Raw genomic sequence first — 57,671 nt, forward strand, 5'->3', positions numbered from 1 at the left:
GGCGTGTTCTGGATTTCGGAATTGCCGAGCCGGATCGTGCCCGAGGTCGCGGTCTCCAGCCCCAGGAGCACTTTTGCCAACGTGGACTTGCCGCAGCCGGATTCGCCCACGATCGCGACCGTCTCGGATTCGCGCGCCTCGAAGGAGATGGACTCGTTGGCCTTGACCGTGCGCGCCTCGCCGCCGCCGAAGATCTCGTTGGCCGCGACGCGGTAGTATTTCTTCAGGTCCTCAATCCTGAGCACCGTCGGGCCGGGTGAGACCGGCTCGTTCTGCACGATGCCTTCCGGCAGCGCGCGCCAGTCGACGTCCTCGAAGCGCACGCAGCGCGACAGATGGTCCGGATGCCCCTTCACCGGATACATCGGGATCTCGCGCGCGTCGCACAGACCCTCGACGAAGTGCTGGCAGCGCGGTCCGAAATTGCAGCCCCTCGGGCGCTCGTGCGGCAGCGGCAGCTGGCCGGGGATGGCGATCAGCGGGCGCGAGTTCTTGTCGGCGCCGGGCAGCGGGATCGAGCGGAACAGCCCCTGCGTATAGGGATGGCGCATGCGGTCGAAGACGTCGCGCACCGTGCCCTCCTCCACCGCCTCGCCGGAATACATCACCGTGATGCGGTCGCAGGTCTCCAGGATCAGGCCCAGATTGTGCGAGATGAAGAGCATGGAGGTGCCAAACTCCTTGCCGAGATCGCGCACGAGTTCGACGATGCCGGCCTCCACGGTCACGTCGAGCGCGGTCGTCGGCTCGTCTAGCAAGAGCAGTGCCGGCTTGGATAGCAGCGCCATGGCGATGACGACGCGCTGCTGCTGGCCGCCCGAGAGCTGGTGCGGATAGGAGCCCATCATGCGCTCCGGATCGGGCAGCCGCACGGCCTTCAGCATCTCCACGGAGCGCTTGTAGGCATCCTCCTTCGAGGCCTTCTCGTGCAGGATGGGCACTTCCATCAGCTGGCGGCCGACCTTCATGGCCGGGTTCAGGCTAGCCATCGGCTCCTGGTAGATCATGGCGATCTTGTTGCCGCGGATGGCGCGCAGCTCTGCGTCGCTCATCTCGCCCATGTCGCGGCCCATGAACTTGATGCGGCCGCCGACGATCCTGCCGCGGTTGCCCATGTCGCGCATGATGCCGAGCGCAACGGTGGACTTGCCGCAGCCGGATTCGCCGACCAGCCCCATGGATTCGCCCGCCATGACCTTGCAGGAGAAGTCCATGACGGCCGGAATCTCTCCTGCGCGGGTGAAGAAGGAGATCGACAGGTTCTCGATCTCGAGGATCGGCTGCGCATTGCCGCCGTTCGTGGTTGCGAGGGCCTGGTTCATCGTCAGTATCCCCTCAATCCTTGAGCGACTGTTCGCGCAGCGCATCGGCCAAAAGGTTGAGGCCGAGCACGAACGACATCAGCGCGATCACCGGCGGCAGCGCCGGGTGGATATAGGCGCGCAGGAGGCGGCTGGAATCCTTGATGGCCGTGCCCCAATCGGGACTTTCGGGCGCCAGACCGAGACCGAAATAGCCGAGCGTGCCAAGCAGGATGGTGGTGTAGCCGATCCTGAGGCACGCATCGACGATCAGCGGCCCGCGCGCATTGGGCAGGATTTCCCATAGCATGATGTACCAGGGGCTCTCGCCACGTGTCTGGGCAGCGGCGACGTAATCGCGCGTCTTGATGTCCATCACCAGCCCGCGCACGATGCGGAACACGCCAGGCGACGAGGCGAAGACCACGGCCACGAAGATGTTGAGCTCGTTCGGTCGGATCGAGATGATGCCGAGAGGATCGGCGTCGAACACCAGCCCGGCATAGATCCACAGGCCGAGGATCAGCGTGATGGCGATCTGCGGATAGAACCGTTCGGGACGGTTCTTGTAGCGGGTATAGAACAGCACCGAGAAGAAGATGATCGGGAACAGGAAGAAGACACCCGCCATCGAATAGGGGATCGGCGTGTCCATGATGCCGGGGGTGACCAGCAGGTAGAACAGCAAGATCACCGGGAAGGCCAGCACGAGGTTGGCGAGGAAGGACAGGAAGGAGTCGATCCGCCCGCCGTAGTAGCCCGCCGGCAGGCCGAGCGTGATACCGACCATCAGCGCGAAGGCGGTCGCGGCCGGGGCGATGATGAGCACGATGCGGCTGCCGTAGACCATGCGCGAGAAGATATCGCGGGCTAGCTTGTCGCCGCCGAACAAGTAGACCCCGCCGTCGCCGGTGATGGCGCCAGGCAGCGCGTCCTTCATCATGACGTCCTGCGCGAGCGGGTCGAAGGGCGAGATCGTGGCCGAGAAGATCGCGGTGAAGAGCCAGAACAGGCAGATCACGACGCCGGCGATGCCGACGCCGGTGTCGAAGAGCTGGCCGTAGAGGCCGAGCTTCTTCTTCCAGGTGATGCTGGCGAAAAGGACGATCGCCAGCGCGACCCAAACCGGCCAGAACCGGGCGATGACGCCCAGGATTATCTGGGCGGTCCCCACATACTCGTGCTGCATCCGCGTCCCCTCTTATTGAACTCTTATGCGCGGGTTGAGATAGGCATAGCCGACGTCCGAGATGAGCTGCGTGGACAGGACCACGAAGACAGAGACCAGCGAGCAGCCGAGCAGGAGGTCGATGTCATTGTTGCCGGCCGCTTCCACGAGCGTGTAGCCGAAGCCCTGGTAGCGGAACATGACCTCGACGATGACGACGCCGGTGAGCAGCCACGGAAACTGCAGCATGATGACGGTGAAGGGCGCGATGAGCGCGTTGCGCAGCGCGTGCTTGACCACGACCGAGCTGAAGCTCAGGCCCTTGAGCCGCGCGGTGCGGATGTATTGCTGCGTCATGACCTCGACCATCGAGGCGCGGGTCATGCGGGCGATGTAGCCGATGCCGTAGATGGCCATCGTCATCACCGGCAGCGTGAAATTGGAAAACGAGATGCCCCCCGGCCCCGTCGCCGAAGCCGCCGATCCGTTCAGCCAGCCGAGCCACGAGGCGAAGACGACCGTGAAGATGACGCCTGAGACGTATTCCGGCGTCGCAGTGGTGGTGATGGAGGCGACCGACAAGGATCGGTCCGTGCGCGTCCCCTCGCGCATGCCGGCGAGAATGCCGATCAGGAGCGCGATCGGCACCATGGTCGCCATGACCCAGAACATCAGGATGCCGGTGGCGCCGAGCGCGGGAAACAGCTTCTCCGCGACGGTGGTCTTGAACTTGGTGGAGCAGCCGAAATCGCCTTGCAGGATGCCGCCGTAATATGGCTCCGCCGGCTCGTTGCAGTATGAAAAGCGCGGGACCGGCTCGCCTTCCGCGTTGACGTTGGGCTGCTTCTGGACGACGCCCAGCCAGCGGCCGTAGCGGACGAAGAAATTGTCGCGGTATCCGTTGCGCTGGAGCCAGCTTTCGATGTGCTCGTCGGACGACCGCATGTCGAGCTGGCTGATCGACAGCTTGCGCAGGTTCGGTTCGAGATTGACCATGAAGAACACGACGAGCGTGAGGCACAGCATCGTCAGCGCCATGGTGCCCAGTCGCCGCACTACGAATGCAAGCATCGATCCCCCTGCCGATTTGGGTTGGGGCGCCTAACCCTCCGGAACGAACGGGAGGGGCTCGTGGCCCCTCCCGGTGGTCGCGTCAGCCGATCAGGCTTCCTTGAGCCAGACCTTGCCGAAATCATGCTCGAAGGTCGGGTGCATGCCGTGGTTCTGCACCACCGGCATGGAGTGGTTGTAGAGCTTGCGCCAGTAGGGCTGGATGATGATGCCCGAGTCCTGGAGGATCTTTTCGATCTTGCCCATGACGTCCTTGCGCTTTTCGGCGTCGGCGATCGCGAGAGCCTCGCCCACCAGCGCGTCGAGCTCCGGATTGGAGTACGCCGCCTCGTTCCACGCCTCGCCGGTGCGGTAGGCGATCGCGATGACCTGGATGCCCAGCGGGCGCATGTTCCAGTTGGTCATCGAGTACGGATACTTGGTCCAGTCGTTCCAGAAGGTGGAGCCCGGCAGCACCGTGCGCTTGACCTTGATGCCGGCCTCGCGGATCTGCGCCGCGATCGCGTCGCCGGTGTTCTTGTGCCAGTCCTCGTCGACGGTGATGAGGTCGTGCTCGTAGTCCATCTGGCCGGCCTCTTCCATCATGGCCTTGGCCGCCTCGATGTCGCGCTCGACCTTCGGCATCTCGACGTATTCGGGATGGATCGGGCAGACGTGGTGGTTTTCGGCGACCTCGCCGGCATTGCCGTAGCCGAGCGCCAGAACCACGCCGTTGTCCACGGCCAGCTGCAGGGCCTTGCGGACCTTCTGGTCGTCATAGGGCTTGTTGGCGACGTTGGTGCGCGCGACGATCGTCGAAGCGGTAACCGCTTCCGAGGTCTCGGCTCCGACCCCTTCCAGGATCTGGACGTAGTCGGCCGAGGTCTCGTGATTGGTGTGGACCTCGCCGGCCTCGAAGGCCGAGACCATCGCCGACGGATCGGTGCCGTAGTCGATGAACTCGACGCCGTCGAGATAGACGTCGCCGTTCCACCACTTGCCGTCCTCGCGGCGCTTGTAGACCACGCGCTGGCCGACGTCGTAGGAGACGAGTTCGAACGGACCGGTGCCGATCGGGTTCTGCACGAAGTTCGCGCCGGTCTCGTCGAAAGAGCGGTGCACGACGAGCGCGGGATAGTCGCACAGGCTCGGGATCAGCGCGATGTCGGCCTTGGTGAGCGAGATCTTGACGGTCATGTCGTCGACCTTGGTGACCGAGCCTTCGCGCAGCTTGCCCGTCCCCTCATCGACGATGGTGCCCAGGCGGCCCGGCATCGAGTTGCCCTCGGCGCTCTTGTCGGCCCAGCGGGTGAAGTTGAAGATGACGTCGTCGGCGTTGAAGGTGTCGCCGTTGGTCCAGGTCACGCCCGGACGCACGTGCAGCACATATTCGGTGGCGTCGTCGTTCACGTCCCAGCTCTCAACCAGGTAGGGCTCGAACGTGTATTCCTTGGTGTACTTGACCAGCGGCTCGAGCGTCTGGCGCTCGGCGTTGGCGATCTCCGACCAGTCGGCCGTGCGCGGATCCTTGGGATCCTTGACCCACATGGCGACCTTCAGCACGCCGCCCTTCTGCGGCTCTTCCTGCGCCATCGCCGGGGTCGGCGCGGCGATGCCGAGCATGCCGTAGGCCATCGCGGTCGATGCGCCGAACACGCTGGCCATCGCGAGGAATTCGCGGCGGTCGATTTTGCCAGCCTTCGCCTCCTCGGCCATTTCCACGATGTGGGCAGGCACCCGATCACCGTTGCTCTTGTAGAAGCTCATTCCAATCTCCCGTTTGTGTTTTTGGCTTTCCGCCAATTAGCATTCCCCATCCGGACCTTGATGTCAAAGCGCGGCAAGGCGCCATCCGGCCGGTTCCGCTGCGGAATGTGCAACTTCATCGACGGTGGAGATGCCCCGAATGCGACAAGATTGACGCAAACGGGGCGCGATAGGCGAAATTGATGTTTCGGGACCGGGGCGGAAACGTCCCAATGCCGCGCGTCGACACCACCAGTCACGCTACTGTCCCGGGGGATCGGCGAGCGGAATAACGTCAACGGACTGCTCGGCTTCCTGGCTGCCGATGGTCCGCAGCACCCCGATGATAGGTGCGACGTCGGAATAGTCCCGGCCGTAGCCCACCGCGATGTGATCGCTGCCGGCGGCGATCGCGTTGGTCGGGTCGAATTCCAGCCATCCCGCCTCTGCTCCGCACCACACCTTGACCCAGGCATGCATGGCATCCGCGCCCTCCAGCCGCTCACGGCCGGGAGGCGGGATGGTGCGCAGGTATCCGCTGACGTAACCGGCGGGTATGCCGAGGCTGCGAAGTCCGGAGATCATGACGTGGCTGAAGTCCTGGCAGACCCCTCGCCTGAGCCGAAAGGCCTGGCGCGGCGGCGTGCGCACGTCGGTCGCCTTCGGATCGTAGGAGAAGTCCCGGTGGATGCCGAGGCAGAACGCCATCGCGGCGCCCGCCGCCGTAGATTGCCCGTGCGTGACCGCCGCCGCGTAGGCCGCGATCTCGGCATCGAGCGCCACGAGAGGGCTGGCGGCAAGGAAGTGGTGCGGCGAATCGGCCGCCAGCGACAGGCACCGTTCGAGCTCACGCGGCAGCTCCGCCAGGGTGGCCGAAAGCGACCCGTCGGACGGAGACCGGTCGACGGTGACGCGCGCCGACATGCGGATGTCGAGCGCGTCGTGCGCGTTGCGGTAGGTGATCGCGGAGACCTGGTTGCCGAAGAAATCGGTGGTGTCGGACCGCTCGGCGGGCTCCGGGTCGAAGCTCAGCGAGACCGCGACCACGCGCTGCTCGCCCGGCCGCGTCAGCGGCGCGACCCTGATCACGTGCCGCCCGCCCGCGACGGGGCTTTCGTAGCGGTAGCTCTGCAACAGGCGCACGTCGTAGATCATGGCGCGCCGATCATCCGAAATACGTCGCGTCGATGAGGCTTGCCAGTTCCCCGAGTTCATGACCGGCCAGCCGGAACAGGTCCGGCGTGAAATCCTGCGGTTCGCGGATGGCGAACTCCGTGTGGAGCCGCAGGATCTCCTTGGCGAGGTCCGAGCGCACCCCGTGCCGAATGGCGTTGGGCAGCAGTTCGATCTCCGCCTTCAGCACCTCGAGCTGGAACAGGACGGCGCGAGGATTGTAGGCATCGAGCGCCAGGAGGTCGATCGCCGTCAGGCGTCCGGCATGGACGGAATAGCGGCGACGGTGGGTGATGACGCTGTCGCCGACCTCAAGCAGCATCTCCAGCGCACCCTGGGGCGCGTCCGGGGCGGTCATGCCGCCGAGCAGATGCGACATCTGGATGCCGCGTTCGAGCCTGCGGCCGATTTCGAGAAAGCGCCATCCGGTGAAGCGGTACATGTTCTCGTGCACGAGCCCGGAAAAGCCCGCGATCTTGCGCAACAGCACGGACATGGCGCGCGCGGCGTCGTCGCCCGGCTGCACCGCCCCGGCGAAGCGGTGGACCGTCTTGGAGAGGTCCTTCAGCGCCGTCCAGCCGTCCGGCGAGAAGCGGTCGCGGATGCGCCCGGCGCTGGCGAAGGTGCTGTCGATGCCGGCGAGCAGGCCGGGCGGAACCGCCTGCGCGACGTCGATGCCGAGCCGGTCGGCGTGGTCGGCGACGAATTCCAGCAGCGGCGTTTCGGGATCGGCCGCTTCGGCCAGCCGCGAGTGATAGGCGCGCAGCACCCGCACGATGAACTCCGAGCGCTCCACGTAGCGGCCGAGCCACAGAAGGTTGTCGGCGGCGCGGCTGGGCAGGTTGCCGGGATCGGCGCGCCGCACGGCCTCGCCCTCCTGCGGCAAAAGGGAAAGCGGCTCCACCGGCTTGCTCTCCACCACCCACACGTCGGCCGCCCGCCCTCCCCGCTGCATGGCGATCGCGGCCGTATCGGCGCTGCTGCCGATCCGCGCGAACCCGCCGGGCATGACGCTCCATCCCTCCGGCGTGCGGCAGGCGAAGGCACGCAGGATGATCGGCCTCGGCTCCAGCTTGCCTTGATGGAAGAAAGGAGCTGTGGAGAGCCGCACGGCCTCCTGCCCCGCATAGCGGCTTCCTTCCGCTTCGAGCCGGCGACGGAGATCGGCCCGCGCCTCGCCGCCAAGCGCCTCGCCGTGGACCGTGGCAGCGCTGTCGTCATAGGGAAGCACGGTCGAGAGCGCCGGCCCGATCATCATCCGGTCGAGATTGTCCGCGACATGGCGACGCTCCGCCTCCCCGCCGCACCACCAGGTGGCGATGCCGGGAAGCTGAAGCTCCTCGCGGCGCAGATGGTGGCAGAGACGCGGCATGAAGGCGAGCAGCGCGCGCGTTTCCAGGATGCCGCTCCCCGGCGCGTTGACCATCGCCGCGGTGCCGCCGCGCAACGCGTCGACAAGCCCCGGCGTGCCGATGCGCGAGGTCTGATTCAGTTCCAGCGGATCGAGGAAGGCGGCATCGAAGCGCCGCCACAGAACCTCGACCGGCTTCAGTCCCGAGACGGTGCGCACCATCACCGCGCCGTCGCTGATCGTCAGGTCCTCGCCTTCCAGCAAGAGCATACCCAGATAGCGCGCGATGTAGGCGTGCTCGAAATAGGTCTCGTTGTGGATGCCCGGCGTCAGGATCGCCACCCGGCCGTTCTCCTGCCGCACGAGACCGAAGAGCGAATCGCGGAAGGCGCGGAAGAAGCCGGCGAGTCGCGGGACCTCCATCGATGCGAAGGCTTCGGGCAGCGCGCGGGTCGTCGCGACCCGGTTCTCCAGCGCGAATCCGGCGCCGGACGGCGCCTGCGTCCGGTCGGCAAGCACCCACCACGTGCCGTCGGGACCGCGGCCAAGCTCGAAGGCGCAGAAATGCAGGTAGTTGCCGCTCGCCGGCACCACGCCGACCAGCGGTCGCAGGAATTCGGGGTTGGAGGCAATCAGCGATGGCGGAAGCAGGCCCTCGGCGACCAGCCGGTTGGCGCCGTAGATGTCGGCGACGATCTCTTCCAGGAGCTCCGCTCGCTGCGCCAGCGCGGAGGATATCTGCGCCCACTCGTCCTCGCCGATGAGCAGCGGAACGTGCGCCAGCGGCCAGGCGCGCTCCTGCTCGGCATCGTCGCCATAGACCCGGTAGTAGACGCCGGCGTCGCGAAGATACTGGTCGGCGCGACCGAAGCGCGAGATCAGGGCGTCCGGCCCGAGCGTTTCGAGACCGCCCACGAGCTTGCGCCACAGCGGCCTCACTTCGCCGGATGCATCCATCATCTCGTCGTGGATGCCGGGCACAGGGCGGTAGCCGGCCGCCAGCGGGCCGGGCGGCGCGCCGAATGGACCGGAACTGGTTCTGGCGGCTGTCATGGCTAGAGCAGCGGCGGACGCCGCAGGTCGAGGGTCATCGGGAATTCTCCGGACACCTCCTCGACGGGCGGCACGCGCGATCCGGGCGTGTGACCCGAGGCCTCGAAGCGGGCGAGCCGCCGCGATTCGGCCTCGTTGGAGTTGACCGGGAAGGTCTCGTAGTTGCGCCCGCCGGGATGGGCGGAATGGTAGACGCAGCCGCCGATCGAGCGCTTCGACCAGCGGTCGTAGACGTCGAACACGAGCGGGCTGTCGACCGACAGCGCCGGATGCATGCCCGAGGCCGGCTGCCAGGCCTTGAAGCGCACGCCCGCCACAGCAGTACCCGCGCGCGAGGTCTTGGCGAGCGGCACGACGCGGCCGTTGCACAGCACCTGGTGGCGCTCCGGGTCGAGCCCGTCGGCCCTGACCTGCAGCCGCTCCACCGAGGAATCCACGAAGCGCACCGTGCCCCCGATCGCTCCCTGCTCGCCCATCACGTGCCACGGCTCCAGCGCCTGGCGCAGTTCGAGGTCGATGCCTTCGTAGGAGACCTGTCCGATGAAGGGAAAGCGGAATTCGAGCTGCGCCTCGAACCATTCGGGCGAAAAGTCGAAACCGTGCCGGCCGAGGTCGCCGAGCACGTCGAGGAAATCCTGCCAGACGAACCATGGCAGCATGAAGCGGTCGTGCAGCGTGGTGCCCCAGCGCACGAACTTGCCGTCGAGCGGATCCTGCCAGAAGCGCGCGATCAACGCCCGCACAAGGAGCTGCTGGGCGAGACTCATGCGCGGATTTGGCGGCATCTCGAAGCCGCGGAACTCGACCAGTCCGAGCCGCCCCGTCGGACCGTCTGGCGAGAACAGCTTGTCGATGCAGATCTCCGCGCGGTGCGTGTTGCCGGTCACGTCGACGAGCAGGTTGCGGAACAGGCGGTCGACCAGCCATGGCAGCGGAGCGGCCCCCTTCCCGGGCGCCGGCACCTGCGAGAGCGCGATCTCCAGTTCGTAGAGCGAATCGTGCCGCGCCTCGTCGACGCGCGGGGCCTGGCTGGTCGGGCCGATGAACAGGCCGGAGAACATGTAGGACAGCGCAGGATGCCGCTGCCAGAACAGGACCAGGCTCTTCAGCAGATCCGGCCGGCGCAGGAACGGGCTGTCGCCGGGGGTGGCACCGCCGACAACGACGTGGTTGCCGCCGCCGGTGCCGGTGTGCTTGCCGTCGATCATGAACTTGTCGGCGCCGAGGCGGCTCTGGCGGGCCTCCTCGTAGACCGCCGTCGTGATCCCGACGCATTCGCGCCAGTTGGCGGCCGGATGCACGTTGACCTCGATCACGCCGGGGTCCGGCGCGACGCGGATGACGTTAAGGCGCGGATCATGCGGCGGCGGATAGCCTTCGATGTGCACCGGCAGTCCGAGCGGTCGCGCCGCGTCCTCGGCTGCGGCCACCAGTTCCAGATAATCCTCCAGCGCCTCCACCGGGGGCATGAAGACGCACAGCCGCCCGTCGCGCGGCTCGACGGCAAGAGCGGTGCGCACCGCGCCCTCGATGTCGGTCAGATGCTGCTCGACGCGGTCCTGCGTTTCGCCCGCTGCCGTGAAGGAGGCTTCCGGCTGGGCGCGGCCGTCGGCCGGCGCCGGCTGGTTTCGGGCCAGGAGTTCGGCGCCTTCGGGCAGCGGGCCGCGCGCGACCGAGGGGTCTACCTCGACGATGAAGGGATAGCTCGACGGGGGCACGTAGGGCAGCGCGCCGAGCGGCAGCCGGTAGCCCACCGGCGAATCGCCCGGAACCAGGAAGAGCTTGCCGCGCCGCGTCTTCCACCGCTCGCTTCGCCAGCGGTGCCCGGAGGCGGCGGCCTGCCACCGCTGCACGGGCAGGACGAAGCCGGAAGGCTTCGTCAGGCCACGCTCGAACACGCGCGCGATCCGGTTGCGCGCCTCCGCGTCGTCCAGCTTCGAGTTGGACGGGTCGACGTTCTCGGGCAGGTTGCCTTCCTTCAGCACCCACTCGGCCGGGTCCTCGTAGGCGGGCGCAACGTTCTCGCGCGGCAGTCCGAGGTTCTCGGCGATGCCGGAAAGCAGCGCCTCGGCGGTCTCGGCGCTGGCCCCTGTCTGCGCCTTCTCCTCGGCCACCAGCGAGGGATCGGTCCAGATCGGCTTGCCGTCCTTGCGCCAGTAGAGCGAGAAGGTCCAGCGCGGCAGGGTCTCGCCAGGATACCACTTGCCCTGCCCGTAATGCAGGAAGCCGCCCGGCGCGAAGCGCTCGCGCAGGCGCCGGATCAGCCCGTCGGCAAGCGCGCGCTTGGTCGGCCCGACGGCGTCTGCGTTCCATTCGCCGGCTTCGAAATCGTCAATCGACACGAAGGTCGGCTCGCCGCCCATGGTCAGCCGCACGTCGTTGCCGGCAAGCGCGGCATCGACCTTTTCGCCGAGCGCGTCCAGCGCCTCCCAGGCGTCGTCCGAGAACGGCTTGGAAATGCGCGGGTGTTCGGCCACCCGGCTCACCGACATGTCGAACTCGAAATCCACCTCGGCGTAGCTCGCCAGGCCCGAGATCGGCGCAGCGTTGCGGTAGTGCGGCGTCGCGGCCAGCGGAATGTGGCTCTCGCCGGTGAGCAGGCCCGAGGTCGGATCGAGGCCGATCCAGCCGGCGCCCGGCAGGTAGACCTCGCACCAGGCGTGCAGGTCGGTGAAGTCGTGGTCGGTGCCCGCCGGCCCGTCGAGCGCGGCGAGATCGGGCTTGAGCTGGATCAGGTAGCCCGACACGAAGCGCGCCGCGATGCCCAGGTGCCGCAGCACGTTGACCAACAGCCAGGAGGAATCGCGGCACGAGCCTTTGGCGCTCGCCAGCGTCTCCTCGGGCGACTGCACGCCCGGCTCCATGCGGATGACGTAGCCGGTCTCGCGCTGGATGCGCGCATTGAGGTCGACGACGAAGTCGACCGTGTTCTTGGCGGAGCGATCGATGCTGTCGAGGAACGCCTGGAGCAGCGGCGTCACCGGCTCGGCCTTCAGGTAGATCGACAGGTCGTCGCGAAGATCCTCAGGATAGGAGAACGGCCAGGTCTCCGCCTCCGGCTCCACGAAGAAATCGAAGGGATTGTAGACCGTCATGTCCGCCACGAGGTCGACCTCGATGCGCAGCTCGCGCACGGGTTCGGGGAAGACGAAGCGGGCGAGATAGTTGCCGTAGGGATCCTGCTGGATGTTGACGAAGTGATTCGACGGCTCGACCTTCAGCGAATGGCTGATGACCCTGGTCTTGGAGTGCGGCGCCGGCTTCAGGCGTATCACCTGCGGGCCGAGCGTGACCGGGCGGTCGTAGCGGTAGTGCGTCAGATGGTGGACGGCTGCTTTGATGGACATGCTTGGTTTCGCGTTGCGGGCGGAGTGTCACAAATATCCGCGTCAGATACCACCGCTTTGTTGCAGCGCGGAAGGAGGCTGGCCACCAGACCGCGCGCGGCGGGGCTGATCGGGTCCGCTCAGGTGATCCAGTCGTCGAGCCGCGCAGCGCGCACGTCGTGCAGCAGCCGCACGAAACCGGCGGCCTGATGTTCGGCCGTAGCCCTGCCCTTTTCGGCGGTCGCGATGGAGGCGTCGCCGGCGACGCCCGCCGGGTTGATGTCGCTGGCGATCCAGGCGAAGGCGTGCGTGCCCTGCGGCTTCAGGAGCGCGAAGGTTTCGTCGGCCCGTGTGGTGGCGGAGGAAAAATCCTGTGCCCTTTTCATGTCGACCAGGTCCGGCCGGAAGTGGAGCATGAGCGACGTCTCGACATCGCCGCCGTGGATGCCGAGCCGCTCCTCCGCCTCCGTGTACATGCCCTCGGGCCGACCGAAGCGCTGCCAGCTCGTCTTCACCGCCAGCATCCTGGCACGCACCCGGAGTTCGCGTGCGACGATGCCCATGATCTCTTCGTTGCCGCCATGCGAATTGACAAAGACTATCTTGCGCACGCCGGCGCGGGCCACCGACAGCCCGAGTTCAGTCCAGGCCTCGATCAGGAGCGGCGCCGGCAGGGTCAGCGTGCCCGGCGCGTGCAGGTGCTCGTTCGACTTGCCCACCGCCTGCACCGGCAGGAAACGGGCATCCAGATCCTCCGGCAGCAGCGGGAAGACGGTCTCCAGCATGCCCTGCATGATGGTCGTGTCGGTCGAGACGGGCAGGTGCGGCCCGTGCTGCTCGATGGCGGCGACCGGCAGGACGGCGATCGTCGATTCCGGATCGATCGCCGCGTAGTCCGTCGTCCGGTAATCGCCCCACCAGACCTTTCGTGCCGTCATCGATGCGTTCCTTTTCCGACACTGCGCGGAGCGGTGTCCCGCTGCCACTATCCCCGGATGACGCCACGCATCAAGCGGGCGGGTGCACGAAACCGATGCGCCATGGACTCGCGGTGAAAAAATGGGCACGCTGCATGTGCGATCGGCAGCAGCCCGGCAGGCCGCCCGGTCGCCGGTCCGCGCGGCGGGCGCCCGCGCCGGTCCGGGCTCTGGCATGCGTCTTGCGTCATGAAAATCCGGTTTCCGTCACCCGCCGCGCGATGGCGGGTTCGAAGAATAAAGGGGTCGTGTCATGCATAGAAGGTTCCGTTCCGCCGTCGCCGCCATCGCCGTCCTGGCGCTCTCACCCGCGGTCGCGCATGCCGCAGAAAAGGTCGTCTTCGCCACCAACTGGCTCGCCCAGGCCGAGCATGGCGGCTATTACCAGGCCGTGGCCGACGGCACCTATGCCGAATGCGGGCTGGACGTAGAGATCATGCAGGGCGGGCCGCAGGTCTCCGGCCGGCCTCTGCTGCTCGCCGGCAAGATCGACTTCTACATGGGCGGCAACATGCTGCAGGCCTTCTCGGCCGTCGAGCAGGACATTCCGCTCAGGGTCGTCGCCGCGACCTTCCAGAAGGAGCCGCAGGTCCTGATGAGCCATCCGGGCCAGGGGCTCGACACCTGGGAGAGCCTGAAGGAGGCCGACCAGTACATCCTCGGCGACGAGGGCTTCCAGAGCTACTTCCAGTGGATGATCGCGGAGTTCGGCTTCGACGCGGCCAAGCGGGTGCCCTACACCTTCAACCCCGCGCCTTTCATCGCCAACCCGAAATCCGTGCAGCAGGGCTACGTGACCTCCGAGCCCTTCGCCATCGAGCGCGAGGGCGGCTTCGAGCCGAACCAGTTCCTGCTCGCCGATTTCGGCTTCACCACCTATGCGACCACCATCGAGACCATGCAGAAGACGATCGACGAGCGGCCCGAGGCCGTGCAGTGCTTCGTCGATGGCTCGGCCAAGGGCTGGTACAATTATCTCTACAACGACAACGCCGCCGCCAACGAGCTCATCAAGGCGGACAATCCGGACATGACCGACGAGCAGATCGCCTTCTCCATCGACCAGATGAAGAAGTTCGGCATCGTCGATTCCGGCGAGGCGGAGGAAAAGGGCATCGGCGCCATGACCGACGAAAAGATCGCCGACTTCTACGCCAAGATGGTCAACGCCAAGGTCGTCGCCGACGGGCTCGACATCAAGAAGTCCTACACGCTCGACTTCGTCAACAAGGGCGTCGGGATGGACCTGAAGAAGTAGTGGCTTCGGCCAGCCTGCGCATCGACGACCCGAAGGACCGGCCGTGCCCGAGGTGATCGCCCGGATAGAAGAAGAGCGACCGTTGCCGGCGGAAGCACCCGACGCCCCGCTGCTTCGCCTGCGCGGCGTCGGCAAGTCCTTCTCGAACGGGGTCACGGCGCTGCGCGGCGTCGACCTCGCGATCCGCGAGGGGGATTTCGTGAGCCTGCTCGGGCCGTCCGGCTGCGGCAAGTCGACGGCGCTGCGGATCGTCGCTGGCCTCTCCTCGCCTACCACCGGCCGGCTCGAATGGCAGCGCGAGGGCATCGGCCCCAACGACGTCGGCTTCGTCTTCCAGGAGCCGACGCTGATGCCCTGGGCGAGCGTCTTCGACAATGTCTGGCTGCCGCTGCGATTGCGCGGCGTCTCGCGCCGCGAGGCGGCACCGGCGATCCGCGAGCTTCTGGAGCGCGTGCACCTGTCGGGCTTCGAGGAGGCCGTGCCCCGCGAACTCTCCGGCGGCATGAAGATGCGCGTCTCGATCGCCCGCGGACTGGTGACGAAGCCGCGCGTGCTCCTCATGGACGAGCCCTTCGCCGCGCTCGACGAGATCACCCGCTTCAAGCTCAACGACGACCTCCTGGACCTGTGGCGCGACCAGCGCTTCACCGTCGTCTTCGTCACCCACAGCGTCTTCGAGAGCGTGTTCCTGTCGAACCGCATCGTCGTCATGGCAGCCAGGCCCGGCCGGGTGCACGACGAACTGGAGGTCGGCGCGCCCTACCCCCGCGACGAGCGCTTCCGCACCTCGCCGGAATACGCAGCCTTATGCCGGGAAGCCTCCGAGGCGCTTCTGTCCGCGATCAACGCCACCCACGAATCCGGAGCCGCGCATGGCGGCCGTTGAGGAGAGCCGTCCGGCCACGATGCTCGACGCGGAAGAGGCGCGCCGCGCCCGCACCGAGCGGCTGGAGCGCATCGGCAAATGGGTCCTGCCGCTGGCGATCATGCTCGCGGCCATCCTCGCCTGGGACCGCATCTGCGTCTGGAACGAGATCCCGCACTACATCCTGCCGCGACCGGGACTTGTGCTCCAGTCGCTGATCGACGACCGCGCGCTGTTGTTCTCCTCGCTGCTCGTCACGCTGCGCATCACCTTCCTCGGCCTGGCGCTCGCCGTCTTCGGCGGTGTCGGCCTCGCCGTGCTCTTCACGCAGTCGAAATGGGTGGAGATGTCCTTCTTCCCCTTCGCGGTGGTGCTGCAGGTGACGCCGATCGTCGCGATCTTCCCGCTGATCAACATCTACGTCGACAACCAGACCGCCAAGCTGCTGCTCTGCGCCTGGATAGTCGCCTTCTTCCCGATCCTGTCCAACACCACGCTGGGGCTGAACTCCGCCGACCGCAATTTGCGCGACCTCTTCCGGCTCAACGGCGCCAGCCGCTGGCAGGAACTGTGGCTGCTCAGGCTCCCGTCCGCCATGCCCTACTTCCTCGGCGGCCTGAAGATCGCGGGCGGCCTGGCGCTCATCGGCGCGGTGGTGGCCGAGTTCGTCGCCGGTGCGGCAGGCCAGTCCTCGGGGCTCGCCTCGCGCATCATCGAGGCCGGCTACCGCCTGAACGCGCCGCGGCTTTTCGCGGCGTTGATCCTGATCTCGGCCACGGGCATCGTCATCTTCCTCGTCCTCTCGTGGATCTCCCACCTGATCCTGCGGCGCTGGCACGAGAGCGCGCTGAAGCAGGAGCGTTGATGACATCGCAACTCGACCTCCCCTCCTCCGGTTGGTACGTGCTGGCCAATGCCCGCGTGCATTTCTCATTGACCACCGCCGACATCGGCGCGACCGACGAGGATGGCTTCGCTCTTGTCGATATCGCCATCGCCGACGGGAAGATCACCGGCATCGCGCCGCGACGGGACAAGCCGGTCCCGCCGCGCGCGGTCGATCTCGCCGGCCGCATCGTGTTCCCCTGCTTCGTCGACTGCCACACCCATCTGGACAAGGGCCACATCTGGCCGCGCAGGCGCAATCCCGACGGCTCCTTCATGGGCGCGCTGGAGGCGGTCGGCGCCGACCGGGCGGCGAACTGGTCGGCGGCGGACGTCGAGGCGCGCATGGAGTTCGCCCTGAAATGCGCATTCGCGCACGGAACCAAGGCGATACGCACCCATCTTGATTCGATTTCTCCGCAGGAGACGATCTCCTGGCCGGTGTTCGAGTCGATGCGCGAGCGCTGGGCGGGCCGTATCGACCTCCAGGCCGTCTGCCTGCTCGGCATCGACGGGGTGCGCGAGACGGACTGGTTCGCGGATCTCGCCGGCCGCGTCGCCGCCGCGCGCGGCATGCTCGGCGCCGTGACCTACATGGTGCCCGAGCTAGAGCCGCTGCTCGACCGGGTCTTCGAGACCGCCATCGAACGCGGCCTAGACCTCGATTTCCACGCCGACGAGACCGACGACGTCTCGGCCATCTCCCTGAAGAAGATCGCCGAAAAGGCGCTGGAACATCGTTTCGAAGGAAAAATCCTCGTCGGCCACTGCTGCTCGCTGGCGCGCCAGCCGGATGCGGACGTGCTCGACACGCTGGACAAGGTCGCCCGGGCGGGCGTGGCCGTCGTGTCGCTGCCTATGTGCAACATGTATCTCCAGGACCGCCGCTTCGACGGCACGACGCCGCGCTGGCGCGGGGTGACGCTGCTGCATGAGATGAAGGCCCGCGGCATCCCCGTCGCCGTCGCCTCGGACAACACGCGCGATCCGTTCTATGCCTATGGCGACCTCGACATGCTGGAGGTCTACCGCATGGCGACCCGCACCCTGCATTTCGATCATCCGGTCGCCGACTGGCCCAGGACGGTGGCGGCGACGCCGGCCGACATCATGCGGTTGCAGGATGCGGGAAGGCTCGCCGTGGGCGGCGCTGCCGATCTCGTCGTCTTCCGGGGGCGGAGCTGGACCGAACTGCTGTCGCGGCCCGAAAGTGGCCGCATCGTCGTGCGAGATGGCCGCGCGATCGAGGCCGCCGTGCCGGACTATTCCGAACTCGACACCGTCGTAGGTTAGGAACTGATGGATATCGAAGCGCTCAAAACCGAAATCGATGGCATCCGGATCGAGGAGAATCCGGCCGTCGTGAAGCAGAAGAGTCGGGATTTCTTCTGGTATTCGCCGGTCTTGAAGGAGCAACTCGATCACATTACGGCCGACATCGTGGTCTCGCCAAACGACGAGGCCGAGGTGATCCGGGTGCTTTCGGCATGCTGCCGGCTCGGCATCCCGGTTACGCCGCGCGGCACCGGTACGGGCAACTACGGCCAGGCCATGCCGCTCTCGGGCGGCGTAATCCTGAACCTCGCTGAGATGAGCGCCGTCAGGGAGATCGCGCCGGGCCGGGTGGTCTGCGAGCCGGGGGCGGTGCTGGCCCAGATCGACCGCGCCACGCGCGCTCATTCGGGCCAGGAGCTTCGTCTGTCGCCCTCGACCTACCAGACCGCCTCCATCGGCGGCTTCGTGGCCGGGGGGTCGGGCGGCATCGGCTCCATCCGCTGGGGTGGCCTGCGCGACCTCGGCAACATCCTGCGGCTGCGCGTGGTGACCATGGAGGAAGAGCCGCGCGTGCTCGAACTCACCGGCGAGGAACTGCACAAGGTCACCCATGCCTACGGCACCAACGGCATCATCACCGAAGTGGAGATGCCGCTGACCGCCGCCTACGAGTGGGTGGACGTGATCGTCGGCTTCGAGAGCTTCATGGACGCCGCCCGCTACGGCAACGCGCTGGCGCGTCAGGACGGCATTCTCACCAAGCTGATCTCGCCCATCGCCGCCCCTGCCCCCTTCGACTATTTCAAGCGGCACCAGAAATTCCTGCGGGAGGGGCAGAGCGTCTGCCTGGTCATGGTCGCGCCGCAGTCGCTCGATGCCTTCCGCGCCTTCACCGAGCGCGCCGGCGGCGAAGTCGTCTTCGATGCCGCCGATGCGGGCCCGGAGGAGACCAAGGGCCTGCCGCCCGTGACGGAGCTCTCGTGGAACCACACGACGCTGAGGGCACTGCGGGTCGATTCGGCAATCACCTATCTCCAGGTGCTCTACCCATTCCCCAATCAGATCGACCTCGTGGCGAAGATCCACGCCATGATCCCCGACGAGATGATCGGGCATCTGGAGTTCGTGCGCTTCGACGGCGACATCACCTGCTTCGGCCTGCCGATGATCCGCTATTCGACGGCGGAGAGGCTGGAGGAGATCATCCGGCTGCACGAGGAGAACGGCTGCCCTATCTTCAATCCGCACCGCTACACGCTGGAGGAAGGCGGCATGAAGCAGACCGACGAGGTCCAGCTCGCCTTCAAGCGCGAGGCCGACCCAAAAGGCCTGCTCAACCCAGGCAAGATGATAGCCTGGGAGAACCCCGACTACGACTACCGCTCCGACAAGCCGTTCCTCTTTCCCCGTCTGCAGAGGGCGTCCTGAGCCTTGATGGTCGCTCGTCCCTGATCGCCATGAGAATCCTCCTCCTCCACGCCCACCCGGTGGAAACGAGCTTCAACGCCGCACTTCACCGGCTGATCGTCGAGCGGCTGGTGGCGAAGGGGCACGAGGTGGACGACTGCGACCTCTATGCCGAGGATTTCGACCCGCGCCTGTCGCGGGAGGAACGGCTCGACTATCACGACCTCGACCGCAACGTTTCGCGCGTGAGGCCGCACGTGGAGCGGTTGCGGTCCGCCAATGCGCTGGTCATGTGCTACCCGGTCTGGAACTTCGGCTATCCCGCGATCCTGAAAGGCTATTTCGACCGCGTCTTCCTGCCCGGCGTCTCCTTCGCGATGGTGGACGGCAAGGCGCAGCCCTCGCTGCACAACATTTCCAAAGTTGCGGCCGTCACCACCTATGGCGGCGACCGTCTGCGCGCCTGGCTGATGGGCGACCCGCCGCGCAAGCTCATCCGGCGCCACCTGCGCGTCACCGTGAGGCCCGGCGCGCCGGTCCAGTACCTCGCCCACTACGACATGAACCGTTCGACCGACGCCAGCCGCAAGCGCTTCATGGACAAGGTCGCAAGGGCGATGGACGCCTTCTGATGCGGGTGCTCGTCGTCCACTGCCATCCGGTTCCGGAGAGCTTCTGCGCGGCTTTGCGCGACACCGCTCTTCGGGCATTGAAGCGCGCGGGCCACGAGACGCGGCTGATCGATCTCTACGCGGAAAAGTTCGATCCCGTCATGGGCTGCGAGGAGCGCCGCACCTACAACGACCGCGCCCCGACCGATCCCACACTCGGCCCCCACATCGAGGCGCTCGGCTGGGCGGAAGCGATCGTCTTCGTCTATCCGACGTGGTGGTACGGGCTGCCGGCCATGCTGAAGGGCTGGCTCGACCGGGTCTGGGCGCTCGACGTCGTCTTCAAACTCGACAAGAAAGGCGGCAAGATCCGGCCGCTCCTCACCCATGTCCGCAAGATCGCGGTGGTCACGACCTGCGGCGCGCCGCTCTGGTGGTCGCATGTCGTCGGCCATCCCGGCCGGCGGACCATTCTGCGCGGCATCCGGGCGCTGTGCGGCTGGCGCTGCAAGACCCTGTTCCTTGCGCACTACCGCATGGACCAGTCGACGCCCAGCTCCCGCGCGGCATACCTGAAGAAGGTCGAGGTCAAGCTCTCCGCATTTTAGGCGCAATCTCGCGCTTGCCTGCCCCTGGGTGAGGTTCGGCGCACATGCCGCAATCGGCTTTGGTGACATCGGCAGCACACGCGGCCGGAACCGTGTAGTGTCACGCGGGCAGGCACAGGACGCCACAGTCCTGAAACAGGCCCTTGCTACGGCAAAGGGCTCCGGAGGAACAATTTCATGCGCGCATTCCGTGTCATCGCCGTCATCCTTGCCGCCCTGCTCGGCACGGCCACGGGCACCCTGGCCCAGGAGGCCCGCCAGATCGTCACCACTCAGGACGGCGACTATTTCGGCTTCGATCTCCGGACCGAGCAGAACATGTCGCTCGACCAGTGCAAGTCGGCCTGCCTCGGCGACCCTTCCTGCCGCGCCTTCACCCACAACACCCGCGCGCAATGGTGCTTCCTCAAATCCGATTACAACACGCTGAACACCTTCCCCGGCGCGGTCGCCGGCAAGGTGGTCGACCTGAGCGGCGAGCCGGACATCGGCGCTCCGCCGGAGCTGTCGTTCGTCGCGTCCTACGTTCTCGACGACGCCCGCTCCTGGCGCCAGGACCTCCTTTCCAAGGCCTCGGCCGGAGGTGCCGGCCTGGTGTCGCTGGTCGATGCCGCGCAGAACGCGATGGACAACAACGACCCGCGCGCCGCGATGCTGAACTACACCAATGCGCTGACGATCCTGCCGGACGACACCGCTCTGTGGACCGGGCTCGCCGAGGCGGCGAACGCCGTGGTGCCCGGCGGCGGCGAGAGCAGCTACTATTTCCAGCGCGCCGGCACCAGCGCCGCGATCAACGGCTACCGTCTCTCGCGCACCGCCACGGAGCGCGCCAACGCGCTGAACGCGCTGGCCGAGGCGCTGGAAAAGCGCAGCATGCACCGGCCGGCGATCACCGCATTGGAACGCAGCATCGCCCTGGTGACCTCGGTAGAGACCTTGCAACGCTACGCCGACCTGAAGAGCCAGTGGGGCTTCCGCGTCATCGAGCACACGGTCGATTCCGATAATGCCAGCCCGCGCGTCTGCGTCCAGTTCTCCGAGGAACTGGCCAAGAGCGGCATCGACTACGCGCAGTTCGTCAGCGTCGACAACGCCCCCACCACCGCCGTCGAAAAGGGCGATCGCGAGCTCTGCGTCGAGGGACTGGAGCATGGCGGTCGCTACCGCATCGTCATCCGCCAGGGCCTTCCCGCCGCCATCGGCGAGGTAATCGGCGAGCCCGTCGCACTGGACATCTACATCCGGGACCGCTCGCCCTCGCTGCGCTTCACCGGCGATAATTTCGTGCTGCCCAACAGCGCCCGCCGCGGCATCCCCGTGGTCTCGGTGAACACCGACAAGGCCGACATCGCGCTCTACCGGATCGGCGACCGCTCGCTGTCGCGCCTGCTCACGCAGTCGCAGTTCCTGCGGCAACTCGACGCCTACGAGATCGGCAGCATCGCCGACGACCTCGGCGAGCCCGTCTTCAAGGGCTCGCTCGACATCAAGTCCGAACTCAACGAGGAGGTGGTCACCGCCTTCCCGGTCGACGAGGCGATCCCCGAGCGCAAGCCCGGCGTCTACGTGATGACCGCCACGCCCGAGGGCGACCGGCGCGAAAGCTGGGACTCCCGTGCCACGCAATGGTTCGTTATCTCCGACATCGGCCTCGTCACCTTTGCCGGCAATGACGGCCTGTCGGTCTTCGCCCGCTCGCTGGACACAGCGAAGCCGAAAGCCGGCCTCGAGCTGAAGCTCGTCGCCCGCAACAACGAGCTGCTCGGTACCGCGACCACCGACGTCGACGGACGCGCCGTGTTCGACGCCGGCCTGATGCGCGGCGACAGCGGTCTCGCGCCCGCCGTGATCATGGCGAGCGGCGACGGCGACGATTTCGTCTTCCTCGACATGACGCGCTCCGGCTTCGACCTGTCCGACCGCGGCGTCGAGGGCCGCGCCTCCCCTGGTCCGCTGGACGTCTACGCCTGGACCGAGCGCGGCATCTACCGTGCCGGCGAGACGGTCCACGCCGCCGCGCTGAACCGCGACACGGAGGCCGAGGCCGTCGACGACCTGCCGCTGACCTTCATCTTCCAGCGCCCCGACGGCGTGGAGGATCGCCGCGTCGTCTCCTCCGGCGCCGAGCTCGGCGGACACGCGGTCGATCTCGACCTGTCGGCCAACGCCATGCGCGGCACCTGGATGGTCCGCATCCATGCCGACCCGAAAGCGGCGGCAATCGCGGAAAAGACCTTCCTGGTCGAGGACTTCGTTCCCGACCGGATCGAGTTCGACCTGACCAGCGACAAGGACGAGGTGGCCGTCGGCGAGCAGGCGACGCTCACCGTCGACGGGCGCTATCTATACGGCGCGCCGGCCGAGGGCCTGTCGCTCGAAGGCCAGCTCACCGTCTCTCGCACCCGCGAATGGGAAGAGTTCCCGGGCTACTATTTCGGGCTGGAGGACGAGGAGGACGTCGAGGACACGCGCACGACGCTCCAGGAGCTGCCGCAGACCGGCGCGGACGGCAAGGCAGAGTTCGAGGTCGCCGTCGACGCGGTGCCCTCCACGACCCAGTTCCTGATGGCCGAAGCCTCGGTGCGGCTGGTGGAAGCCGGCGGACGCGCGGTCGAGCGCTCCATCGACATCGAGATCACGCCCGAAAGCGACATGCTCGGCCTGAAGCCCGAATTCGAGGGCGGATCGGTGCCCGAAGGCGGCACGGCCAACTTCCGCGTCATCGCCGTCGATCCGGCCGGCGACCGCGTCGAGATGAAGGACGTCCGCTGGTCGCTGATCAAGCTGGAGCGGCACTACCAGTGGTATCGCAACGGCAACAGCTGGGACTACGAGCCGATCACCTCGACCACCATGGTCGAGGACGGCACGGTGGACGCTTCCGCGACCGCCGAACCGATGATCTCCGTGTCCGTCGACTGGGGCCGCTACCGCATGGAGATCGAGACCGGAGATCCGAACGGACCGGCGACCAGCGTCGAGTTCGAGGCGGGCTGGTACGTCGAGGCGAGCTCCACGGAGACGCCGGACGGGCTGGAGGTCGCGCTCGACAAGGATTCCTATTCCGTCGGCGAGACCGCCAAGCTGAAGATATCGCCGCGCTTCGCCGGCGAGGTGCTGGTGACGACCGGCGCTGAGAGCCTGCTATCGACCATCACCGCCACCGTGCCAGAGGGCGGCACGACCATCGACATCCCGGTGACCGAGGAGCTCGGTGCCGGCGCCTATGTCATGGCGACCGTGTTCCGCCCCGGCGAGGCGCAGGAATCGCGCCTGCCCATGCGCGCCATCGGGCTGAAATGGCTCAAGGTCGATCCCGGCGAGCGCAAGCTCTCGGTCTCGATCGAGGCGCCGGAAAAGACCGAGCCTCGGCAGCCGCTGGTGCTGCCCGTCTCCGTCAGCGGCCTGCAGCCGGGCGAGGAAGCCTATGTCACCATCGCCGCGGTCGACGTCGGCATCCTCAACCTCACCCGCTACGAGGCGCCGGACCCGACGAAGTGGTACTTTGGCCAGCGCCGGCTGGGACTGGAGATGCGCGACCTCTACGGCCGCCTGATCGACGGTTCGCAGGGCGCCTTCGGGCGGCTCAGGACCGGTGGCGACGGCGGCGCGATGGCCCCGCAGGGCAACCCGCCGACCGAGAAGCTCGTCGCCTTCTTCTCCGGCATCCTGAAGGTGGACGACGAAGGCCGTGCCAGCGCCGCCTTCGACATCCCGCAGTTCAACGGCACGGTCCGCGTCATGGCGGTGGCGTGGTCGAAGGACGGCACCGGCAGCGCCTCGAAGGACGTGATCGTGCGCGACCCGGTCGTGGTGACCGCAAGCCTGCCGCGCTTCATGGCGCCGAGCGACCAGGCACGGCTGCTTCTGGAGATCGCCAACACCGACGGCCCGGCCGGCGACTACCAGCTCGCCGTTTCGACCGGCGGCGCACTGCTGCCGACCGAAGGCGGCGTACCGGAAACGGTCAGCCTGCCCGCCGGCGGCAAGACCGAGCTTTCGATCCCGCTGACGGCGGATACCCCCGGTATCGGCGAGATCACAATCGCGCTCACCCACGCCTCCGGGCTGACGGTGAACCGCACCCAGACCCTGCCGGTACGGCCCGGCGTGATGCCGGTCACCACGCGCCAGACGGTGACGCTCGCGGCCAACGGCGGCAGCCTGAGGATCGACGGCGAACTTCTGGCCTCTTCGATCCCGCAGGGCGCGTCGGTAGCGGTCAACGTGTCGCGCATGACGGCCTTCGACGTGCCGGCGCTCTTGATGTCGCTCGACCGCTATCCTTACGGCTGCGCCGAGCAGACCACCAGCCGGGCGCTGCCGCTGCTCTATGTCAGCGAACTTTCCAAGACCTCCGGCATGGAGGACGATCCCGAACTGCGCAAGCGCGTGCAGGACGCCATCGAGCGGGTGCTCGCCTACCAATCCTCCTCCGGCAGCTTCGGCCTCTGGGGTCCCGGCTCGGGCGATCTTTGGCTCGATTCCTACGTCACCGACTTCCTGACCCGGGCGCGCGAACTCGACTATGAGGTACCCGAGCAGGCGATGTCGCAGGCGCTGATGAACCTGCAGAACTCTCTCGCCTACGACGTCAACATCGAGAGCAATGGCAACGAGATCGCTTATTCGCTCTACGTGCTCGCCCGCAACAGGAAGGCTTCGGCCGGCGACCTGCGCTATTATTCCGATACGCAGATCGACCAGTTCGCGAGCCCCCTGTCGCGCGCCCAGCTCGCCGCGAGCCTGGCGCTTTACGGCGATCCCGCGCGTGCCGAGAGCACCTTCGCCTCGGCCTTCCGGCTTGCGCAGCAGACCGCCGGCGGCTACACGGCGCGCAGCGACTATGGTTCGAAGCTGCGCGACGGGGCGGCCATGCTGGCGCTGGCCACCGAAAGCCGGCCGGAGCCGGCGCTGATCCCGAACATGGTCCAGTACGTCGCCGACGTGCGCCAGCAGACGCGCCATCTCAGCACGCAGGACGAGGCCTGGATGCTGCTCGCCGCCCGCGCGGTGCAGCAGTCCAGCGACGACATCCGGCTCGAGGTCGCGGGGACTCCCCACCAGGGCGCGTTCACGAAGCGCATGGAGGGGTCGGAAGTGACCGAAAATCCCTTCACTGTCGTCAACCGCGGCGCCGAGCCGGTCGACGCGATCGTCACCACGGTCGCCGCCCCCGAGCAGCCGCTGCCGGCCGGCGGCCAGGGCTTCACGATCGAACGGACCTACTACACGCTCGACGGCCAGCAGGCGAACGTCACGCAGGCGAGGCAGAACGAGCGCTACGTGGTGGTGCTGAAGGTGAACGAGGCCAACGCCTGGCCCTCGCGCATCCTCGTTTCCGACCTGCTTCCGGCCGGCTTCGAGATCGACAATCCGCGCCTGGTCGACAGTGCGGCCCTGGCGAATTTTGAATGGCTCGGCCAGACCAGCGCCGTGCACACCGAGTTCCGCGACGACCGCTTCATCGCGGCCTTCAACCGCGAGGAAGGCGACGCCCGCGATATCACGCTCGCCTATGTCGTGCGCGCCGTGACGCCCGGCGTCTTCATGCACCCGGCGGCCAGCGTGGAAGACATGTACCGTCCGGAGCTTTCGGCCCGCACGGCGACGGGGCTGATGGAGGTGCGGGGCGAATGAGCCACGCGTCGCGCCTGTGAGCACGTCGGGATCCGAACCGCCAGCCCTTGAGGGTAATGGGGACACCAGCACGACGCTTCCACAAGCGTCGAACACCCTACCCCCACCCCTAACCCCTCCCCTCAAGGGGGAGGGGGATACTGTTCTTGCACACGCCGAGACATCCACGGGGATTGAAACCCAACGGAGCGGATTCCCCTCCCCCTCGAGGGGAGGAGTTAGGGGTGGGGGTCGGATCGTTCCACAGCCCAAGATCCGGCGATTGGTCCGCGGTCTAGGAACCGTTGTGGTGATCATCGCACTGACCGCTACCGCCTCCCTCTTCACGCTCGACCGTCTCGACCGCGCATACCCTCCCCCGCTCGACCAGGCCGCCGCGATCTCCACCGAGGTCGTCGACCGCGACGGTGCGCTCCTGCGCGCCTATGCGACCGGCGATGGCCGCTGGCGGCTGGCGGCGGACCTGAAGGCGCTCGATCCGCAGTTCAAGACGATGCTGGTCGCCTACGAGGATCAGCGCTTCTGGAGCCATCACGGCGTCGATCCGGTCGCCGTGCTGCGCGCAGCATGGCAGCTCATAACCAACGGGCGGATCGTGTCGGGCGGGTCGACCATCACCATGCAGCTGGCGCGGCTGATCGAGCCGCGCGAGGAGCGGAGCCTGGGCGCCAAGCTGCGGCAGGCGGCGCGCGCGCTGCAGATCGAGCGCAGGCTTTCCAAGGACGAGATCCTGCAGCGCTACCTGACGATGGCGCCCTATGGCGGCAATCTGGAAGGGGTGCGCGCAGCCAGTCTCGCCTGGTTCGGCAAGGAACCCAACCGGCTGACGCTGCCCGAGGCGGCGCTGCTGGTGGCCCTGCCGCAGTCGCCCGAGGCGCGCCGGCCCGACCGGCACCGGAAGGCCGCGAAAGCGGCGCGTGACCGCGTGCTCGCCCGCATGGCCGAGGCCGGCGTGATCATCGAAAGCGAAGTGGAGCGCGCCTCGGCGGAGGCGGTGTCGGGCCTGCGCCGCCACCTGCCGGGCCTCGCGGCCCATGTCGCCGACGAAGCGCTGCGCCGCGACCCGCAGGCGACGCGCCACCAGGTGACCATCGATCGCGGCGTCCAGGAGGCGCTGGAGAAGGTGGCGAGCGACGCCGCCGCGCGCATCGGCCCGAAGGTGTCGGTCGCCATGGTACTGGCGGACGCGCAGACCGGCGAGTTGCTCGCCAAGGTCGGCTCGGCCGACTATTTCGAGCCGCGCCGCGCCGGTTGGATCGACATGGCGCGCGCGCAGCGCTCGCCCGGCTCGACGCTGAAGCCCTTCATCTACGGGTTGGCGGTCGAGGATGGGCTGGTCATGCAGGAGACGATGATCGAGGACCGGCCGGCGAACTTTTCCGGCTACCGGCCGAAGAACTTCGACATGGACTACCAAGGCGACGTGACCATCCGCCAGGCGCTGCAGCTGTCGCTCAACGTACCGGCGATCCGGCTGCTCGACGCGGTCGGGCCGGTGCGGCTGGTATCGCGGCTGAAGCGCGGCGACGTCGTCCCGGCCCTGCCGCGCGGCGAGACGCCGGGGCTGGCGATCGGGCTTGGCGGCGCGGGCCTGACGCTGGAACAGCTGGTGCAGCTCTACACCGGGCTCGCGAACGGCGGCCGCGTGTCGCCGCTACGTTTCTTCCCCGACGAAAGACCCACAGCCCTTCCGGATGCCATCCTGTCGCGGCAGGCGGTGTGGCAGGTGGCCGACATGCTGTCGGGCGTCGCGCCGCCGCAGGGCGCGCCGCGCCTCCGCATCGCCTACAAGACCGGCACCTCCTACGGCTTTCGCGACGCCTGGTCGGTCGGCTACGACGGGCGCCATGTGCTCGGCGTCTGGGTCGGCCGGCCGGACGGCGGCTCGGTGCCGGGCCTGACCGGATATCTCGCTGCCGCGCCCATCATCTTCGAAGCCTTCTCCAAATCCGGCCTCGGCATCGAGCCCCTGCCCCGCGCGCCGGCCGGCGCGGTGCGGCTGTCGCGCACCGAACTGCCCTTCTCGCTGCGCCGCTTCGCCCCGCCCGAGCAGGCGCTGGTGGCCGGCGCCCCGACCGAGCCGGCGCCGGAGATCGTCTTCCCGCCCGCCGGCGCGCGGGTCGATCTCGGCCTAACAAGAGGCAGCACCATACCGCTGGCGCTCAAGCTCAACGGCGGCCGCGCCCCCTTCCGCTGGCTGGCCAACGGTAAGCCCGTGCCGGTCTCGGCGCGGCGGCGCACCGGCTCGTGGACGCCGGACGGCGCCGGATTTTCCACCCTGACGGTTATCGACGCGGCGGGACGGGCGGCGAGTGTGCGGGTGTTCGTGGAGTAGGGCAAAGGCGATCCGCCTTGAATATGCGGCTTCCTCAAAGTATTCTTGCTATGCCATCGACTTCTCGATATTGCCTCGTGGAATTCAGATGAACGCACAAGCGCAAGACTTGTTGTGAGAGATTGAACAACCCATTTAAAGCAGAATATATCTCGACAAAATCAAAGGAAGATGCCGGCAATAGCGCATGGGAAGATGCCGTGCGGCTGATGCAGGACAGGCGTTACCATGCGCAACTCGTCGAGGCGATCCGATCCGACATTTTTGCCGACATGCAGTACGCGACTTACCTCATAGCGGAATGCCGCGGAAGATTGCCGGAAATTGAGCATTACATTGTTGATCTTCACAAATCAGACTACGAGCATATGCGCTCCGCCGTCATGGAATACATTCTCAGTTATCTGATGGATGAACCCGGTGCGGTGCCCGTAGTGGCTCAACGGCTTGGTGATCCATGCGTAACCGTTAGAGCGAAAGCGATCCTCTGGATGGCGATTTGTAGCGACCAATCCTTCGATGAAGTCGAACGGACGTACTCGCGGGAATCCACCGGATTCCGACTTGCTCGGATCGAGCGCGACATCGCGGTCGGCCGCATGATTAGGAACCGCCAGGATATCGACGAAACCTGGGACAAGGACGATCCGTACATCAAGGCCTATCTCTCTCGTACGCCGATCGTGAGGAGATACCGACGACGTAGAGCGACGGACGGATAGCCGGCACCGATCATTGCTCTCGCGTCGGGCAGATCCATGAAGCGCCGGACCAGCCGTGCGTTTCATCGGACTTCCTCATCCTGAGGTGCGAGCCCTCACGATCTGCGCCACATAAGTACGGGCGTCGCCGGGCGAGCCTCGAAGTACGCACCGGACGGCCCAACTGGGTACGTCCTTCGAGGCTCGCCCCGCCGAGGTCCGCAATGAATTGACAAAATCGTGCGGACTCGCACCTCAGGACGAGGGAAGCCGGTGGAGCGCGCTCCAACCTCAAGACAAGGGGGTATATTCTTTGCCCCTACCCCAAAATCCCGCGCTCGCGGACGGCGGAAAGTACGTCGGCGAGGCTTTCGTTGGGGGTGCGGGCGGAGGTGTCGACGTGTATGCCGGCCTGGGCGTAGAGCGCCTCGCGGCTGGTGAGGATGGTGCGGAGGTCATCCATGGCGGCGGGGTTGCCGGCCATGGGGCGGGTGTCGCCCTGGGCGCGGACGCGGCCCATGTGCTCCTCGGGCCGCGCCTTCAGCCAGATCGTGTGGTAGTGCCGCAGGAGGTGGTTGAAGGTCTCCGGCTCCGAGACGATGCCGCCGGCCACCGCCAGCACCAGTGCCTCGCTGGTGGCGGCGATGCGCTCGACCGACTGGCGTTCCAGCCGACGGTAGCCCTCCTGGCCGTAGAGCGCCATGACCTCGTTGACCGGCATGCCGCTCGCCTGCTCGATCTCGACGTTGAGTTCGAGGAAGGGCAGCCCGAGTGCGTCCGCCGCCATGCGCCCCAGCGTCGACTTGCCCGCGCCGCGCAGGCCGATCATCGCGATGCGACGACCGCGCCGCAGGCTGGGGTGCTCCGGATCGAGGATTTCGAGCACGCGCTGGCGCTGCTCGGCGGTGGCGCCGCGGTAGAGCGCCATGACGGTCATGATGTCGGAGTTCCAGGGGTCATCGGCACCGACTAGCCACTCGATCCGGTGGTCGAGCGCTTCGGCGACGCGGCGCAGGAGCACGATGGAGATGTTGCCTTCGCCCGCCTCGAGTTGCGCCAGATAGCGTTGCGAGACACCGGAAGTCTCGGCGAGCCGCTTGCGCGACAGGCCCTTTCGCGACCGCGCGGTGCGGACGCGATCGCCGACCATGGCCAGCAGGGCGGCATTGGCGGCGTCATCGGCCGGCGCCGTTTCCGGCGCACTCGCCCTGCCATCGAAACCGACGATTTCGTCCATGCCACCGCTATCCGCTCAACTATTATGCATTATAATGCATATTGCGGAGGCTTGTGCAATATCGCGCGCGGGGGGATCAGTAGGTTTCGAGGTGGTAGCGGCCCGAAGCGCGCATGGCGTCGCGCAGCGTTTTCCAGTTCATGCCGGCGCCGCGGGCTATGTCCTCGAAGGCGCTCTCGACGCCGATCTCCATGGCCTTCAGGCCGCAGACGTAGACATGAGTGTTTTCGGACGCGAGCAGCGCGGCGATGTGATCCTTCTGCGCCCGCATGCGGTCCTGGACATATTCCTTGGGCGCGCCCTCGACGCGGCTGAACACGAGATGTTTTGCCAGCAGCGTGTCGGGCACCTTCTTCAGCGGGCCGAAATAGGGCAGCGAACTGGGCGAGCGGGCGCCGAAGATCAGCGTCATGCCGCCCGAGGGACCGCTGACGGTGCGCTGGCGGCGCATGGTGAAGCCGCGGAAGGGCGCCGAACCGGTGCCGGTGCAGATCATCAGCACGTTGGCCTGCGGATCGTTGGGCATGAGGAATGTCGAGCCGAACGGCCCGGTCAGCTTCACCTCGTCGCCGCGCTTCAGGTCGCAGACATAGTTGGAGGCGATGCCGTTCGGCTCGCGCTTGACGGTCAGCGACAGGTTGTTGGTGTTCGGCCGCTCGCCGTCGCGCGGCGAGGAGATCGAATAGAGCCGCATGCGGTGCGGCCGGCCATTGGCGTCGGTGCCCGGCGGCGCGATGCCGACACTCTGGCCTTCGAGCACCGGGAAGGAAGTGTTGCCGAGATCGAGGATGATGTGGCGCACGTCCGAATCGGCATCCTCGGCGGTCAGGCGATAGTTGCCTTGCACCGTGGCGATCGCCGGGTGCGCGGTGGAGAACAGGTTGACGCTCGGCTTGGAGGCAGACGCGGGAGCCTTGGCCGCGCCGCCCGCGCCCTTGTGCGCTTCGGCGAGCAGTGCCGCGACCTCGTCGTCCAGCGCCTCGATCGCCGGGCCGGTGCCCTCGCCCGCAGGCGACAGCTCCGCCTGCTCGGGCAATTCCATCCAGGACAGCTGTTCTTCGAGCGAATAGGGGGTCGTCACCACGCGCCAGTTGTCGATCGAGCCCGTGGGGCACGGCGAGATGCAGTCCATGCAGAAATTGCAGATCGAGGCGTCGACCACGACGTTGTTGTCGTCATGCGTGATGGCGCCGATCGGGCATGCCTCCTCGCAGGTGTGGCAGCGGATGCAGATCTCCGGATCGATCAGGTGCTGCTTAACGGGTGCGTTCATGACACTGCCTCAGGTGCTCTCGATCGAGACCGGAAAGCCCCGGATGACGGAATTGCTGACGGTGCTGTCCGCCTTCGCTGCCTCGATCACCGGGCGGGGGTCCGAGCCGTCGATGGTCTCGCAGGTAACAGTCATGCGCGCGCCCGTCACGATCAGCGGCTCTCCGTCGAGGTCGAGGGTGACGCCGACCGCGATCCTGCCGAGCGCGATGCCCTTCGCATGCGCAACGTAGCGAAGGTCGTTGGCGAAGCAGCCGCCGATCGCCAGCGCCAGAAGCTGGCCGCCATTGAAGCCGAGCCCCATGCCGCCGGCCTTCCCGGCGGGGCGATCGGCCACCAGCGTGTGGGAACCGGCCCAGCCGAGGGCCGCTTCGGTGCCTGGGACGTTGGCAAGGTCGACGGCGATGGAAACCATGGGTATCACTCAGGCCATGTGCAGCTGGACGTATTCGAAGTCGCCAGGCTTGTTGTCGATGCCCATGCGCGGCGGGGCGATCCAGCCGGCGAACTTGCCGGGCTCCCACACGGGCTGCATGAGCGAAGCGATGTAGTCGCCGTCGGCCGTGGTCGGCAGCCACTCGTCCTTGCGCTTTTCCCATTCGGCATCGGAGATCACCTCGCCATCAGGCGTCATCCTGATGGCGCCGAAGACGCCGATCTGGCGGTGGAAGCCGGGATGCGGGAGCTTCAGTTCGAAGGGGACGCCGATCTTGGCGATCATGGCGTTCCAGCGCTTCACGCCGCCGGCCGCGTCGGTGACGTAGTCGTCCCTGAGCCGCATGTTGATGGCCGAGAGCGCCGGCACGTCGACCGTGACGACCTTGCCGTCGACGAGTTGCACCACCGGATAGGTCGAGCTCTGCAGGCGGTGGTCGTCGTCGATCTTGATTTCCTGGTAGCGGCCCTTGATGCCGGCGTTGAAGGCGTTGGCCGCGTTGGTCGAGATTTCCGAGCCGAACAGGTCGAGCGACAGCGTGTAGTGCAGGTTGAGCTTCTTCTGGATCGTCGGCAGGTCGGTGACGCCCAGCGCTCGCACCGCGTCGATATCGTTCGGGTCCTCGATGCCGGCCTCCTTCATCGCCTCGCAGGTGCGCTGGATGACCCGGCCGACGCCGGTCTCGCCGACGAACATGTGGTGCGCCTCCTCCGTCAGCATGAAGCGGCAGGTGCGCGACAGCGGGTCGAAGCCCGACTGGGCGAGCGATTCCAGCTGCATCTTGCCGTCGCGGTCGGTGAAATAGGTGAACATGAAGAAGGAGAGCCAGTCGGGCGTCGCCTCGTTGAAGGCGCCGAGCATACGCGGCGCCTCCTCCGAACCCGACGAGCGGCGCAGGAGGTCGTCGGCCTCCTCGCGGCCGTCGGCGCCGAAGTACTTCTGCAGCAAGTAGACCATGGCCCACAGGTGCCGGCCTTCCTCGACGTTGACCTGGAACAGGTTGCGCATGTCGTAGAGGGAGGGTGCGGTCTTGCCGAGATGGCGCTGCTGCTCGACCGAGGCCGGCTCGGTGTCGCCCTGGATGACGATCAGGCGCTTCAACATGTTGCGGTATTCGCCCGGCACCTCCTGCCAGGCCGGCTGGCCGACATGCTCCCCGCACGGGATCTTGCGGTCCTCCACCTGCGGGGCGAGCAGGATGCCCCAGCGGTATTCCGGCATCTTCACGTAGTCGAACTTCGCCCAGCCCTTGGGATCGACCGAGATCGCCGTGCGCAGGTAGACCAGCGATTCCTGGAAATTGCGCGGGATGAGGTCGTTCCACCAGTTGATGTAGCCCGGATGCCACTTCTCCAGCGCCTTCAGGACGCGCTTGTCGGAGGAGAGCCCGACATTGTTGGGAATCTGGGTGTCGTAGGAGACGTTGATCAGGTCGAGCATGGGTGGGGTCCTCCGGGTGGCGGGCAGTTTGTCGGCAATCGGCAGTCGGCAGTCGGCAGTCAGTTGAAGAGTACCGATCGGTCTCGTGGCGATTGGCTTCTTGCGACTGCCAACTGCCGACTGCCGACTGCCTCGCTCACACTCTCTTCATATCGAACTCGCCCCGCACGCCGGTGCCGTAGCGCTGCAGGGCGCCCTTTTCGCCGACGGCGTTGGGGCGCTGGAAGATCCAGTTCTGCCAGGCGGTGAGGCGGCCGAAGATGCGGGTTTCCATGGTTTCGGGGCCGGCGAAGCGCAGGTTCGCTTCCATGCCGGTGAGCGCGTCGGGCGAGAAGGAAGCGCGTTCCTCGAGGAAGATGCGCACCTCGTCCTCCCAGTCGATGTCGTCGAAGCAGAAGGTGACGAGGCCGAGCTCGTTGGCGTCGAACGCCTCCAGCGCCTCGCCGGTGCGCTCCTTCGTCTCGTCGACCTTTTGCGGCTCGCCGAGGAAGCGGGTCTGAAGCCGCGTCAGCTCGTTGGACATCGGGTAGGAGCCGAAATTGCCGTCGGTCAGCGTGATGGTCGCGACCGGACGGTTGTCGCCCTCGAAATCGCCCTCGGCCATGTAGGAGCGGTCGACGGCGAAGAGGAGTTCGGCGAGTGGGCCGGCGAAGCAGGAGCCGGGCTCGACCAGCGCCACCAGCGAACGCGAGGTCAGGTCGACGCGCTTCAGGACGCGCTTGAAGTAGAGCAGCATCTCGCTGGCGAGCCAGTTCTCCCGGTTTTCCAAAAGGAACCGTTCGTGCGCCGCGACGAACTGCGGATCGCCCTGGGCGCGGAAGACGATGACGCCGGTCTCCGGTTCGTTGTTGCGCAGGTGCAGGACCGCGTCGTCGAGTTCGCGCGCCACGCGCAGCATCCAGGTGGACGCGCCCTGTTCGGCAAGGGCATCGAGCGAGGCTGGCGCGGCATCTGTCGGACCGTGGATGGTGACCCGGGCGATGCGCTTCTCGCGGTCGATCTCGACCTCGACGCTGGAATAGGTGACGGAGCCGTCCTCGCCGAACGTGCGGTCGAGGGGGATGAGCGAGATGCCCTTCGCATCCGAGGGCCGGTTCGATTTGGCCGCGAACTCCTTCGCGCGCTGCGCCACGGTCTCGTCGAACTTCGTGTTGGCCACGACGTCGTCGACCAGCTTCCACTCCTTGGCGCGCTTGCCGCGCACGCCCTCCTCGGTGGAGCAGAACACGTCGGCGTGGTCGCGGCGCACCTTGCGCTTGTCGGTGACGCGGGTGAGACCGCCGGTGCCGGGCAGCACGGCGAGCAGCGGCACTTCGGGAAGCGAGACCGAGGACGAGCCGTCGTCGGTCAGGATGATGTGGTCGCAGGCGAGCGCCAATTCGTAGCCTCCGCCGGCGCAGGCGCCGCGCACGGCGCAAATGTAGAACTGCCCCGACTCGCGGCCCGCCGCCTCGAAGGTGTTGCGGGTCTCGTTGGTGAACTTGCAGAAGTTCACCTTGTGGGAATGCGCCGCGCCGCCGAGCATGCGGATGTTGGCCCCGGCGCAGAAGACGCGTTCCTTTCCCGACTGCAGGACGACGACTTTCACCTCGGGATGCTCGAAGCGCATGCGCTGGACAATGTCGGCCAGTTCGATGTCGACGCCGAGATCGTAGGAGTTGAGCTTCAGCTCGTAGCCCTCGAACAGGCCGCCGGTCTCGTCGACGTCCATGAGGAGATGCGCGACCTCACCCTCGTAGCGGATCTTCCAGTGACGGTACTTCGACGGGTCCGTCTGGAAATCGATTGCCTTGGCCACTCTATGCTCCCTGGGTCGTCGAATGGCGGCACCATAGTGCACTATGGTGCGCGATGCCAGCCATCAATTGCGCGGTTCACGCGGAACTCAGCGTCCTTATTGGCTCGAAACGGCCAAGTATATGCATTAAAATGCATTGTCGTTGATCTCAAGCTGCGGCCGCCCGAGAAGAATCTCGTCCGGCCCCCGCCCCGGCCAGGTATCGGCGGTGGCGAGGAATGCGCCGATGGCCTCGTGGGCCGACGCCGGATCGAGGCCCATAAGCCGATCCGCGCCGCCGCTGCGGGCGTCGCCGAGACGCTGATGGGCTTCGCGCACCAGGCGCAGGGCCGCCTTGGGGCGATGCATCGCGAGCTTGAGGCAACCGTTCGCCAGCTGGATCAGCCCCTGCATCATCTGCCGCTCGGCGCTGTTGGGGCGGGTACCCATCCAGACCGGCTCCCACACCTCGTGCGTCTCCCAGAAGAAGCCGGCGCGGTAGAGCGTGAAGCCGCAGAGCCACGCCTCGTTGTCGCGCCAGAGATCGGGATCGGTCGTTGCCGGCGCGCGGTCGGCGATTTCCATGAAGGCCCCGGAGGTCGGGCGCGCGGTGCGGCCGGGGATGTAGGGCGCGGCGGGGAGCGGTAGATCGCCCGCCGGACAGGCGGCCTGCGCCACCTCACGCTGCCTCGGGCTCTGCCGCCTCGATGCGGTCGAGTCGTTCGACGAACTCGGTGAGCAGCGCCAACGTCCTGTCCGGCTGCTCGACGAAGGGGGCGTGGCCGCAATTCTCGAGCATCGCGACGTCGACGGGATTGTAGCTCTGCTCCTTCAGAGCCGCGATCTGGGCCGCCGTTCCGTACTGGTCCTGCACGCCCTGGATCGCCAGCACGGGGACGCGGATGTAGGCGATGACCTCCTCGATGTTCCAGTGCTCGAAGGCCGGATCGAGCCAGGCGTCGTTCCAGCCGCGGAAGGCGTTGTCGACATTGGCGTGGTACTTCGACAGCCGCGCCCTGAGGTCGCCGGTCTCGTATGCCTCGCGCGCCTTCGCGATCGCCGACAGCCCCATCGGTTCGGTGAAGAAGTGCGGCGCCATCAGCACCAGCCCCCTCACCCGGTGGTCCTGGATCGAACCGGCATAGATCGCCGCGATCGAGGCGCCGTCGGAATGGCCGAGCAGGATGCCTTCAGTGAAGCCGATCGCGCCCAGCACTTCCGGCAGCACTTCGACGGCTTCGCGCGTCATGTAGTCGACCGGCCGAGGCAGCGCCGCCGGATCGGACGCACCGTAGCCGCGCCGGGAGTATGTGAAGACCCCGTAGCGCGTCGCCTCGGCGAGCTTTCGTGGGAAGTCGCGCCAGAGGTCGACGCAGCCGAGGCCCTCGTGCAGCATCATGATGGTCGGCGCGGTGTCGGGCGAAGGTCCGTGGCACTTGCCTTCGAGCCAGCCGCCATCGGCCCGGAACATCACGCTCTCGCCGTCTTTCCACATGGCGTCAGGCCCCTTCCCTGAGCTTGAACCGCTGGACCTTGCCCGTGGCCGTTTTCGGCAGGTCGGGCACGATGTCGATCCAGCGCGGATACTTCCAGGCGCCGACCTTTGCCTTGACGTGCTCCCGGAGCGCATCGGCGAGCCCGTCGCCCCCAGCACCGTTCTTCAGCACCACGAAGGCGCGCGGCTTTTCCAATCCGGTCTCGTCCCTGTGCGCCACGACGGCGGCCTCCAGCACGTCGGGATGCGAGACCAGCGCCTGCTCGACCTCGAAGGGCGAGACCCAGATGCCGGAGACCTTGAACATGTCGTCAGTGCGGCCGCAATAGACGTAGCGGCCCTCGGCCGTGCGCTCGTACTTGTCGCCCGTGCGCGTCCAGTGGCCCTCGAAGGTGGAGCGGCTCTTGTCGCGCTGGTTCCAGTAATTCTCCGCCGCCGACGGTCCGTTGACGAGAAGTTCGCCCACCTCGCCGTCGGCGACTTCCCTGCCGCTTTCGTCGACGAGGCGGACCTCGTATCCGGGCACCGCGACGCCCGACGTGCCGTAGACGACGCTGCCCGGCGCGTTGGAGAGGAAAATGTGAAGCATCTCGGTGGAGCCGACGCCGTCCAGGATATCGGTGCCGGTACCGGCCTTCCACTTGTTGCCGATCTCCGCCGGAAGCGCCTCGCCGGCCGACACGCAGATACGAAGCCGGTCCAGCCCCTTCGGCTCGTTCTGCGCCATGTGCGCCACCATGCCGGCATAGAGCGTCGGCACGCCGCAAAAGACCGTCGGGCGCACCTCGGCCATGGCCAGAAACATGTCGGCTGGCGTCGGCCGCCCGCGGAAGAGCGCTGCAGTGGCGCCCACCGCCATCGGGAAGGTCATCGCGTTGCCGAGGCCGTAGGCGAAGAAGAGCTTTGCCGCCGAAAGCACGACGTCGTCTTCCCGCGTCCCAAGCACCAGTGCGCCAAAGGTGTCGGAAGTGGCCTTGAGGCTGCCGTGGACGTGGCGCACGCCCTTCGGCCGGCCGGTGGAACCGGACGAATAGAGCCAGAAGGCGCATTCGTCCGCTCCGGCTTCCACGGTCCCGCCGGGGTTGCCCGCGGCGAGTTCGTCGGCAAACGACAGATGCTCGCCCGCCTCACCGCCGACGACGAAGACCTTCTTCAGGTGCGGCAGGCGCGGCAGGATCGGCGCGACGGTCGGCAGAAGTTCGGCCGAGACGAACAGCGCCCGCGCGCGGCTGTCGTTGAGGATGATTTCGTAATAGTCGGGCGACAGCAGCGTGTTGAGCGGCACGGGAACGACGCCTGCCTTGAGGCTGCCCCAGAAGATGATCGGGAACTCGATCTGGTCGAGCACGATCATCGCCGCGCGGTTCTCCTGCTCGATGCCGTGGAGGCGATAGAGATCGCCCATGCGGCCGGCCTCGGTCATGAGGTCGCCGTAGCTGAGGGTCCGCCCGCTCTGCCCGCATTCCACGAAGGCAGGCTTGCCTCCCCTGCCCTCCGCGACGTGCCGGTCGACGAAATAGGCCGCGGCGTTGCCGTTCGCTGGGTTCAACTCGGATCCTCCCCGATCAAGTCCGTGCTGGCATGCCGCGCAATCTCCTCCACGCGACATGCGATATCATGCAGGACATGCCGGGGACAGGCAAGCTTGAATGGTCGCCATACAACACCATTGATGCATTTTGTTGCACATTCGGCCGCAAACTCCGCGCCTTCGCGCGCCAAGCGTTGCTCCGCCCGGCAGGGCTATGCACTTTCGCACATCTTGCTCCCCCGGCCACCAATCGAGAGGGCCTTGGCAGCGGGCATCCGGCCAGACACTATCCGGCCAAAAGCAACCGGTCCGTGGAGGCTCTCATGGCGCGGGACGACGAGAAGCTTGAGGAACTCCGCCGCCGCTACGGCGCGGGGCATGGCGGCGAGGTCTTCGACCCGCGCTTCCGGCGCGTCGCCGACCGCATCTTCACCGCGTCGGGCACGCGCGCGGCACCCTATGCGGGCGTGCCGACCTTCCTTTCCGCGCAGCATCGCCCCGTCGATCCCGAAAATCCGGATTTCGGCGATCTGCAGGTGGCGCTGCTGGGCGTGCCCATGGATCTCGGCGTCACCAACCGGCCCGGCGCCCGGTTCGGGCCGCGAGCCTTGCGCGCCATCGAACGCATCGGCCCCTACAATCACGTGCTCGACTGCGCTCCGGTGCATGAACTCAGGGTCGCCGACATCGGCGACGTGCCGTTCCGCAGCCGCTACCTGCTGGAGCAGAGCCACGAGGACATCGAGGTGCATGTCGGCAAGATCGTGTCGGCCGGTGTCGTGCCGCTGTCGGTCGGCGGTGATCATTCGATCTCGCATCCGATCCTGAAGGCGGTCGGGCGCGACGGGCCGGTCGGCATGATCCACATCGACGCGCATTGCGACACCGGCGGTGCCTTCGACGGCACGAAATTCCACCATGGCGGCCCGTTCCGGAACGCCGTGCTGGACGGCGTGCTCGATCCGGCACGCACCATCCAAATCGGCATAAGGGGTTCGGCCGAATATCTATGGGAGTTCTCCTACGAAGCCGGGATGACGGTGATCCATGCCGAGGAGATGCCGGCGCTGGGCATTTCGGCGATCATCGCCAAGGCCAGGGAGATCGTCGGCGACGGCCCGACCTACCTCTCGTTTGACATCGACAGCCTCGACCCCGCCTATGCCCCGGGGACGGGAACACCCGAGATCGGCGGACCGTCGACGCGCGAGGTGCTGGAACTTTTGCGCGGGCTGAAGGGGCTGAACCTCGTGGGCGGCGACGTGGTCGAGGTCGCGCCGCAGTACGATGCCACGTCCAACACCGCCCAGGCCGGCGCGCAGGTGCTGTTCGAGATCCTGAGCCTGATGGTCTTCAGCCCCCGGCTTGCGGTCCCGTAATGTTGAACAGGACGTCGCTCGCGCGGTCCTCTCCTTCCAAATGCCGACTTCTAATTGCGTGCGCGATGGATTATCCATCATCAACGGGAGGAACTTATCCCGCCAGATCCGGGTCCGCTCACGAAGCGGTCCAGACATCGTGACAAAGGCCGAATGGCCGCAATGTGGAGGAATGACATGAACAAGCTACTCGGCGCCGCCTCGGCGCTCGCGATCACCATGTTCGCCGCACCGGCCTTCGCCGATCCGGCAGGGTGCGACGATGGCGAGATGGTCATCAAGTTCAGCCACGTGGTGGCGGAGAAGGGCCATCCCAAGGGCGAGGCCGCCAAGCAGTTCGGCGAGCGCGTCAACCAGGAGATGGAAGGCACCGCCTGCATGGAGGTGTATCCCAACACCACGCTCTATGACGACGACAAGGTGATGGAGGCCCTGCTGCTCGGCGACGTGCAGATCGCGGCGCCTTCGCTGTCGAAGTTCGAGGCTTACACGCTGAAGTATCGCGTTTTCGACCTGCCGTTCCTGTTCGCCAGCCTCGACACGGTGAACGCCTTCACCCAGTCCGACACCGGCAAGAGCCTGCTCACCGTGATGGAAGACGAAGGCTACACCGGGCTGGGCTACTGGCTGTCGGGCCTCAAGCAGTTCTCGGCCAGCAAGCCGCTGCTGCTGCCGTCTGACGCGAATGGCCTGAAGTTCCGCATCCAGACCTCGGACGTGGCGAACGCCATGATCAACGCGATTGGCGGCTCGGCCCAGAAGCTCGCCTTCTCGGAGGTCTACGGCGCCCTGCAGACCGGCGTCGTGGACGGCCAGGAGAATTCCTGGTGCAACATCTACACCCAGAAGTTCTTCGAGGTGCAGGACGGCGTGACCGAAACCAACCACCAGACGCTCGCCTATCTGCTCGTCACCTCCACCGAATGGCTCGAAGGCCTCGATCCGGCGGTGCGCGAGCAGTTCCTGAAGATCGCCGACGACGTGACCCAGGCTGCGAACGCCGACGTCGCCAACAAGGAAGCAGCCTGCCGCCAGAACATCCTGGATGCCGGCGGCACGATCCGCGAACTGACGCCCGAGCAGCGCACGGAATGGGTCAGCACCATGAAGCCGGTCTGGGCCGAGTTCGAGGGCGACATCGGCAAGGACGTCATCGACGCGGCCGTGGCTTCCGGCTCGTAACAGGACATGCGGCGCGCCCGCCACAAGGCGGGCGCGCTTTCTTCGCGGCCAGGGCGAACAATCCGGAAAACCGGCGCCCGGGGCCGATCCGCTGAGGGGAGGATCAAGTGGAGCTTCTGTGGCCGTCGGCGGCGCTCGTCGTCCTGGTGCTGGCGCTGTTTTTCGCCGAAAGGCGCTATCCCGAAAAGATAAGCCGGCTCGAGGAGAACATCCTCGCCACCCTTCTCGCCATCATCACGCTCGTCTCGTTCAGCCAGGTGATCGCCCGCTACGGCTTCAACACGGGCTGGGGCGGCGCGCTCGAATTCACGCGCATCATGTTCGCCTGGATGATCCTGTTCGGGATGGGATACGGCATCAAGCACAGCGTCCACTTGGGCGTCGACGCCTTCGTGCGCATGCTGCCGAAAAAATCCCTGCGCATCGCGGGCATGGTGGGAGCCTTCTGCGCCTTCCTCTATGCCTTCATGCTTCTCTACGCCGGCTGGCTGGCGCTGCTCGGCGCCGGCGTCTCGACCAACTGGCGCCAGACGGGCGCGATCGGCTACTGGACCTTCATGTTCGAGCGCGGCACGGGCCTCGACGACCTGCGCTATCCGCTCTGGGCCCAGGAATTGTTCGGGGTCCAGGACCGGGTGCAGCGCTGGGTCGCCTATCTCATGCTGCCGGTGGGGCTCGCCCTCCTCGCCTTCCGCTCCCTGCAGGGGATGGCCGCCATCTGGCGCGGCGACCGCGAACTGATCATCGCCGGCCACGAAGCGGAGGATCTGGTGAGCGAAGCCAAGGGCGCTCTGCGCGACTGAGGACCGGACATGGAACCACTGATCCTCTTCATCCTGGTGCTGCTGCTGCTCTTCGCCGGCGTGCCGGTGGCGGTGTCGCTCGGCCTGTCGTCGCTGATCATCATCGCCTTCTTCTCGGCCGATTCCGTCTCGTCGGTGGCGCTGCAGCTCTTCACCGCCTCGCAGAACTACACGCTGCTGGCGATCCCGTTCTTCGTGCTGGCCTCGGCCTTCATGTCGACGGGCGGCGTTGCGCGGCGCATCATCCGCTTCGCCATCGCCGCCGTCGGCCATTTCCGGGGCGGACTGGCGATCGCCTCGGTGCTCGCCTGCATGCTGTTTGCCGCGCTCTCCGGCTCGTCGCCGGCCACCGTGGTGGCCATCGGTACGATCGCCATCGCCGGCATGCGCCAGGTCGGCTACACCAAGGAATTCGCCGCCGGCATCATCGCCAATGCCGGCACGCTCGGCATCCTCATTCCGCCCTCCATCGTGATGGTCGTCTATTCGGCCGCGACCGACGTCTCGGTCGGACGCATGTTCCTGGCGGGCGTGGTACCGGGCCTCGTCGCCGGTCTCATGCTCATGGCGACGATCTACATCATGGCGCGGATCAAGAATCTACCGGCCGAGGAATGGAAGGGCTTCGGCGAGATCGTCGCCGGCGGCAAGGAGGCCGGCTGGGGCCTCTTCCTCATCATCATCATCCTCGGCGGCATCTATGGCGGCGTCTTCACGCCGACCGAGGCCGCTGCGGTGGCGGCGGTCTACGCCTTCTTCGTGGCCCTGTTCATCTATCGCGACATGGGACCGCTGAAAGGCGTCCGCTGGATCCAGGAGACGGACACGAAGCGTGCAAAGGTCGGGTTTTCCGCGCTGGTCTATGCCGTCGGCTTCTTCTTCGTGTGGATGATCCTGTCCTTCTTCGTCGCCTCCAACTGGGAAGGCGTGACGATCGGCGGCCGCGCGCTGGTCGGACTGGTCCTCTCGATCGCGCTGATGGTCGCCTACGCGTTGCGCCGCGACGGCGATTCCAACCCGTTCAACATCCCCGGCTACCTGGCCGCGGGGCTGCCGATCTGGGGCCGCAACTTCGCGCTGACGGGCCGCAACCTCCATCGCATGTTCTTCAACGAGGAAACGCGCAAGGTCATGATCGATGCGTCGCGCACCACGATCATGCTGATGTTCATCATCGTCAACGCGCTGCTCTTCGCCCATGTGCTGAGCTCGGAACGCATCCCGCAGTCGATCACCAGCCTCATGCTCGATGCCGGCTTCAACTGGTTCACCTTCCTGATCGCGGTCAACCTCCTGCTACTGCTCGGCGGCCAGTTCATGGAGCCTTCAGGACTGCTCCTGATCGTTGCGCCGGTGGTGTTTCCGATCGCCATGGAACTCGGCGTCGATCCGGTCCATCTCGGCATCATCATGGTGGTGAACATGGAGATCGGCATGATCACGCCGCCGATCGGGCTGAACCTGTTCGTCACCTCCGGCATCACCGGCATGAGCCTGATCCAGGTCGTACGGGCCGCCCTGCCCTTCGTGGCCGTGCTCTTTCTCTTCCTGATCATCACGACCTACGTGCCGATCATGTCGACGTGGCTGCCCTACACCCTGATGGGACCGGAGATCGTCACGCGCTGATCGGAAACGCTGGAGAGGCCGGCGGGAACGCTAGGCCGGCATCGTCCAGCCGATCGCCAGCGCCGTCATGGCGAGATAGGTGAGCTGGTGGATCAGCTGATCGGCGCCGTGCAGCGCCCAGTAGGACGCGGTCGTCGGCCCCTTCTCGCTGCCCATCGAGATGCGCGCCTTGATGTGGTCTATGGCGAAATGGATGACGAATTCGGCCGCCAGGAACATCAGGAGCGGGCCGAACGGAAGACCGGCGAGAAGCAGGGCCGGTATCGAGCCGACGGCATGGATGCCGGCATGGACGTAGCCGCCGGCGCAGCCGAAATGGCCCTTGCCGCGGATAAGCCACGGCGGCTGGAGGAGATAGTCGGCAACGAAGTGCTTCACCTGGAAGCAGGCCAGAACGCCGATCGTAAGCGTCAGAATGTCGTCCAACCGTTTCCCCTGCGCGCCGACCGCCTCTCCATCGCGGACCGTCGCGAGTACTTTTGCCGCGAAAACGGGCATTGCCAAGAGAGAAAAGGCCGCATGCGGCAAAGTCGGGACGCTGGAGCGCCGGAATTCGCCGATGCCAGCAAGGCAGGTATGCCAACGCACTTGCTCCGCCGGGGCGTGACGCCTATCCACGCGGAACTTCATACACCTTCGTTACGGGACCTACAGACCAGATGACATCGAACAGGCTCAAGGGCGTAATCGCGGCCATTCCGACGCCGGTCACTGCAGAGGGCGAGCCGGATCTTCCGCGTTTCCTTCGCCACGCGCACTGGCTGCTGGAGAACGGCTGCGACGGGCTGAACGTCCTTGGCACGACTGGTGAGGCGAACTCCTTCTCGGCGTCGCAGCGCAAGGCGGTCATGAGCGCCGCCGCCGGGGAACTCGACCGTAAGCGGCTGATGGTCGGCACCGGCGCGCCCGACCTCGCCACCACCATCGAGCTGACGCGGTTCGCCCATGGGGCGGGCTTCGCGGCGGCGCTGATCCTGCCGCCCTATTACTACAAGGGCGTGAGCGACGAAGGCCTCTTTCGCTGGTTCGCGACGGTGGTGGAAAAGACCGGCGACATAGCCATTCCGATCTACCTCTACAATTTCCCGCAGATGACTGGTCTCAAATTTTCGCCCGCTCTCGCGGCGCGCCTGCGCGAAAGCTTTCCCGAGCGGATCGCTGGCGCCAAGGACAGCTCGGGCGACCTCGCCTATGCCGCCGAGATCGCGAGAATGGAGGGCTTCGACGTGTTCCCGAGCAGCGAGACCGCACTCGCGCGGGCGGACGCGGACGGCTATGCCGGATGCATTTCCGCGACCGTGAGCGCCACGGCGCCGCTCGCCGCACGGCTGTGGAACGCCCGGTCGGATGCCGGCCTGCTGAAGGCGGCGAGCGACGCACGCGCGGCGATCTCGTCGGTACCGCTGATCCCCGCGGTCAAGCACATGGTGGCGCGGATCCACGACGATCCCGAATTCGAGCGCCTCCTGCCGCCGCATCTGCCGCTGAGCGAGGCCGAGAAGCGGACCCTGGCAACGCTCGACCCGCGAAGGTTCACGGCCGAACAGGGCTGACGGCGACGGTCCATGCCAGCGCTCGCGGCCGGTTCGGCCTCCACGCAAACGTGATGCCGGGTGAATTGCGCGCCGGCCGCCATCGTCTACTCTCCGGTGCATCGATATGGCTCGGGAGAATTCGAGATGGCCAATGTTCACCGGCGCCCATCGTGGGCCGTTCGCGAAAGCCTTGCCACCCCCGAGCACGTGTTCATGAACCGGCGCTCGATCCTCACGGGGCTGGCAGCGGGCGCGGCCTCGACCATCATGCCGCCTCTTGCCGGCCGGGCACAGTCCGCCGAGGCCGATCCGACGCTCGACCTCTACCCGGCGAAGCTGAACGAAACGTACAAGATCGACCGTGACATAACGCCGGGCGAGGTCGCCTCGCAGTACAATAATTTCTACGAATACGGCTCTCACAAGCAGATCGCCAGGGCCGCCGAAAGCCTGAAGACCCGGCCCTGGGACGTCGAGATCGACGGGCTGGTGGAGAAGCCGAAAACCTTTGCGATCGACGAGCTGATAAGGGCCATGCCGCTCGAGGCGCGGCTCTACCGCCACCGCTGCGTCGAGGCGTGGTCGATGACCGTGCCGTGGACCGGCTTCCCGATGGCGAAGCTCGTCGAGGCGGCGGCGCCCCTTGCCTCGGCGAAGTACGTTCGCTTCGAGACCTTCCTCGATCCCGACATGGCCTCGGGCCAGCGGCAGGTCTGGTATCCGTGGCCCTATGTCGAGGGGCTGACCATGGAAGAGGCCACGAACGAACTCGCCTTCATGGTCACCGGCGTCTACGGCAAGCCGCTGAAGAACCAGTTCGGTGCGCCGCTGCGGCTCGCGCTGCCGTGGAAATACGGCTTCAAGTCGATCAAGTCGGTGGTGAAGATTTCCTTCGTCGAGAAGCGGCCGGTCAGTTTCTGGGAACAGATCGCTCCCTCCGAATACGGCTTCTGGGCCAACGTGAACCCCGAGGTGCCGCATCCGCGCTGGAGCCAGGCGCAGGAGCGTGTCCTGCACACGGGAGAGACCGTGCCGACGCTGCTCTACAACGGCTACGGCGAGCAGGTGGCCGGGCTCTACCAGGGCATGGAAGGCGAAGCGCTCTTCATGTAGCGCCCCTCGACGAGGATCTTCAGTTTCCAGATAAAAAAATGGCCGGATCCAAAGGAACCGGCCAAGGAATGGAAGTGCCGCAAAAGCGGTTAAACCTCCAGAGGGGAACACTTGCCGGCGCCAATGGGAGGAGAATGCGCCAGCAAGATGACGCGTATATGTCCTTCGAATGCCGATTCTGCAAGCAATTGATTTGCATTTCACCCATGCAGAAATGGAGCAACTGCCAATCAGGTGTGCATTAGCTGATTCTGCTATAAAATAAGGCAGGCCGAGTCCCGGGTGCCCTCAGTAGGACCAGCTGCGCGCCTTGGAGAACAGGAAGTCGCGAAAAGCCTTCAGTTTGGCCTGGTTCTTCATCGCCTCGGGATAGGCGAAGTAGGTGTCGAAGGATGGGACTTCCATCTCCGGCAGGAGCTGCACGAGACCGGCATCCTTGTCGGCCATGTAGTCAGGCAGCATGGCAATGCCGGCGCCTGCCTTCACCGACCGTCGGATCGACATGAGATCGTTGATCTGGAGCACCGCAGGCCGCCTCGCCCCTTCCGGCATGCCGAAGGTCTGGAGCGTGTTGAGATCTTTCAGGAAGGACGGAACGGGCTCGCCGAACGTCACCAGCCTGTGCCGGTCGAGCTCTTCCACCGAATTGGGCTTGCCATAGCGATTGATGTAGGCCGGGGCGGCGAAGACGTGCAGATGCACGGTGAACAGCCGCCGCTGGATAAGGTCCGGCTGCTGCGGCTGGCGCAGGCGGATGGCGCAATCGGCCTGCCGCATCGTGAGGTCGAGTTCCTCGTTGGCGAGCAGCAGCTGAACCTGCACGTCCGGATAGAGCTCCAGGAACTCCTGGACGCGCTGGGTGAGCCAGCCGGCGCCGAGCCCGACGGTGGTGGTCACGCGCAAAACGCCGGTCGGTTTCTCGGTGGTCTCCAGGAGCCGGGCGCGCACGCTGTCGAGCTTGACCAGCACGTCGTGGGCGGTGCGGTAGAGGAGTTCGCCCTGCTCGGTCAGGACGAGGCCGCGCGCGTGGCGGTGGAAGAGCGGCACGCCGATGTCGTGCTCCAGCGCGCTGACCTGGCGCGAGATGGCCGACTGCGAGAGATTGAGCCGCTCCGCCGCATGGGTGAAGGAACCGGCCTCGGCGGCGGCATGGAACACACGCAGCTTGTCCCAGTCGAACGGCATGTGTCCCCCTCCCCCGGAGTGCTGCGGCCGGCTCATTCGGCCGCTTCGCGATGCGTCTCCATTTCGGCCAGGTATTTCTCGGCCTCCAGCGCCGCCATGCAGCCCATGCCGGCCGCCGTCACCGCCTGGCGGTAGATGTCGTCCGTTACATCGCCCGCGGCGAAGACCCCGGGAACGTCGGTGCGCGTGGAATCGGGCGCCGTCCAGAGATAGCCGTTCGGCTTCTGCTTCAGCTTGCCGGCGAAGAGTTCGACCGCCGGCGCATGCCCGATCGCAACGAAGACGCCGTGGATCGGCAGGTCGCTGATCTCGCCGGTATGCCTGTTGCGCAGCCGGATGCCGTTGACCGATGGCGGCATCGGCGGCTTGGCGGGTTCGCCGACGATCTCCTCGATTACGGTGTCCCACAGAACCTTGATGTTGTCCTTCTTGAAGAGACGATCCTGGAGAATGCGCTCGGCACGGAATTCGTCACGCCGGTGGATGACCGTGACCGACTTCGCGAGATTGGACAGATAGAGCGCCTCCTCGACAGCGGAATTGCCGCCGCCGATGACGACCACGTCCTTGCCGCGGTAGAAGAAGCCGTCGCAGGTGGCGCAAGCCGACACGCCGAAGCCCTTGAAGGTCTCCTCGCTGTCGATGCCGAGCCACTTCGCCTGCGCGCCGGTCGCGATGATGAGCGCGTCGCAGGTGTATTCGGTGCCTGAATCACCCTTCAGCCGGAAGGGCCGGCTCGCGATGTCGGCCTCCACGATGATGTCGCTGACCATGTCGGTACCGACATGCTCGGCCTGCTTCATCATCTGCTCCATCAGCCACGGCCCCTGGATCGGATCGGCGAAGCCGGGATAGTTTTCTACGTCGGTGGTGATCATCAGCTGCCCGCCCTGCTGCATGCCGGCAATCAGCATCGGCCGAAGCATGGCACGCGCGGCATAGATCGCGGCGGTGTAGCCGGCGGGGCCCGAGCCGACGATGATGACGGGTGCGTGCTTCTTGGTCATGGCCGTTCCTCTGCACAAAAGGCAAAAGCCCCGGCGCCCGACGGACGACGAGGGATGATCTCCGCCGCTGATCTAAGGTTCCCATCCACCCTTGTGCAAGTGCGCAGGCCGCTTTCACACAGGACACGTCCGGGAAGCCGCACGCCGCGAGCGCCATGCTTGGCTCGGTCCAACCTTTGCCGTATGTCTTCGAGCGCGACAGATTCTTTCGCCGTCAACCGACCGAGCACCCGTGACATGCCCATCAAGGCCGATCTGGACGCAACCGACTGGAGGATCCTGCGCGAGTTGCAGAACGACGGGCGCATGACCAACGTCGAACTGTCGCGGCGCGTCGGGATCTCGGCTCCGCCCTGCCTGCGGCGGGTCAAGCGGCTGGAAGAGTCCGGCGTCATCCGCGGCTACCGCGCCCTGCTCAACGCGCCGGCGCTCGGCTACGACCTGGTGGCATTCTGCCTGGTCGGGCTGCACCACCAGTCGGATGCGGAACTCAAGTCCTTTTCCGAACTGACGCGCGCCTGGCCGATCGTGCGGCGGGCGTGGATGGTGTCGGGAGAGTCCGATTTCCTGCTGCACTGCGTGGCGACCGACCTGACGACGTTCCAGACCTTCGTCATCGAGCAGCTGACGTCGGCGCCCAACGTCGACACCGTGCGCACCGCGCTTACGATCCGGCAGGTCAAGGACGAAGGGCTGGTCGACATAGAGGCGAGCAGCGGCCCCGCCGCCGGCCGGTAATCTACTGTGCAGGAGTTCCGCTCGTCTCGCGCACGAGATGAAGCGTCTTGTGGGCGCGTTCGGCGACCGCGAAGCCCAAGCCTTCAAGACGCGCCAGCATGGTATCGATCACCTCCTGCCCGGTCACCTGGGGATGGATCTCCACTACGATATGGGCGACGCCGTCGAGGTTTCCCTGCGAAAGAAGATCGGTCTCGATCCCTTCCACGTCCATGATGACGATCCCGGGGCGGTGGTCCCGCACGATGTCGTCGAAGGCATCGGCGGCGACCTCGATCGCCTCGGCGGAGCTGCCCCGCTTCGCCAGTGACGAGGAGACGATGTTGTCGTCGCGGTTGAACGTCACCGGCCGGCCGTCGAGGTTGACGGCGCGCATCACCAAGCGCGGCTCGACGCCGTTCAGCGCGAAGTTTCCGCGGATGATAGGTTCGAGCTTCGGGTTGGCCTCGTAGGAGACGAGGTTGCCCGGACCGCAAAGCCGGGCCGCGAGAGACGCGACGACGCCAATGCCGGCGCCGATCTCCAGCACCCGGTTGCCCGGCCGCACGATCTGCCTAACCAGCCGCCGCTCGTGGACCTCGTAGGTTTCCTTGAACAGCGCCGAGCGGACGGAGCGCGGCAGGCCGGCCGCGGCGGTCGAGACCTTGATCCCGTCGAGTTCCACCACGCGCCGGTTCATGAGCCGGCGCCAGTGGAGCTTCACGTTGCGAAACGGGTTTGCCAATGCGCTGACCATCTGTCTGCGGGCGGCTTCGCCCGGCTGTTGAAGCTTGCCTGCGACCGCCTTTTCTGCTCAAGGGGTCCGCGATGCGCTCGCCCGGGAGCGCGGGACGAGGCCGGCGTCATATAGCAGACACGGCGAGCCCCACAAGGCGCGGGTGAACCGCCGAAGCTGACGATGCCAGACAGACTCCCCCTCTCCGCTTTCATCATCTGCCAGAACGAGGAGGCGTATCTCGGGCGCTGCCTGGAAAGCCTCGACCTGTGCGCGGAGATCGTGGTCGTCGATTCCGGCTCGACGGACGGGACGCTGGCGCTGATCGTTAGGTTCATCGAACGGGGTTTCCCGATCCGGCTGTTTCGCGAGTCCTGGCGCGGCTATGCTGGGCAGAAGCAGTTCGCGCTGGAACAGTGCCGCGAGCCATGGTGCTTCAACATCGATTCCGACGAACGTCTCGACGAGGCGTTGCGGGCCGCCCTACCCTCCCTGCTCGAAGCTCCCGAATCGGTCGTCGGCTGGAAGGTCGCGCGCCGGCCCTACCTGATCGGCTACGGCTTCACGCCCGAGAAGGTGCGCGAGCGCAAGAACCTGCGGCTGATCCGCAACGGCCGCGGGCGCTACGATCTCGCCCAGCGCGTGCATGAGGGCATTGTGCCGGACGGTGAGGTCCGGCCATCGGAGAAAGGCAGCCTGCTGCACTTCCGGCCACTACCGATGGACGAGCAGATCCTCAAGGAAAACAAGTACTCGTCGCTGAAGGCGGATCAGATCGTCGAAGCCGGCCGGGGGCCGCGCAAGCTGAAGATGGTCTTCAACCCGCCGCTCTATTTCCTGCGGCTCTACCTGCGCAACGGCTTGTGGCGCTGCGGCTTCCCCGGCTTCATCGAGGCGATGACGGGCGCGGTGTACTCATTCCTCACGGAATCGAAGATCTACCAGCGCAATGCGCTCAAGATCGCGCCGGCCAGCGAGCCAGTCGAAACAACGGCGGACACCCGGAGCGACGCGCGATGAAGGTGATGCATTTCCACTTCGGCAAGGACGGCGGCGCCGAGAGGTTCTTCGTGCACCTTTTGAACGGGCTGGCCGAGCGCGGCGTGGAGCAGCGCGTCGTGATCAGGCCCGGGCGCAACTGGAAGCGGAAGATCGATCCGTCGGTGGAGGTCATCGAGAGCCATTTCCGCACCGCCTCGCTCGACCGAATCCTGCTGCCGCTGCGCATGCGCGCCATGGCGAAATCGTGGAAGCCGGACGCCATTCTGGGCTGGATGCCGAAGGGCGCGAAGCTGGTGCCGGCCGTCGAAGGCCCGCTGAGGCTGACGCGGCTCGGCGACTATCCGACGACCCTGAAGAAGTTCCGCAACGTCGAGGTGGTGGTGTGCAACACGCCCGGCATTGCCAAGCATGTTCAGGACATGGGCTGGCAGCGCGACGTGCGCGTCATCTCGAACTTCACCGAATCCGTGCCGGCGACGCCGGTCGCGCGCGCCGAACTCGACACGCCGGAAGATGCCTTCGTGGTCTCGGCCGCGGGCCGGTTCGTGCCGCGAAAGGGCTTCGACGTGGTGCTGCGCGCGGTGGCCAAAGTTCCCGACGCCTATCTCTGGCTGGTCGGCAACGGAGAGGAAGAGGGCAACCTGCGCAGGCTGGCCGACGAACTCGGCATGACGGAACGGGTGCGATTCGCCGGCTGGCAGTCGAACCCCGGCGCCTACGTCGCGGCCTCCGACTGCTTCGCCGTCGCCTCGCGCCACGAGCCGCTGGGCAACGTCGTCCTGGAAGCCTGGGCGCAGGACGTCCCGGTGGTCTCGACTCGGTCCGAGGGGCCGACATGGTTCATGCGCGACGGCGAGAACGGACTGCTGGTCGATCTCGACGACGACGAAGCCATGGCCGAGGGCATCACGCGCTTGCGCAGCGACGCCGAACTGGCGAAGACGGTGGTGGCGGGAGGACGGCGGACCTTGCAGGAGCGCTTCTCGAAGGAAGCCATCACGCAGGCTTATATGGACCTGTTCGCCCGCCGCGAGGCCGGGGCCTAGGATCCCGCGCCGCTGGCAACGCGAGCATAGATCCGGGCAAGCATTTCGGCTTCCTTCTCCAACGGAAACTTTTCGCGCGCTCGCTGAAGGGATTCGCGTCCGGCGGATTGCCTCTCGTCGTCATCCGCCATGTAGGCACCGGCAGCGGCAGCCATCGCTTCGGCGTCGCCGGGAGGGATGATCGCGCCGGTGACGCCATCGACGACCAGTTCGGAGAAGGCGCCGACGTCGGTCGCGACCACGGGGACGGCGCAGGCCATCGCCTCAAGCGGCGTCAGGCCGAACCCTTCCCAGCGCTGCGGCGCGACGAAGAGGTCGAGCGCCTTGTACCATTCGTGGATGGCCGTGTGCTCGCCGACGAACAGGATGCGGTCCTCAAGTCCGGCGGCCGACACCCTTGCCCGCAACTCCTCTTCGAAACCGGCATGCGAACTCGTCGTCCGGCCGGCGACGACGGCCGACCAGTCCGGATGGTGCGGTAGTGCGGCGATCATGGCATCGACGAACACGTCGGTCCCCTTCTGGCGCCGGATTCGGCCGAAGCAGCCGACATAACGGCGCGCGGGATCGAGCCCGACCGCCGCGCGCGCTTCCGCGCGATCCGCGGCCGGGCTGAACCGGTCCGTATCAATGCCATGCATGACGACGGTGTTCTCGACCTCGAGATAGTCGGCTGTACGCCGGCTGGTCGCGATCACCGCATCCATGCGGCGGATGAGGAACTTGGTCCACCGCGTGTGGCGGCGCTGCGACGCGGAGGTGAAGACGAGACGCAGCGGCATGCGCAGCACGTCGCGCAGGATCACGCCCGGCAGCATCTCGACGTTGCGCCGCGCGTGCCAGACCCGGACGGCGGAGCCGGCCGGGGCGCGCCACAGGCGGGGCAGGTCGCGAAGACGAAGCGATGGCAGGCTGTCGGGAAGACCCGGGCCGACCACGGCCACCCGCGTGCCCATCGCGCGCTGCTTCGGCACGAGCTGGATGATCGTGGATGTCACGCCCGAGAGGCGCCGTTTGAAGTTCGGCGCGATCACATCGACCTCGCGCACATTCACCCGGTCTCCCGGCGTCGCGCCGCCGGCCGTCATGGATGCAGGCTCAGGCCCACTTCACCTTGAGGATCTCGTAGCCGCGCGCGCCGCCTGGCGCATTGACCTCGATCGTGTCGCCGACGCCCTTGCCGATCAGCGCGCGCGCGATCGGCGAGGAAACGGAGATGCGTCCGCCCTTCACGTCGGCTTCCTGGTCGCCGACGATCTGATAGGTCTTCTCCTCGTCGGTGTCCTCATCGACGATCACGACAGTGGCGCCGAACTTGACCTTGTCGCCGGAGAGCTTCGACACGTCGATGACCTCGGCGCGTGCGATCAGGTCCTCGAGCTCGCCGACCCGGCCCTCGTTGAGGCTCTGCGCTTCCTTCGCCGCATGATACTCCGCGTTCTCGGAGAGATCGCCATGGGCGCGCGCCTCGGAAATCGCTTCGATGATGCGCGGCCGCTCCTCCTGCTGGCGCCAGCGCAGCTCTTCCTTGAGGTTCTGGAAACCGCCTTCGGTCATCGGGACCTTGTTCATTCGTGCGACCTTTCCTCGCCGGGTTCCGCCCGCCGTCTCGTAGTATCCTGGGGGCGGGCACAAAAAGAAAACGGTCCGCGAGCGTGGGCAGGCGGAACCGCAACCTCTTAGTCAGGCAAGATATAGCAGCGGATCGCGCGAGATTCACGCTAAAAATGAGCCATCGTCGCGTCAGCTTGCGATTATGGCCGCCGAGAGGGTGGTTTTTACCGGAATCTCGGTGTCCAGGCGCCGCTCGGCGACCTCCTCAATGCGGCGGCCGATGACGCTGATTGCCTGTGACGGGCGTGCGATATCGGCCACACAGATCGTCTGCCGCGTCGACAGTTCGAAAACCAGCATGCCGCTGCCCGTCAGCCGCCCGACCGGCCCGCGGCTCGACGTCAGCCGCCGGATCAGCGCGTAGGGAATCTCGTACGGTTCGCTGCGCGGAAATCCGGTGTGTACGAACACGGCGTGAGACATCACGTCGACCCGCGCCGTGAACCGCCGCAGCACGGCATGTGCGATGAGGAACGGTCCGCCGAGGGACAGCACGATCAGGCACAGCCTTGCCAGGGCACCGTCGCCGCGGCCGGCCAGTGCGAGCCAGGCATAGGTCAGGCCGTAGCCGCCGAGGATGACGGCGGCGGGCAGCAGGACGGAAACGGTCGACGGAAGGAAGGCTCCCTCCGCACCCACGTCCAGATTGTCGTTCTCACCCCTCATGCGCCCGAATCGCAATTTACCCACCGAGCGGGAGGATACACCTCTTTTCGCCACAGTCACGGAACAGAGTTCCGTCGGGGAATGCGGTAGGGCATGAGTCCGGTCTTACCGGACGCGGAAATGCGCGGAGTTGGCCAATGAAGAAACCCACGCTGATTGCCGCCCTCTTCGGGATCGGGCTTTCCGCCGCCATGCTGATCGGCGAGGGCGTGAACGCAACGCAGCCGCCGCTGGTCGCGCCCACATCCCTCCTCGCCTTCAGCCAGGCGTTGCCCGGAACACACCCCAGCGATGCCCGGTCCTTCGGCGGGTGGACGCCAGGAGGGCAGTGGCAAGCACGACCATGAGCAGTTCCGATGTGGGGCCGGCCAGCCATATGCCGGTCTCGCCCAACAGGATCGGAAGGCAGAAGGTCAGCGGAATCGCAAAGAGGTAGGTGCGGGTGAGGCTGAGCAATGCCGAACGCCCGGCATCGCCGATCGCCTGGAAGTATCCCGATAGCACGAGGATGGGTCCGGCGACGAAGTACATCATCGTGGCGATCGGCAGGATGCGCCTGATCTCGGCGATCGTGGCAGGATCGTCGACGAAGACGCCTCCGAGGCTTCCGCGCAGCGAGAAGAACAACGTCTGCATGCCGGCGCAGTAGAGAAGCGCCAGCGCCGCGCCCAGCTGCAGCGCCGCATCGGAGCGGTGCCACAGCGAAGCGCCGAAATTGTTGCCGGCGATCGTCTGCATGGACATCGAGAGACCCATCAGTGGCAGGAACGAGAAGGTGAGGATGCGGGTAATCACCCCGTAGGCCGCCACCGTTGCCGCGTAGTGATCCGCCGCCCAGACCTGCAAGGCATAGATGATCGCCGCCGATCCGAGCGAGATGCCGACGAAGCTAAGGCTCTGCGGCGCGCCGAGCGCCAAAAACCTGTTCCAGCCGCGGTTCCAGCCGAAGAGCGACAGGTCCCGCAGCCGCAACACGGTCCGCCCCCGGAGGCGAAAGACGACGACGGCGGCGAGCGCGGTGCTCTGCGCGAGCACGGTGCCGACGGCGGAGCCGGCGACGCCCTGGTCGAACACCACGATCAGCAGATAGTTGAAGGCGATGTTGGCGAGCGAGGTGGCAAGGCTCACCGCCGCCATGAGGCCCATGCGGCCTTCGCATCGCAGCGCGTCGGCGTTGAGCGACAGCGCGAAGGCTACCGGCGAGCAGAAGATGAGGATGGAGATGTATGTGTATCCCATCGCGGCGAGCGGCGCCGAGCCGTTCGCCACCCAGGCCGTGATGGCGGGGCCGACGAGATAGAACACCGACACCAGAAGCGCGCAGACCAGCAGCGCGAGCGCATGCGCGCTGACGAAGACCCGCCGTGCGCCGGCATGGTCGCCGGCGCCCAGAAGCCGTGCCAGTACGCTCGCCATGCCGCCGGCGACGATGGTCGAGAGGGCGGCAAGCAGCATGTAGACGGGAAACATGAGGGTGACGGCCGTCAGCGCTTCCGCGCCCACGAACTCGCCGAGGAAATAGGCATCGATAACGGTCAGGAGGCCGTTCATGCCCATGATGAAGATGATGGGCGAAGCGGTCCTGAGGAACAGTTTGGGCAAGGGATGCGTCAGGAACGCATTCTCGCCCGCGTTTGCGGACGCGGTCATTGCGGGTCTCTCCCGTTTTGCATCGGACGGGAATTGGATGGGTGCCCGCATTGCCATTCTTCCGATGCGTCGGTTGAGACGGTCATCGCGGGAGGACTTCACCAGAGCACAATGCTCGCGGGCGGCCGGCGCCTCCAGCCGCGAGTGCGATTATCCGCAAGCGGCGTGAAAGTCAAAGCCGAAGATCAGAGGCATCCAGAAAAGAATAAGCGCGCCGGAAGGCCGGCGCGCATCTATGGTCGAAGTATCGTGACCGGCTGTCAGCCGTTGGCGGCTTCGTAGGCGGCGATGTGCTTCAAGAGTTCGGCGTATTCGGAGCTGTCGCGGCCGGCGCGCTTCTCGATCTCGCCGAGCTCCTGCCTGGCGGACGCCACGTCGCCCATCTGCAGATGCGCCTCGCCGAGATATTCCCGCGTCAGCACGTGGTCGGGATCGATCCGCAACGCTTCCTCGTAGTAGCCGAGTGCGACCAGCAGCTTGCCCTGCTTGCGGTTGGAATAGCCGAGCATGTTGAAGATACGCGGGTCGCCCCGGTCCTCGGCGAGCTTCAGCACCGAGATCGCCTCGTCGTAGCGCCCGGCATAGGCGAGCGCGCGGCCGTTCTCGAACAGGGTGTCGGTGTCGAGGGAGCTCGACTTCTGGACGCATTTCTTCTGCGCGGTATCGTAGACCTCGCCCGTCTTGCATTTCGGCGTATCCGAGGATCCCCCGCCGCCTGCCGCCAAAGCGGGCGAAGCCGCCAGCGGCAAGACGATGGCGAGCAGAGAGGCGGAGCGCAGTACCGTCGACAGCATGATGTCCTCCGTTTCGAAAACAGCCAGACCTTCGTCGCGAAGGCCGTTGGAAGCAACCCTACGTCAATCGCCGCCGCGACGCACTCAAATTGCCGTGACGACGTTTCCGATGCTAGGCCCGGAAGATCACCGCGGCGCCGGCGGCAATAAGCGCGAAGCCGATCAGGTGATTCACCGTGAACGCCTCGCGCAGGTAAAGCACCGAGAACACCGCGAAGACCGACAGCGTGACCACCTCCTGGATCGTCTTGAGCTCCGCAGCCGAATAGACTTCATGGCCGTAACGGTTGGCGGGCACGGCCAGCCAGTATTCGAAGAAGGCGATACCCCAGCTCGCGACCACCACCACGTAGAGCGGCGCGGCCTTGAACTTGAGGTGCCCGTACCAGGCAAAGGTCATGAAGACGTTCGAGGCCACGAGCATGAGGATCGGGAGCACTTTTGGAGAAAGCAACGCGGCCATGGGGATTTTCCGGGCGATGGAGGGACCGGCATTTCAGCCTGGCCGCAGCAACTGTCAACGGTCTGGCCCAAGAGCCGGGGCGCGCCTGATTGCAACGCCGGGCCGTTGAATTCATTATGCGCCAGGTCCGCCACAGCGAAGGAGAACTCCGGTGCAAAAGCCGGTCGAGAGGGAGTGGGAACTGACGATCGATCCGGACACCGTCCGGCTGTTCATCCTGAAGGCCAAGGCGATCAGCGCCGCGGTGAACGACGACTACAACGACGGCAGCGAGCACGAGATCGAACTCGACGATCAGAACCACGACGGCCACCACCATGACGGGCTGGCCGAGGAGGAATCCGAGGACCTGACGAGCGAGGAGCTGCGCGAGCTGATCGACGACCTCAATGTCGATGAGACGGCCGAACTCGTGGCGCTCGTGTGGGTGGGGCGCGGCGACTACGACCCCGCCGAGTTCCAGGAAGCGGTGGCCGACGCGCGGCAGCGCTCCAACAAGCGCACGGCGACCTATCTGCTCGGCATGCCGACGCTGGCGGACTGGCTTGAGGAAGGCCTGGAAGCCATCGGCGCCTGAGCCCGGCGTTTGCAGCGGCCGAAGTTGAATCATCGTCTCAACGGCTTGAATCCGAATTGCCGAAGCAGCGGCTACCGCGTTGTTCCCGAACATCTTTCGGCGCGGCCTGAATCCGGCCACAGGCATGAACGCAACCGCTGAGCTTTCCTTTACCCTTGCCTGATACATTGTGAAGGACTTCGGACGGGAACCAGAGTTCATGCGTATGTCGTTCCTCCGCCGGATGCGCAGCCGCGAAACGGCTTCGCGTCAAAGGCCAGCTGCCGCGCTTCTCCTTTCCGGGTTGGCCATCCTTTCCGCCTGCTCGGTTTCGGATGTTATGCGCCCGAACGTCGATGTGGGGCAGACCACCGCCGCCGTGCCGGCGCGCGGCCTGCAGGCGCTGGTTCCTTCCAATCCGTTCCTTGCGGGATATCCGCGCCTGAACGCGCCAATGTCGCAGCCCGACCTGATGCCGGCCGGCGAACGCGACTGCAGGCGGCAACTGAAGCGCCTCGGCGTGAAGTTCCGCGACGTCGCGCGGATCCGCGACAGCGCATCCTGCGGCATCGACTGGCCGGTCGAGGTCACCGGGTTTTCAGGGAACGTCGGGTTGAAGCCGGCCGCGACGCTCTCGTGCCAGATGGCGCTGGCCTTCGCGAGCTGGACCAAG

Annotated in this window: 46 protein-coding genes and 1 pseudogene (2 of these 47 only partly in view); 21 read left to right on the forward strand and 26 right to left on the reverse strand. The window is 66.3% G+C overall.

Annotated features, from left to right (window positions below; genetic code table 11):
- The 8 genes and pseudogenes from BSQ44_RS17935 to BSQ44_RS17970 all read right to left on the reverse strand — a co-directional run.
- Positions 1–1,322, reverse strand: a pseudogene (locus BSQ44_RS17935) (dipeptide ABC transporter ATP-binding protein); its annotated part reaches 844 nt to the left of the window's first position; the annotation flags it as partial.
- Positions 1,323–1,335: 13 nt separating this feature from the next.
- On the reverse strand, positions 1,336–2,490 hold the full coding sequence (locus BSQ44_RS17940) for an ABC transporter permease (RefSeq protein WP_072606508.1): 1,155 nt from the start codon (positions 2,488–2,490) through the stop codon (positions 1,336–1,338).
- 12 nt (positions 2,491–2,502) lie between these two features.
- A complete protein-coding gene (locus tag BSQ44_RS17945; protein WP_114579993.1) occupies positions 2,503–3,540 on the reverse strand; it encodes an ABC transporter permease in 1,038 nt (345 codons plus the stop codon).
- 90 nt (positions 3,541–3,630) lie between these two features.
- Entirely contained in the window at positions 3,631–5,286 is a 1,656-nt protein-coding gene (locus BSQ44_RS17950; protein WP_072606509.1) for an ABC transporter substrate-binding protein, read from the reverse strand.
- Positions 5,287–5,526: 240 nt separating this feature from the next.
- Positions 5,527–6,420, reverse strand: a complete 894-nt coding sequence (locus BSQ44_RS17955; RefSeq protein ID WP_072606510.1) for a transglutaminase family protein — start codon at positions 6,418–6,420, stop codon at positions 5,527–5,529.
- Positions 6,421–6,430: 10 nt separating this feature from the next.
- Positions 6,431–8,842, reverse strand: a complete 2,412-nt coding sequence (locus BSQ44_RS17960; protein WP_072606511.1) for a circularly permuted type 2 ATP-grasp protein — start codon at positions 8,840–8,842, stop codon at positions 6,431–6,433.
- 2 nt (positions 8,843–8,844) lie between these two features.
- Positions 8,845–12,189, reverse strand: a complete 3,345-nt coding sequence (locus BSQ44_RS17965) for a transglutaminase family protein (protein WP_072606512.1) — start codon at positions 12,187–12,189, stop codon at positions 8,845–8,847.
- A 119-nt stretch (positions 12,190–12,308) separates the two neighbouring features.
- Positions 12,309–13,106 carry a creatininase family protein gene (locus BSQ44_RS17970; RefSeq protein ID WP_072606513.1) on the reverse strand — a complete coding sequence of 266 codons (798 nt, stop codon included), beginning with the start codon at positions 13,104–13,106 and terminating at the stop codon, positions 12,309–12,311.
- A gap of 292 nt (positions 13,107–13,398) precedes the next feature.
- On the opposite strand from BSQ44_RS17970, the gene BSQ44_RS17975 reads away from it, so the two are divergent.
- The 10 genes from BSQ44_RS17975 to BSQ44_RS18020 all read left to right on the forward strand — a co-directional run bounded on the left by BSQ44_RS17975 (position 13,399) and on the right by BSQ44_RS18020 (position 28,754).
- Positions 13,399–14,403, forward strand: coding sequence for an ABC transporter substrate-binding protein (locus tag BSQ44_RS17975; RefSeq protein ID WP_072606514.1), 1,005 nt, complete (start codon positions 13,399–13,401; stop codon positions 14,401–14,403).
- 52 nt (positions 14,404–14,455) lie between these two features.
- Positions 14,456–15,289 carry an ABC transporter ATP-binding protein gene (locus tag BSQ44_RS17980; protein WP_235633435.1) on the forward strand — a complete coding sequence of 278 codons (834 nt, stop codon included), beginning with the start codon at positions 14,456–14,458 and terminating at the stop codon, positions 15,287–15,289.
- Positions 15,276–16,133, forward strand: coding sequence for an ABC transporter permease (locus BSQ44_RS17985; protein ID WP_072606515.1), 858 nt, complete (start codon positions 15,276–15,278; stop codon positions 16,131–16,133). The genes BSQ44_RS17980 and BSQ44_RS17985 overlap by 14 nt, the downstream gene beginning before the upstream one ends.
- Positions 16,133–17,446, forward strand: a complete 1,314-nt coding sequence (locus BSQ44_RS17990) for a cytosine deaminase (protein WP_072606516.1) — start codon at positions 16,133–16,135, stop codon at positions 17,444–17,446. The genes BSQ44_RS17985 and BSQ44_RS17990 overlap by 1 nt, the downstream gene beginning before the upstream one ends.
- Before the next feature lie 6 nt (positions 17,447–17,452).
- Positions 17,453–18,856 carry an FAD-binding oxidoreductase gene (locus BSQ44_RS17995; RefSeq protein WP_072606517.1) on the forward strand — a complete coding sequence of 468 codons (1,404 nt, stop codon included), beginning with the start codon at positions 17,453–17,455 and terminating at the stop codon, positions 18,854–18,856.
- 29 nt (positions 18,857–18,885) lie between these two features.
- A complete protein-coding gene (locus tag BSQ44_RS18000) occupies positions 18,886–19,467 on the forward strand; it encodes an NAD(P)H-dependent oxidoreductase (protein WP_072606518.1) in 582 nt (193 codons plus the stop codon).
- Positions 19,467–20,054, forward strand: coding sequence for an NAD(P)H-dependent oxidoreductase (locus BSQ44_RS18005; RefSeq protein WP_072606519.1), 588 nt, complete (start codon positions 19,467–19,469; stop codon positions 20,052–20,054). The genes BSQ44_RS18000 and BSQ44_RS18005 overlap by 1 nt, the downstream gene beginning before the upstream one ends.
- A gap of 177 nt (positions 20,055–20,231) precedes the next feature.
- Positions 20,232–25,697, forward strand: a complete 5,466-nt coding sequence (locus BSQ44_RS18010) for an alpha-2-macroglobulin family protein (protein ID WP_072606520.1) — start codon at positions 20,232–20,234, stop codon at positions 25,695–25,697.
- A 286-nt stretch (positions 25,698–25,983) separates the two neighbouring features.
- Positions 25,984–28,032, forward strand: coding sequence for a penicillin-binding protein 1C (gene pbpC / locus BSQ44_RS18015; protein WP_072606521.1), 2,049 nt, complete (start codon positions 25,984–25,986; stop codon positions 28,030–28,032).
- A 122-nt stretch (positions 28,033–28,154) separates the two neighbouring features.
- Positions 28,155–28,754 carry a hypothetical protein gene (locus BSQ44_RS18020; protein ID WP_157894629.1) on the forward strand — a complete coding sequence of 200 codons (600 nt, stop codon included), beginning with the start codon at positions 28,155–28,157 and terminating at the stop codon, positions 28,752–28,754.
- Positions 28,755–29,052: 298 nt separating this feature from the next.
- On the opposite strand, the gene BSQ44_RS18025 is transcribed toward BSQ44_RS18020, so the two are convergent.
- The 8 genes from BSQ44_RS18025 to BSQ44_RS18060 form a co-directional block, all read right to left on the reverse strand.
- A complete protein-coding gene (locus BSQ44_RS18025) occupies positions 29,053–29,883 on the reverse strand; it encodes a helix-turn-helix transcriptional regulator (protein ID WP_235633436.1) in 831 nt (276 codons plus the stop codon).
- A 163-nt stretch (positions 29,884–30,046) separates the two neighbouring features.
- Positions 30,047–31,243: a benzoyl-CoA 2,3-epoxidase subunit BoxA gene (gene boxA, locus BSQ44_RS18030; RefSeq protein ID WP_072606524.1), complete on the reverse strand. Its 1,197-nt coding sequence runs from the start codon at positions 31,241–31,243 to the stop codon at positions 30,047–30,049.
- Positions 31,244–31,252: 9 nt separating this feature from the next.
- Complete coding sequence (locus BSQ44_RS18035) at positions 31,253–31,657, reverse strand: OsmC family protein (RefSeq protein WP_072606525.1); 405 nt, start codon at positions 31,655–31,657, stop codon at positions 31,253–31,255.
- A 9-nt stretch (positions 31,658–31,666) separates the two neighbouring features.
- Positions 31,667–33,118, reverse strand: coding sequence for a benzoyl-CoA 2,3-epoxidase subunit BoxB (gene boxB / locus BSQ44_RS18040; RefSeq protein WP_072606526.1), 1,452 nt, complete (start codon positions 33,116–33,118; stop codon positions 31,667–31,669).
- A 136-nt stretch (positions 33,119–33,254) separates the two neighbouring features.
- On the reverse strand, positions 33,255–34,916 hold the full coding sequence (gene boxC / locus BSQ44_RS18045) for a 2,3-epoxybenzoyl-CoA dihydrolase (RefSeq protein ID WP_072606527.1): 1,662 nt from the start codon (positions 34,914–34,916) through the stop codon (positions 33,255–33,257).
- A 126-nt stretch (positions 34,917–35,042) separates the two neighbouring features.
- Complete coding sequence (locus BSQ44_RS18050; protein WP_072606528.1) at positions 35,043–35,573, reverse strand: DUF309 domain-containing protein; 531 nt, start codon at positions 35,571–35,573, stop codon at positions 35,043–35,045.
- A gap of 1 nt (position 35,574) precedes the next feature.
- Entirely contained in the window at positions 35,575–36,390 is an 816-nt protein-coding gene (locus tag BSQ44_RS18055) for an alpha/beta fold hydrolase (RefSeq protein ID WP_072606529.1), read from the reverse strand.
- Positions 36,391–36,394: 4 nt separating this feature from the next.
- The gene (locus BSQ44_RS18060; RefSeq protein WP_072606530.1) at positions 36,395–37,939 is read right to left on the reverse strand and encodes a benzoate-CoA ligase family protein; all 1,545 of its coding nucleotides are present in this window, start codon (positions 37,937–37,939) and stop codon (positions 36,395–36,397) included.
- A 305-nt stretch (positions 37,940–38,244) separates the two neighbouring features.
- Here BSQ44_RS18060 and speB point away from each other — a divergent pair, with 305 nt between their 5' ends.
- The 4 genes from speB (at position 38,245) to BSQ44_RS18080 (ending at position 42,914) form a co-directional block, all read left to right on the forward strand.
- Positions 38,245–39,300 carry an agmatinase gene (gene speB, locus BSQ44_RS18065; protein WP_072606531.1) on the forward strand — a complete coding sequence of 352 codons (1,056 nt, stop codon included), beginning with the start codon at positions 38,245–38,247 and terminating at the stop codon, positions 39,298–39,300.
- Positions 39,301–39,477: 177 nt separating this feature from the next.
- Entirely contained in the window at positions 39,478–40,482 is a 1,005-nt protein-coding gene (locus tag BSQ44_RS18070; RefSeq protein ID WP_072606532.1) for a DctP family TRAP transporter solute-binding subunit, read from the forward strand.
- Between the two features lie 107 nt (positions 40,483–40,589).
- Positions 40,590–41,285: a TRAP transporter small permease gene (locus BSQ44_RS18075; protein ID WP_083534802.1), complete on the forward strand. Its 696-nt coding sequence runs from the start codon at positions 40,590–40,592 to the stop codon at positions 41,283–41,285.
- A 9-nt stretch (positions 41,286–41,294) separates the two neighbouring features.
- Positions 41,295–42,914 (forward strand): TRAP transporter large permease, encoded by a 1,620-nt coding sequence (locus tag BSQ44_RS18080; protein WP_072606533.1) that lies wholly within the window; start codon positions 41,295–41,297, stop codon positions 42,912–42,914.
- A gap of 30 nt (positions 42,915–42,944) precedes the next feature.
- On the opposite strand, the gene BSQ44_RS18085 is transcribed toward BSQ44_RS18080, so the two are convergent.
- The gene (locus BSQ44_RS18085) at positions 42,945–43,340 is read right to left on the reverse strand and encodes a DUF3307 domain-containing protein (protein ID WP_072606534.1); all 396 of its coding nucleotides are present in this window, start codon (positions 43,338–43,340) and stop codon (positions 42,945–42,947) included.
- Positions 43,341–43,573: 233 nt separating this feature from the next.
- Here BSQ44_RS18085 and BSQ44_RS18090 point away from each other — a divergent pair, with 233 nt between their 5' ends.
- Both BSQ44_RS18090 and msrP read left to right on the forward strand, forming a co-directional pair.
- Positions 43,574–44,467, forward strand: coding sequence for a dihydrodipicolinate synthase family protein (locus tag BSQ44_RS18090; RefSeq protein WP_072606535.1), 894 nt, complete (start codon positions 43,574–43,576; stop codon positions 44,465–44,467).
- A 126-nt stretch (positions 44,468–44,593) separates the two neighbouring features.
- Positions 44,594–45,562 carry a protein-methionine-sulfoxide reductase catalytic subunit MsrP gene (gene msrP / locus BSQ44_RS18095; RefSeq protein WP_072606536.1) on the forward strand — a complete coding sequence of 323 codons (969 nt, stop codon included), beginning with the start codon at positions 44,594–44,596 and terminating at the stop codon, positions 45,560–45,562.
- Positions 45,563–45,850: 288 nt separating this feature from the next.
- Here the strand turns inward: msrP and BSQ44_RS18100 are convergent, their stop codons facing one another.
- Positions 45,851–46,747, reverse strand: coding sequence for a LysR family transcriptional regulator (locus BSQ44_RS18100; RefSeq protein ID WP_072606537.1), 897 nt, complete (start codon positions 46,745–46,747; stop codon positions 45,851–45,853).
- A 32-nt stretch (positions 46,748–46,779) separates the two neighbouring features.
- Positions 46,780–47,754, reverse strand: a complete 975-nt coding sequence (gene trxB / locus BSQ44_RS18105; protein WP_072606538.1) for a thioredoxin-disulfide reductase — start codon at positions 47,752–47,754, stop codon at positions 46,780–46,782.
- Positions 47,755–47,991: 237 nt separating this feature from the next.
- On the opposite strand from trxB, the gene BSQ44_RS18110 reads away from it, so the two are divergent.
- A complete protein-coding gene (locus BSQ44_RS18110; protein ID WP_072606539.1) occupies positions 47,992–48,492 on the forward strand; it encodes an Lrp/AsnC family transcriptional regulator in 501 nt (166 codons plus the stop codon).
- Between the two features lies 1 nt (position 48,493).
- Here the strand turns inward: BSQ44_RS18110 and BSQ44_RS18115 are convergent, their stop codons facing one another.
- Positions 48,494–49,216 (reverse strand): FkbM family methyltransferase, encoded by a 723-nt coding sequence (locus BSQ44_RS18115; protein WP_157894630.1) that lies wholly within the window; start codon positions 49,214–49,216, stop codon positions 48,494–48,496.
- A gap of 174 nt (positions 49,217–49,390) precedes the next feature.
- On the opposite strand from BSQ44_RS18115, the gene BSQ44_RS18120 reads away from it, so the two are divergent.
- Together BSQ44_RS18120 and BSQ44_RS18125 are read left to right on the forward strand one after the other, a co-directional pair.
- Positions 49,391–50,227 carry a glycosyltransferase family 2 protein gene (locus BSQ44_RS18120; RefSeq protein WP_072606541.1) on the forward strand — a complete coding sequence of 279 codons (837 nt, stop codon included), beginning with the start codon at positions 49,391–49,393 and terminating at the stop codon, positions 50,225–50,227.
- Positions 50,224–51,255 carry a glycosyltransferase gene (locus tag BSQ44_RS18125; RefSeq protein ID WP_072606542.1) on the forward strand — a complete coding sequence of 344 codons (1,032 nt, stop codon included), beginning with the start codon at positions 50,224–50,226 and terminating at the stop codon, positions 51,253–51,255. Before BSQ44_RS18120 ends, BSQ44_RS18125 begins: the two co-directional genes overlap by 4 nt.
- Here BSQ44_RS18125 and BSQ44_RS18130 read toward each other — a convergent pair.
- The 6 genes from BSQ44_RS18130 to BSQ44_RS18155 all read right to left on the reverse strand — a co-directional run bounded on the left by BSQ44_RS18130 (position 51,252) and on the right by BSQ44_RS18155 (position 56,442).
- Complete coding sequence (locus BSQ44_RS18130) at positions 51,252–52,343, reverse strand: glycosyltransferase family 4 protein (protein WP_072606543.1); 1,092 nt, start codon at positions 52,341–52,343, stop codon at positions 51,252–51,254. The genes BSQ44_RS18125 and BSQ44_RS18130 overlap by 4 nt on opposite strands.
- Before the next feature lie 10 nt (positions 52,344–52,353).
- Positions 52,354–52,827, reverse strand: coding sequence for a transcription elongation factor GreA (gene greA / locus BSQ44_RS18135; RefSeq protein WP_072606544.1), 474 nt, complete (start codon positions 52,825–52,827; stop codon positions 52,354–52,356).
- Positions 52,828–52,998: 171 nt separating this feature from the next.
- Positions 52,999–53,595 (reverse strand): hypothetical protein, encoded by a 597-nt coding sequence (locus BSQ44_RS18140; RefSeq protein ID WP_157894631.1) that lies wholly within the window; start codon positions 53,593–53,595, stop codon positions 52,999–53,001.
- A gap of 198 nt (positions 53,596–53,793) precedes the next feature.
- Entirely contained in the window at positions 53,794–55,185 is a 1,392-nt protein-coding gene (locus BSQ44_RS18145; RefSeq protein ID WP_072606546.1) for an MATE family efflux transporter, read from the reverse strand.
- A gap of 260 nt (positions 55,186–55,445) precedes the next feature.
- Positions 55,446–55,979, reverse strand: a complete 534-nt coding sequence (locus BSQ44_RS18150) for a tetratricopeptide repeat protein (RefSeq protein WP_072606547.1) — start codon at positions 55,977–55,979, stop codon at positions 55,446–55,448.
- Positions 55,980–56,091: 112 nt separating this feature from the next.
- A complete protein-coding gene (locus BSQ44_RS18155; protein ID WP_072606548.1) occupies positions 56,092–56,442 on the reverse strand; it encodes a DMT family protein in 351 nt (116 codons plus the stop codon).
- Positions 56,443–56,593: 151 nt separating this feature from the next.
- Between BSQ44_RS18155 and BSQ44_RS18160 the strand changes: the two genes are divergently transcribed.
- Together BSQ44_RS18160 and BSQ44_RS18165 are read left to right on the forward strand one after the other, a co-directional pair.
- Positions 56,594–57,019 carry a DUF3775 domain-containing protein gene (locus tag BSQ44_RS18160; protein ID WP_072606549.1) on the forward strand — a complete coding sequence of 142 codons (426 nt, stop codon included), beginning with the start codon at positions 56,594–56,596 and terminating at the stop codon, positions 57,017–57,019.
- 223 nt (positions 57,020–57,242) lie between these two features.
- Positions 57,243–57,671, forward strand: the 5' portion of a protein-coding gene (locus BSQ44_RS18165; RefSeq protein WP_114580091.1) for an extensin-like domain-containing protein. It continues 348 nt past the right edge of the window; the window shows 429 of its 777 coding nt (coding positions 1–429); the start codon lies at positions 57,243–57,245; its stop codon lies off the right edge, out of view.

The sequence above is a fragment of the Aquibium oceanicum genome (genome assembly GCF_001889605.1).
Classification (GTDB): domain Bacteria; phylum Pseudomonadota; class Alphaproteobacteria; order Rhizobiales; family Rhizobiaceae; genus Aquibium; species Aquibium oceanicum.

Bases quoted from the DNA above. Each gene is read 5' to 3' on its own strand.
- BSQ44_RS18010 (WP_072606520.1), top strand. From the start codon at position 20,232: ATGCGCGCATTCCGTGTCATCGCCGTCATCCTTGCCGCCCTGCTCGGC.
- BSQ44_RS17965 (WP_072606512.1), bottom strand. From the start codon at position 12,189: ATGTCCATCAAAGCAGCCGTCCACCATCTGACGCACTACCGCTACGAC.
- BSQ44_RS18120 (WP_072606541.1), top strand. From the start codon at position 49,391: ATGCCAGACAGACTCCCCCTCTCCGCTTTCATCATCTGCCAGAACGAG.
- BSQ44_RS18070 (WP_072606532.1), top strand. From the start codon at position 39,478: ATGAACAAGCTACTCGGCGCCGCCTCGGCGCTCGCGATCACCATGTTC.
- BSQ44_RS18005 (WP_072606519.1), top strand. From the start codon at position 19,467: ATGCGGGTGCTCGTCGTCCACTGCCATCCGGTTCCGGAGAGCTTCTGC.
- BSQ44_RS17950 (WP_072606509.1), bottom strand. From the start codon at position 5,286: ATGAGCTTCTACAAGAGCAACGGTGATCGGGTGCCTGCCCACATCGTG.
- BSQ44_RS17940 (WP_072606508.1), bottom strand. From the start codon at position 2,490: ATGCAGCACGAGTATGTGGGGACCGCCCAGATAATCCTGGGCGTCATC.
- BSQ44_RS17960 (WP_072606511.1), bottom strand. From the start codon at position 8,842: ATGACAGCCGCCAGAACCAGTTCCGGTCCATTCGGCGCGCCGCCCGGC.
- BSQ44_RS18130 (WP_072606543.1), bottom strand. From the start codon at position 52,343: ATGACGGCCGGCGGCGCGACGCCGGGAGACCGGGTGAATGTGCGCGAG.
- speB (WP_072606531.1), top strand. From the start codon at position 38,245: ATGGCGCGGGACGACGAGAAGCTTGAGGAACTCCGCCGCCGCTACGGC.
- BSQ44_RS18025 (WP_235633436.1), bottom strand. From the start codon at position 29,883: ATGGTCGGCGATCGCGTCCGCACCGCGCGGTCGCGAAAGGGCCTGTCG.
- BSQ44_RS17985 (WP_072606515.1), top strand. From the start codon at position 15,276: ATGGCGGCCGTTGAGGAGAGCCGTCCGGCCACGATGCTCGACGCGGAA.
- BSQ44_RS18155 (WP_072606548.1), bottom strand. From the start codon at position 56,442: ATGGCCGCGTTGCTTTCTCCAAAAGTGCTCCCGATCCTCATGCTCGTG.
- BSQ44_RS18145 (WP_072606546.1), bottom strand. From the start codon at position 55,185: ATGACCGCGTCCGCAAACGCGGGCGAGAATGCGTTCCTGACGCATCCC.
- BSQ44_RS17970 (WP_072606513.1), bottom strand. From the start codon at position 13,106: ATGACGGCACGAAAGGTCTGGTGGGGCGATTACCGGACGACGGACTAC.
- BSQ44_RS18090 (WP_072606535.1), top strand. From the start codon at position 43,574: ATGACATCGAACAGGCTCAAGGGCGTAATCGCGGCCATTCCGACGCCG.
- msrP (WP_072606536.1), top strand. From the start codon at position 44,594: ATGGCCAATGTTCACCGGCGCCCATCGTGGGCCGTTCGCGAAAGCCTT.
- BSQ44_RS17955 (WP_072606510.1), bottom strand. From the start codon at position 6,420: ATGATCTACGACGTGCGCCTGTTGCAGAGCTACCGCTACGAAAGCCCC.
- trxB (WP_072606538.1), bottom strand. From the start codon at position 47,754: ATGACCAAGAAGCACGCACCCGTCATCATCGTCGGCTCGGGCCCCGCC.
- BSQ44_RS17975 (WP_072606514.1), top strand. From the start codon at position 13,399: ATGCATAGAAGGTTCCGTTCCGCCGTCGCCGCCATCGCCGTCCTGGCG.
- boxA (WP_072606524.1), bottom strand. From the start codon at position 31,243: ATGAACGCACCCGTTAAGCAGCACCTGATCGATCCGGAGATCTGCATC.
- BSQ44_RS17990 (WP_072606516.1), top strand. From the start codon at position 16,133: ATGACATCGCAACTCGACCTCCCCTCCTCCGGTTGGTACGTGCTGGCC.
- BSQ44_RS17995 (WP_072606517.1), top strand. From the start codon at position 17,453: ATGGATATCGAAGCGCTCAAAACCGAAATCGATGGCATCCGGATCGAG.
- BSQ44_RS18035 (WP_072606525.1), bottom strand. From the start codon at position 31,657: ATGGTTTCCATCGCCGTCGACCTTGCCAACGTCCCAGGCACCGAAGCG.
- BSQ44_RS18100 (WP_072606537.1), bottom strand. From the start codon at position 46,747: ATGCCGTTCGACTGGGACAAGCTGCGTGTGTTCCATGCCGCCGCCGAG.
- BSQ44_RS18125 (WP_072606542.1), top strand. From the start codon at position 50,224: ATGAAGGTGATGCATTTCCACTTCGGCAAGGACGGCGGCGCCGAGAGG.
- BSQ44_RS17945 (WP_114579993.1), bottom strand. From the start codon at position 3,540: ATGCTTGCATTCGTAGTGCGGCGACTGGGCACCATGGCGCTGACGATG.
- BSQ44_RS18110 (WP_072606539.1), top strand. From the start codon at position 47,992: ATGCCCATCAAGGCCGATCTGGACGCAACCGACTGGAGGATCCTGCGC.
- BSQ44_RS18080 (WP_072606533.1), top strand. From the start codon at position 41,295: ATGGAACCACTGATCCTCTTCATCCTGGTGCTGCTGCTGCTCTTCGCC.
- BSQ44_RS18150 (WP_072606547.1), bottom strand. From the start codon at position 55,979: ATGCTGTCGACGGTACTGCGCTCCGCCTCTCTGCTCGCCATCGTCTTG.
- BSQ44_RS18000 (WP_072606518.1), top strand. From the start codon at position 18,886: ATGAGAATCCTCCTCCTCCACGCCCACCCGGTGGAAACGAGCTTCAAC.
- greA (WP_072606544.1), bottom strand. From the start codon at position 52,827: ATGAACAAGGTCCCGATGACCGAAGGCGGTTTCCAGAACCTCAAGGAA.
- boxB (WP_072606526.1), bottom strand. From the start codon at position 33,118: ATGCTCGACCTGATCAACGTCTCCTACGACACCCAGATTCCCAACAAT.
- BSQ44_RS18055 (WP_072606529.1), bottom strand. From the start codon at position 36,390: ATGTGGAAAGACGGCGAGAGCGTGATGTTCCGGGCCGATGGCGGCTGG.